Raw genomic sequence first — 54935 nt, 5'->3', positions numbered from 1 at the left:
CCCGCCAGGCAGTCCCAGGCGTTCATGTGCGGCTCGTAATAGCCGACCAGCCGCCCCGCCGCGACATAGGCCAGCATCAGCGCACCCGAGCCGTTGCGGATGAACATGCCGCCCTCATGCAGGAGGGCGTTGAGGAAGCCGGTGATGGTCTCCGGCGCCACGCGGTGATTGGCGCCCACCCCGAGCACGCCGTCGACCAGGCTTCTTTGGTCCGAAAGCCGCAGGCTGGTGCCGTTGAGCGTCGCCCCCTGGCCGAGGGCCGCCGCATAGAGTTCGTCGCGCACCGGCGCATAGATCACCCCGACGACCGTGTCGGTGCCGTGCGTGACCGCCACCGAGACGCACCAGGACGGCAGGCCGAACACGAAGGGGCTGGTGCCGTCGACCGGATCCATCACCCAGCAATAACCGGAGCTGCCTTCGCTGAGGCCATATTCTTCGCCGAGCAGGCTGTCGTCCGGAAAAACGGCGCGGATGCGCTCGCGCAGCAGCCGCTCGCTGGCCTTGTCGGCGGCCGAGACCACGTCCTGCGCATTGGCCTTGGTTTCGACGGCGAGCGTATCGCGGTCGTTGAAGAAGGACAGGGCCAGGAGGCCGGCCTCCCGGGAGATGTCCCGGGCAAGATCGAGGCGGGCGGCGATGTCGGCGACGGCAGGCGATGTCATGGGCAATTCCTGAAGGACCTGAAACATATGAAGGCTAAGGCCAGCCGTCATTGCGAGCGTCGCGAAGCAGTCCGGAGGACGAGCCCGTGGCTGGCTGGATTGCTTCGCGACGCTCGCAATGACAGGCTTCCACGGACCATCCTCATTCCGGCACCAAAGCGAGGCCGCGGTCATGCAGGTCGACGCCGATGGCTGTCCCCGGCGCGAGCATGCGGTCGGTGCCGGAATCGATGAGGAAAATCGGGCCGGCCTTGGTCTCGATTTCGTATTCGACATGGTCGCCGAGATAGGCCGCGTGCAGCACCCGGCCCGACAGCATGGCCCCGGCGGCCTCGCGCAGGGTCATGGCATTGGGACGGATGGCGAGCTTGGCGGGGCCGACGGCCAGCCCCCGCGCGGCCAGCGCATGCCCGCCCTCGCCGACCCGGATCTCGGCCCGGCCATCGGCCACGCGCGTCACCTCGCAAGGCACCACATTGGCTTCGCCGATGAAATCGGCGATGAAGGCGGAGGCCGGCGCCTCATAGAGCTCGCGCGGCGTACCGGACTGGGCTATCCGGCCCTGATGCATGACGATGACCGTGTCCGAGACGGCCAGCGCCTCTTCCTGGTCATGGGTGACGTAGACGGCGGTAAAGCCCAGCCGCTGCTGGAGCTCGCGGATCTCGGTGCGCACCCGCCGGCGCAGCCGGGCATCGAGATTGGAGAGCGGTTCGTCGAGCAGCAGCACCTGCGGCTCGACCACGAGGGCGCGCGCCACGGCGACGCGCTGCTGCTGGCCACCCGACAATTCGCTCGGCAGGCGCTCGCCATAGCCGGCCAGCCCCACCAAGGCCAGGCCGTCGGCCGCCTTCTCGCGCGCTTCGGCCTTGCGCAGGCCGGATGATATCAGGCCGTACGCGACATTATCGGCCACGCTCATATGCGGAAACAGGGCATAGGACTGAAAAACCATCGAGACGTCGCGCTCATTGGCCGGCAGGGCGGTGACGTCCTTGCCGCCGATGCTGATGCGGCCGGCACTGGGATGTTCGAGCCCGGCGATCATGCGCAAGGTCGTCGTCTTGCCGCAGCCCGAAGGGCCGAGCAGGGTCACGAGCGTGCCTGGTTCGATCGTGAGCGACAGATCGGCAATGGCCGTCACCGCTCCGAAGTTCTTGCGCACATTCTGAAAGGTGACCGAGCCAGGCCTGATATCGATACTCATGCCGCCTTCTCCTGAGGTCTGGGGGTGGATCTGGCCGGCACACCGGCGACGCGGTCCTCGCGGCGCAGCCGGCGCTCGCCGACCAGGGCCTGGAAGCCGCCGATCACGGCGATCATCACCACGATCAGCACGCTGGAATAGGCGATGGCGACACCGTAACTGCCGTTCTCGACCAGGCCGACGATATAGGCGGTCGCCATGTTGTACTGGGCGCTCACCAGGAAGATCACGGCGCTGATCGAGGTGATCGAGCGCACGAAGCTGTAGACCAGGGCGGCGACAATCGCCGGGCGGAGCAGCGGCAGGATCACGCGCCGCGCCGTGGTGAAGGAGTTCGCGCCCAGCGTCAGCGAAGCCTCGTCGAGGCTTCGGTCGATCTGGCTCATCGCCGCCACGCCGCCCCGCACGCCCACCGGCATGTTGCGGAAGACGAAGCAGATGATCAGGATCAGCGCCGTGCCCGTCATCTCCACCGGCGGCAGGTTGAAGGCGAAGACATAGGAAACGCCGATGATGGTTCCGGGAATGGCGAAGCTCATCATCAGGGCGAATTCGAAGACAGAGCGCCCGGCGAAATTCTGCCGCACGATCAGATAGGCGGTGAGGAGACCGACCACCGCCGTCAGCGGAGCCGAGATCAGGGCGATCTCCATCGTCGTCCAGAACGAGCCCCAGGCGACGCCGCTCCACAGTATCGAGCCCTGGCTGAAGGTCACCGCAAAGGCGCGGCTGTAATGCTCGAGCGTGAGGCTATGGTCGAGCCCCCAGGTCTTCACGAAACCGCCGAACAGGATCATGGCATAGACCACCAGCGTGAAGGCCGACCACACGGAGACCACGCCGATGGAAAGTGCCGCGACCCCACGGCTGAGCCCGGCATGCTGGCCCGAATCGCCCTTGCCGGTGACGGTGGTGAAATTCCTGCCGCCGAGCCAGAGCCGCTGGGCGACGAAGGCGGTGAGGGTGAAGGAGAGCAGGATCAGGGCGAGCACGGCTGCCCGCGCCGGATCGGTCTGGGCACCCACCACGGCGAAGAAGATCTCGGTGGAGAGCACGCCGTGGCTGCCGCCCAGCACCATGGGGTTGCCGAAATCGGCCAGGCTCTCGATGAAGCCGACCAGGAAGGCATTGGCGAGGCCCGGCCGCATCAGCGGCAGCGACACCGTGACGAAGGTGCGCCAGCGGTCGGCCCTGAGGGTCTGGGCCGCCTCCTCCATGGCCGGGCTGACGCCCTGCACCACGCCGATCAGCACCAGGAAGGCGATCGGGGTGAAGGAGAGCACCTGCGCGATCCAGATGCCGGTGAGGCCGTAGAGCCAGCGGCCGGGCGGAATGTCGAAGAGGTAGGCAAGCCCCTGGGTGACCACGCCCGAACGCCCGAACAGCAGGATCAGGGCGAGGCCGACCACGAAGGGCGGCGTGATGATCGGCAGGATGGTGAGCAGCCGCAGCGCCCGCTTGAAGGGAAAGCGGGTCCGTGTCGCCACCAAAGCGAAGGCGAGGCCCAGCAGCGTCGAACCCGCGCCGGTGGCGATGGCCAGCATCAGGGTGGACCAGGCGACGCCGCAGCGCCCGCCGCCGGTGAGGCAGCGCAGGGTCCAGATCGACGGGTCGGTCAGGGTGTTGAGGAAGCCCGCGGCATCGAAGCTGCCATCGACGCCCTGGAAGGCGCCGACCAGCACGGTGCCCACCGGATAGAACACGAAGGTGGCGACCAGGGCGATCAGGATGGTGATCGCCGACACCACGAAGGCATCCCCCCTGAGAACGCCGCGCTCGGCGAGGCCGAAACTGAACAGCAGCAGGAAGGCCGTCAGCAGCGTGGCCGCACCGGCGCCGAAAGCTTCCTGCCCCGTTCCGAGCACCCCGAACCAGGCCTCGAGCACCGGCCAGCGCCAGCCCGAATAGGCGATGGCGAAGCCCTGGAACACCATGATGGTCGCGCCGGCGAGACCCGAGGCGACGAGCAGCCGGGCTCGCAGCGTCGGCTGAGCCGTGAATCGGGCCAGCGCGGCTGGCACCAGCGCCAGCAAAGGCAGAGCCAGCCACCAGCGCCCGTGCAAGGCGAGCTGAACCAGTCCCGGCCCGGCCTTCGCGCCGGCCGGATAGTCCGTCAGCCATCCGGTCGAGAAGAATCCAGCCTCGAGTCTGTACCAGGGCAAGATCGCCAGGCCGAGAACGGCCAGGGCGAGCACCCAGTCGAGGCGGCGGTTGCGCCTGTTCATGGCGGGCCTTTCGGAAAGGAGGTGGTTTGGGATAGCGCAGGCATCCAGCCCATCAGCGTTGACCTGGCCCGGCGAAACGTCGGAAGCATGGAGTGTCGATCTTCAGATCGACTTCTTCCTTCCGCATTTCCAAGAATGTCGATCTGGAGATCGACACTCCAATCCCATGCCAACCCCGCAATGACGGTGCGATAGGCGAGACGCCCGCGATTGCGAAGAACGGATCAGTTCAGTTTGCGTTGGCGCCGATCTCGCGGTCCCAGCGCTCCAGCAGCGCCTTGCGGGTCGCGGGTTCGCCGAATTTCTTGAAATCGTAGTCGATCAGCTTGATGTCCTCGAAGCGAGGAGCCTGGGGCGGCAACTCGGCGTTCTTGTTGGAGGGGATCTGGAAGGATTTGGCATCCTTCATCAGCGACTGGATCTCCGGCTTGAGGGCCCAATCGTAGAATTTCTTGGCGTTGTCGAGGTTGCGCGCGCCCTTGACGATGCTCATCGAGCCGATCTCGTAGCCGGTGCCCTCGCAGGGCGCCACCGCTTTGACCGGGAAGCCTTCGGCCGTCATCGTCACCGCATCATGCATGAAGACGATGCCGACGGTGGTCTCCCCGCGCGCCGCCGCCTTCACCGGGGCCGAGCCCGACTTGGTGTATTGCGAGACATTGGCATTGAGCTTGGCCAGGTACTCGAAGGCCTTGTCCTCGCCCATGATCTGCACCAGCGAGGCCAGCGCCGTATAGGCCGTGCCCGAGGAATTGGGGTTGGCCATCTGGATCTCGCCCTTGAAGGACGGATCGGCCAGATCGGCCCAGCAGCCCGGCGCCTTCAGCTTCTTCTGGGCGAGGAGGTCGGCATTGTAGCCCCAGCCGAGCGCCCCGGCATAGACACCAACGGTGCGGTAGCCCGACTGCTCGGCCTGGCGCTTGGCCCAATCCTGGAGCTGATCGAGCAGTGGGGACTTATATTCGAGGGTGAGCCCTTCCTGGGCAGCCTGCAGATGCGGGTCGCCGGTGCCGGCCCACCAGATGTCGGTCTTGGGATTGGCGGCCTCGGCCCGGATCTTGGCATAGGTCTCGCCCGAGGACAGGCGGACCATGTTGACGCCGATACCGCTATCCTTTTCGAACCGGTTCTTCAGCAACTCACAGACGGCGACATCCGCGGCACAGATCAGGTTGAGGGAGCCCTCCGCCTGGGCGGCGGCCGGGAGCATGGCGGCGATGACCGCGGCGGCAGCGAGTATCTTCTTCATGAATTTCCTCCAGGCGGCGCGCTGTTCTGCTTGTATTGCACGCGCGTGCAAAAGCTGCACGAGTATGATCCTACTGTCAATCCTGTTCTTTGCACCGAAATTTACGGCGCAATCCGTCCAAATTGCGCAAAATCAACCATGGCCCTTGCGCATGACTGCAAGGGCGTGCAACCTCCGGTCAATGTTCGACCGGCTCCTATCATGAAACCAGCCCGCTCCTTCGTCAGCGCCGAGGAAGTCGCCAGACTGGCCGGCGTTTCCCGTTCCGCCGTGTCCCGCGCCTTCACGCCGGGGGCCAGCGTTTCCGAAGAGACGCGCAAACGCGTGATGGAGGCGGCCCAGAATCTGGGCTACCACGTCAACCATCTCGCCCGCGGCCTGATGCGCCAGCAAAGCGGCATCGTCTGCCTGATCGTCTCCGACGTCGACACGCCTTTCCAGTCACGCCTGGCCCGGAACCTGATCGGCCGGCTGCAGCAGGCGGGCAAGGTCGCCATGGTGATCAATTCCTCCGGCTCGCCCGAAGCCGTGGCCGGCGCGGTGCGCCAGACCCTCAACTACCGGGCCGATGCCACGGTGGTGCTCTCGGGCACGCCAGACCGGGCCATCGCCCGCACCTGCCTCGACCATGGCCAGGAGCTGATCCTGATCAATCGCGACCAGGATTTCGACGAGGCCCACACCATCACGGTCGCCAACCGGGACGCCGCCCGGCAGGCCGTGCTGGCCTTCGAGCGCGCCGGGTGCCGGCGGCTCGCCTGCGTCACCTCGCAGGCCGGCACGCCCAGCCTCGCCGAACGCGAGCAGGCCTTTCTCCAAGCAGCCCGCCAGGCCGGCTTCGAGCCGATCCATTGGCGCCAGGGCCGCACCACCTACGAAACGGGCGCCGAAGCGGCGCGCGCCTTGTTCACCCGGCAGGTCACGCCCGACGCCGCCTTCTGCATCAACGACCTGATGGCCTGCGGCTTCGTCGACGCCGCCCGCAAGGAGTTCGGCCTGCGCGTGCCGGAAGATCTGTGCGTCATCGGCTTCGACGATATCGAGCAGGCCGGCTGGCGGGCCTATGACCTCACCACCTTCGCCCAGCCCATCGACCGTATCGCCGACAAGGTCGCCGAACTGGTGCGCGACGGCAGCGCCGGCGGCCGCTCCGGCGATCGGATCGGCACGCGGACCTGCCTCGACGCGCCGCTGATCTGGCGCGGCACCGTGCGGGCGCCCGACCTGTCGCAACAGGACGGTTGACGTATATGGCCTCTCCTCCCGTGTTCAGAACGCCAGGGGATTGTCGGTCAGGGCCGCGCGATCGGGAGCGTCCAGGCGCGGCTCGTCGCAGAAGGCCGCGAACAGGTCCTCGATAGCCCGCCGGTCGAGATCACGGCCGATCACCACGATACGGGTGCGCCGGTCGGGGCCCGGCCAGGCATCGAGGCGTTCCGGCGGTGCGAACCAATGCTGGACCCCATGCAGGACCACCGGACGCCCGGGCTCGTCGGCGAGCCTCACAAGTGCCTTGAAGCGCAGCAGGCCTTCGCCGAAACGCTCGCGCAACTCGTCGATAAAGGTGACGAAGCGCCCGGGCGTCAGGACCTTGTCCGTTTCCAGCGTGAAGGAAGCGATCGCGGCGTCATGGGCTGAAAAGAAGGGCCGCGCCCCGACGGCAGCCCCCGCGCTCGGAAAGTCAGGCTCCTCGAGCAATGCTGCAGCGCCGGCATCCGGCATGGGGCCGATGGCAGCGCGCGGATTGAGGGCCCGCAGCCTTGCCATGAAGGCCGCGCTGTCGCCGGCGAGATCGGTCTTGCTGACCAGGATGCGGTCCGCCACCGCAAGCTGGGCGATGGCCTCGGCATGCTGGTCGAGCAGCGCCTCGCCTCGCAGGGCATCGGCGACTGCGATGACCCCGGCGAGAACATAGCCCGCACCCGCCAGTTGCGGCGCCATCAGGGTCTGCAGCACGGGCGTGGGATAGGCGAGCCCCGTGGTCTCGATCACCACGCGGGCAAAGGGTGGCAGGTCGCCCGATGCCCGGCGCGCCGCGAGATCGGCCAGCGTATCCAAGAGATCGCCGCGCAGGCTGCAGCACAGGCAGCCTGAGGACAGCAGGACCACGCCGTCACCCGATTTTTCGACCAGCAGATGGTCGAGCCCGGCCTCGCCATATTCGTTGATCACCACGGCCGTGTCGGCCAAGGCGGGATCCTTCAGGAGGCGATTGAGCAGCGTCGTCTTGCCGGCTCCGAGAAAGCCCGTGAGCACGAAAGCGGGAATGCGGGACGAGATCATGCCGATACGGCCTTTCTGCGACTTTCCATCAGCACCGACGCCACCACGGCGATGAGCACCAGCGTGCCGCCGCTGACCTGCCGGGGCGTCAGATGCTCGTCGAGCACCTGTGTCGCCAGCAGGATCGAAGCGACGGGCTCGGCGCAGAACACCAAACCCAGCGCTGCCGGGGGCGTCAGCCGGGCTGCAGTCAAATGGCACACAAAGGCCAGGACGAACAGGCCGATATGCAGGCCGACCGGCACCGCCGCTGCGAGCAGCACGGCCGGCGAGGCGAGCCTGCCGGTGGCGAGGCAGGCCGCGAGCGCGACTGGAATCAGGATCAGCTGCGTCCAGAACCCGGCGATCGCGGGATGGACGCCGCGGGTTGCCCGCGCAGCGCAGAAGAACTGAAGCGCGGCGGCGGACGCCGCCATCAGAGCCAATGCCAGGCCCCGCCAATCCAGCGCGCCGAAATCGGCGCCCAGCGCGATGACGAGACCGACGAAAGCGAGCGCAAAGATGGCGAGCCGCGCCGGTGTCAGCCTTTCACCATCCACCAGCGGACTGGCCACCAAAATCAGCAGCGGGTAGATATAATAGAGGATGGTGGCGATCCCCACCGGGATGAAGGCAACCGAGGAAATGTAGCACAGGCCGACGAAGCTGGTGGCGATGCCCAGGCCTAACACCGGCAGGCGCCAGGGCCGGGCGACGGCCAGCGTGCCGCCTTGGGCAAGGCCCAGGCCGCCGAGCAGCGCCACGAGCAGAAAGGCCCGGTAGAACACCACTGTCGGCCCGCTCGCGCCGGCCTCGGCGGCAAGCTTGGCATAGGGCACGTTGGCGCCATAGCAGAGCGCCGCGAGGAGCCCGAGGCTCAGGCCGGTCAGGATGGCATTGTTCGACATTGCGGGCGGTCCGGCGGGGCTCCCGCCAATGCGAGGCCGGGTCAACCTCTAGAGCAAAGCGCGTTCAAGTGTGAACGCTTATTTGCTCTACCGCCCAATCGCAAAACGCCATGAGGCGGACCTGCCCGAAATCAAGGGCGGGATCGATCCAATGGAGTGTCGATCTCCAGATCGACATCTTTTCGGCCAACGTAGCGTCTCCAAGAGGGTCGATCCGGAGACCGACCCTCCAACGCGGCGCCCGCCTTCGTAACGTTGGAGCTTGGGTGCCTCGGCCCTATCCCTCGTGGTGCACCTTGCGCTTGGGCGGCTTGGCAGGAGTTTTGGCAGGCGTCTTCGCCTTGCTGTCGGCGGTCTTCTTCAGGTTCTTGCGCCCTTTGTTGAGCTTGGGGTCGGTGAGTTGATCGGGCACCGCCAGGGGCTTGCCCGGATCGGCATAGCCGGTGGCCGTCACGCCCTTCTTGGCGGCGAGCTTGCTCGCCGGCCCCTTCGCCGGCTTGGGCGGCAGATCGGCGAGAATCGGCGTGTTGGGCAGGCTATAGATCGGGCGCCGCGGCCCGAGATAGGGGCCGACCGCAATGGGCGGCGCCGTCACCCAGCTTGCCAGCAGCGGGCTGGGCTCCGGGGCGGGCGCGGCCGGGCTGCCGGGGAGCACCTCGGCGGTGTCGGCACTTTCCGCCGCACCCGAACCTCCCTTCTTGCGCGAACAGGCGATGTCGCGAATATCGGTCGGGCCGGGATAGGCCGAGGCCGGAAGCTGGGTGGCGAGCGGCGCCTTGCTGAAGAAGCCGCCACCGCTATTGGTGTAGTTGGCCTCGAACAGCGCAACGGCCTGGTTGGTACGGTCCTTCGGCGTCGGCGCGCCCATGATCACCGTGATCAGCTTGCGGCCGTTGCGGGTGGCCGTCGCCACCACGTTGAAGCCGGCCGCGCAGATGAAGCCCGTCTTCATGCCGTCGGCGCCGGGGTAGCGATAGACCAGGGCATTGTGGGTGCGCATGATCCGGCTGCCCGACTGGATGGTCTGGATCTGGAACAGCGAGGCATATTGCGGGAATTGCGTGATGATGGCGTCGGCCATCACCGCCATGTCGCGCGCCGAGGTGATCTGGCGCGGATCAGGCAGCCCGTTGGGATTGACCCACTGGCTCTGGGCCATGCCCAACGCCCGCGAATTGGCGTTCATCTCGGCGGCGAAGGCATCCACCGAACCCGATACCCCCTCGGCCAGGGCCACGGCGATATCATTGGCCGAATGCACCACCAGCATTTTGAGGGCGTCGTCGATGGTGACCATCGTGCCGACAGGATAGCCCATCTTGGAGGGCGCCTGCCTGGCGGCGAGCGGTGAAATCACGATCGGCGTGCCCAGATCGACGCGTCCCGCCTGGATGGCCTTGAACACGGTATAGGCCGTCATCAGCTTGGTGAGAGAGGCCGGATACCAGGGCCGGGTCGCATCCTGCTGCTGCAGCACCCTGCCGCTGGCCGCATCGACGACGATGGTGGGATTGCTGGCGCGCGCAACGCCGGCGGCGGATCCAAAGGCCAAGCCCGCCACGAGCGTGGCGGTGATTGCCCGATTCGAAATACCCATCCGTTCCTCTTTCGGCTTCAGCGGCGGCACACATTCACCGGAAGGGGGGCATTTTAATGACCACCTGGTGACTTGACACGCATGCATTGGCAGAACGGCCAGTATCGCGGCAAAGCCTTAACGGATCAATGCGGACGGAAAAGGAAGAGCGGATCGGAGATTCGCGCTCCCGGGAATGGCAGGCGTCCTGGATATCAGGCGTCCTGGCGCCTCAACACGGCCTGCAGCACGTCCTTCACCTCGATCGCGCCGACGAAACGGTTCTGCTCATCGAACAGCGCGACCGGCGCGGTATCGGCCTTGTGCATGGCCAGCATCACCGTCTTGAGGGACGTGCCGGGGCTGGCCCAATAGCAGGAGCGCTCATCCTCCTGCACCGGCTTTTCGCATTCGGAACAATGCACCCATGCGCCGCGGATGCTGTCGCGCTCGGCCGCCTGCACCTGACCGTCGGCACCGACCTTGAAACGGGTGGTCTTGCGGCCATCGAGCCAGATCCAGCCGTCGCCTTCCCTTTCGAGATCGCGGGCATCGCGCATCACATGCCAGGCGGTGAGCACGCTGAGCGGGTTCACATTGGCGATGAATTCCTGCACGTAATCGTTGGCCGGGCGCAGCACGATATCCTCCGGCCGGCCCGACTGCACGATGCGGCCGCTCTCCAGAATGGTGATGGTGTTGCCGATCTTGAGAGCTTCCTCGAGATCGTGGCTGACGAAGATGATGGTCTTCTTCAGTTCCTTCTGCAGCTGCAGCAACTCGTCCTGCAGCTTGGTGCGGATCAGGGGGTCGAGCGCCGAGAAGGGCTCGTCCATCAAGAGGATCGGCGCCTCGGTGGCGAAGGCGCGGGCGAGGCCCACGCGCTGCTGCATGCCGCCCGACAGCTCATGGGCGAATTTCTTCTCCCATTGCTTGAGGTGGACCAGCTCCAATTGCTTGTCGACCTTGGCCTTGCGCTCGGCTTCGGGCACGCCGGCCAGTTCCAGGCCGAAGCCGACGTTCTCGGCCACGGTGCGCCAGGGCAGCAGGCCGAACTGCTGGAACACCATGGCGACGGAGTGCTGGCGGACATGGCGCAGGGTCTGCTCGTTGCAGCTGACCACATCGACCATCTTGTCGCCGGCCTTCACCAGGACCTGGCCGCGCGTGACCTTGTTGAGGCCGTTGACGGCGCGCATCAGGGTCGATTTACCGGAGCCGGACAAGCCCATCAGCACGCTGATCTCGCCTTCCTGCACGGTGAGGTTGCCATTGGCGCAGCCCAGCACCGAGCCGGTCTTCTCCAGGATCTCGGCCCGGGTCGAACCGGCGTCGAGCAGCTTGATGGCCTCGGCCTGGCGGGAGCCGAAGATGATGTCGACATTCTTGAAATCGACGGCGATGCTCATCAGTGTGCTCCCTTCGTACGGCACAGACGATCGAGCACGATCGCCAGGATCACGATGCAGGCGCCCGCTTCGAAGCCGCGCGGAATGTTGAACTGGCCCATGGCGCGCACCACGTCGACGCCGAGGCCCTCGGCGCCGACCATGCCGGCGATCACCACCATCGACAGGCTGAGCATGATGCATTGGGTGACGCCGGCCATGATGGTGGGCATGGCGTGCGGCAATTCCACCTTCCACAGGAGCTGGCTCTTGGTGGAGCCGAAGGATTCACCCGCTTCCTTGAGCGCCGTCGGGGTGGAGTTGATGCCGAGATAGGTGAGGCGCACGGGTGCCGGCAGGGCGAAGATCAGGGTCGCGATCAGGCCGGGCGCCGCGCCGAGACGGAACAGGGCCACCATGGGGATGAGGTAGACCAGGGTGGGCAGGGTCTGCATCATGTCGAGGATGGGATGGAGCACGGCATAGAGCTTGGGCCGGTGCGCCGCCATCACGCCGAGCGGAATGCCGATCGCCATGGCCACGGCCGCCGACCAGAACACCAGAGAGACGGTCTTCATGGTGTTGGACCAATAGCCCTGGTTCCAGATGAACAGGCAGCCGAGGAAGATGAAGAGGCACAGGCCCCAGGAGCGGTGCCGCCACCAGCCGAAGGCGACGACGAGAACGATGATGACGATGGGCGGGGGATAGGTCAGCAGCCAGGACGTGCCGCCGACCGTCTTTTCGATTCCGATGCGAAGCGGATCGAACAGCCACGTCGTGCAGTATTTCTGCAGGAACTCGATGACGAGCTGCATGACCTTGCCGAATGGCAGCTTCGTATCCGTCACCCAATCGAACATTACTTCCCCCGCGCTATGCCGCAGGCGATCCGGCCCGCCACGGCCGGGGCCGCGACGGATCGGTGCCGCCCGCAAGCGTCATCATTGCCGACCCCCGGTTAATTGTAATTTTCGAGCACCGATCTTGCGCCGGCCTGATGGTGCGATTTGGCGAAACCGCACTCCAATGCCGGCAGGCCATGCCTGCCGGCCTTCACGTCGCGTTTTAAGGAGCGGCCGATCTCAGAGGCCGAGGCTCTTCTTCACGGCATCGAGGCCAGGCTGGCCATCGAAGGTGGTGACGCCGGCAAGCCAGGCATCGAGCACGGCCGGATTGGCCTTGAGATATTTTTCGGCTGCCGCCGGGCCTTCCATCCCGTCACCGGTGATCATCTGCATGACCTGGTTCTCGAGATCGACATTGAATTTCAGGTTCGCGATGAACTTGCCCGCATTGGGACATTCCTCGCTCCAGCCCGCACGCTCGTTGGTGTAGACCTTGGCGGCACCGAAATTCGGGCCGAAGGTGTCGTCACCGCCCGTCAGGTACTGGAGCTTGAAGTTGACGTTCATCGGATGGGGCGCCCAGCCCAGGAAGACGATGTCCTCGCCGCGAGCGATGGCGCCCTGCACCTGAGCAAGCATGCCCTGCTCGGAGGATTCGACGAGCTGGAAGTCCTTCAGGCCATTCTTGTTGCCGTCGATCAGGCTCTGCACCAGGCGGTTGCCGTCATTGCCGGGCTCGATGCCATAGATCTTGCCCTGGAGCGAATCCTTGAACTTGGCGATGTCACCGAAATCCTTCAGGCCCTTGTCATAGGTCGCCTGCGGCACGGCCAGCGTGTATTTTGCCCCTTCGGGCAGATTGGCGGCGACTTCGACCACCGATTTGTCGGCGATATAGGCCTTGCGGTCGTTCTCCATGCTCGGCTGCCAATTGCCGAGGAACACGTCGATGTCCTTGCTCTTCATCGAAGCGTAGGTGACGGGCACGGTGAGCACGGTGGTCTTGGGCGTGTAGCCGAGGCCTTCCAGAATGCGGGATGCGATCGCCGTCGTCGCGGTGATGTCGGTCCAGCCCACATCGGAGAACTTGACCGTCTTGCAGGCTTCCGCATCGCCTGCCAATGCGGCGCCCGTGCCGAGGCCGATGGCCAGGACGGCGCCTGCAATCATTCTACCAATACCCGTCATTTCATTTCTCCCGGAAAACACCGAAGGCCGAATCTGGGGCAGCCCAGTTCGTCTTGTCTTTGTTAACCCCTCTCGGCCCCAGATGGGACCGAACTCTTGCCACGGAGCCCTTTCCCCTATGGCAATTCAGCACGAAAGACAGTGCTTGTCCCGTGAATTTACGGCGCTGGATGACGCCGACGGCACAAAGCGGCCCAGTCGCGCCCAGATCGGCTTGCACCGTTCTCAAGGCGTTGTCGCATGGGCACTCTATTGATTGAACATATAATCAATTAAACCCGGATCCAGCCGAGGCTGGATGCGTGCAGGCGACGCTCTATGTCACACCAGCGTCAATTTTCCGATCTGCAACGCGATGCAATATTCAAGTGATTTATCTTTTTTCCTGCGCAAGACTGAGCAAATCACCTAAGGCTTTTCCAGAGGATCCCAGCATGCTCAAGGCCAAGGCGGCCGTCATCACCGGTTCGGCGCCGGGGGGCGACTTCAGCATCGTTCGCGCCCCGGCACGCGCAGACGCCCATCCGTCGACAGATGGCGGTCGGATCGCCGCATGAGCACCGCGCCCAAACCCGTCAGTTTGGCGCTTCAGGGCGGCGGCGCTCATGGCGCCTTCACCTGGGGCGTGCTCGACGCGCTGCTGGAGGACGGCCGCCTCGACGTCAAGGCGATCACCGGCACCAGCGCCGGCGCCATGAATGCCGTGGTCTTCGCCGAGGGTTATCTCGAGGGCGGCGCACCTGGCGCCCGCCGGCAGCTCGAGACCTTCTGGCGCGAGATCAGCCGCAAGGGCCGGCTGTCGCCGCTGCGCCGCCCGCTTCTGGAGCGCTTCATGGCCGGCTGGTCGCTGGGAGACTCGCCCGGCATGGCCCTGTTCGAGAACTGGAGCCGGCTGTTCAGCCCCTATGACACCAATCCGCTCAATCTCAATCCGCTGCGCGATTTCATCGCCGAGCTGATCTGTTTCGACAAGCTCAGGGCGAGCGAGGCGATCAGGCTGTTCGTCTCCGCCACCAATGTGCGCAGCGGCCATATCCGCATCTTCGAGAATGCCGAACTGAACGCTGATGTGGTGATGGCTTCGGCCTGCCTGCCCCAGATCTTCCAGGCCGTCGAGATCGGGGGGCAGGCCTATTGGGACGGCGGCTATCTCGGCAACCCGGCCTTGTTCCCGCTGCTCGACGACCGCACGCCCGACGACACCATTCTGGTGCAGATCAACCCGGTGCTGGTGCGGGAGGTGCCGCAGACGGCCGGCGGCATCGCCAACCGCCTCAACGAGATCACCTTCAACGCCTCCCTCCTCGGCGAATTGCGGGCTCTCGCCATGATGCAGCGCCGCGCCCGGGGCGCCGACCGTTTCGGCGACATCCGCCTGCATCGCATCGCGCTGGGCCAGAAGGAAGGGCTGGACGCCACCTCCAAGCTCAACACCGAATGGGAGTTCCTCACCTTCCTGCGCGACCAGGGCCGCAGGGCGGCGAAGATCTTCCTCGCCCGGCACTTCGACGCGATCGGCACGACGGCCACGCTCGACATCGAAGCCATGCTGCGGTGAGAGGACACGTCCAGGGAGCGTCGCAATGCCGGGCCAGCCCTTGATTTCGGGACGGAGTCCGGCACAATGCCGTCCGTTCGCGGCCTTCATGCCGCGATCGAGGAGGCCACGCCCTCCCCCCATGATGGGTTTGATGTCCGGGACGGCCCGGCCCTTTTGAGAGGAGGGCCTGATGGCCTGGATCTATCTTGTTATCGCCGGCATCTTCGAAGTGGTGTGGGCCTTCTACATGAAGCAGTCGGAAGGCTTTTCGAAGTTGGTGCCGACCGTGATCACCTTCGTCACCATGGCCATCAGCTTCGGCCTGCTCTCGATCTCGATGCGCAGCCTGCCGCTCGGCACCGCCTATACGATCTGGACCGGGATCGGCGCTGTCGGAGCCTTCATCGTCGGTGTGCTGGTGCTCGGCGAACAGGCCAACGCCATGCGCATCGTCGCCGCCGCCCTGATCATTTCCGGGCTGGCCATGATGAAGCTGTCGACACCGGCCTGACGTCTTCCCGGAGCGCGGACTTCCCGGCGACATGCGAGCATGTCGCGATGCCCCGCGCTCCGTTTCCCTCAGATCAACACCTGCGTGCCGATCTCCACCACCCGGTTGGAGGGGATGGAGAAATAGTCGCTGGCGTCGTCGGCATTGCGCGCGAGGATCATGTAGAGCCGGCGCTGCCAGCGCCACATGGTCGGCTGCGCCCCGCCACGCAGGTGGCGTCGCGACAGGAAGAAAGAGGTGTCCATGATGTCGAAGGACCAGCCGGCCCGGCGGCTGAGCGCCAGCGCCTTGGGCACGTTCGGGCTTTCCATATAGCCGAACTGCACCCGCATCTTGGTGAAGGAGGCAGAGACCTCTTCGAGCGTGATGCGCCCGCCTCCCGCAACCACCGGCTCCTCCACGGTCTGGATGGTGAGGATCGCCACCTTCTCATGCAGGGCCTTGTAGTGCTTGAGGCTGTGCAGCAGCGCGGTGGGGGTGTAGTCGGGATCGCTGGTGAGGAAGATCGCCGTGCCCGGCACGCGGGCGACCGAGCCCTTTTCCAGGCTCTTGACGATGGTCATCAGCGGCACCTCGGTGCGCCGCGTCTTCTCCAGCACCAGCCGCGTGCCGCGCCGCCAGGTGATCATCAGGATCATCAGGGCCGCCGCAATCATCAGCGGTACCCAGCCTCCATCATGCACCTTGAGCAGGTTGGCCGAGAGAAAGACGAGATCGATCAGCAAGAACGGCACAATGACGAGCCCCGCTGCCAAAGCCGACCAGCGCCAGACCTTCCAGATCACCAGGAAGGCCATCATCGCCGTCACCACCATGGTGGTGGTCACGGCGATGCCATAGGCCGAAGCCAGGCGCGAGGAGCTCTCGAAGGCCAGCACCAGGATGAGCACGCCGACCAGCAGAATGCCGTTGACCTGGGCGATATAGATCTGCCCTGACTGGTGCTCGGACGTATGGGCCACCTTCATGCGCGGCAGGAGGCCGAGCTGGATGGCCTGGCGCGTCAAGGAATAGGCGCCGGTGATCACCGCCTGGCTGGCGATGATGGTGGCGATCGTCGCCAAGACCACCATCGGCACCAGAAAGAGCGGGTTCTGCGGCACCAGCATGTAGAAGGGGTTGTCGAGGATCTCGGGCGCAGGATTGTTCAGCACCAGCGCGCCCTGGCCGAGATAGTTCAGCGCCAGCGAAGGCAGCACCAGCGTCATCCAGGCCATCTGGATCGGCTTGCGGCCGAAATGGCCGAGATCGGCATAGAGCGCCTCCGCCCCGGTGACCGCCAGGAAAACAGCGCCAAGCGCCACGAAGCCGATATGGCCATGGCTGAGCATGAACTCGACCGCGTGCCAGGGATTGAAGGCCGCGAGAACGACGGGTGCATCCTTGATGTGCCACAGGCCCGACAGGCCCATCACCACGAACCACAGTGCCATCACCGGCCCGAAGAAGGCGCCGACCCGGGCCGTGCCGTGGCTCTGGACGGCGAAGAGCGCCACGATGATCGCCACGGTAATCGGCACGACGAACGGATCGAAGGCCGGCGTCACCAGTTTCATGCCCTCCACCGCCGAAAGCACCGACACGGCGGGCGTGAGGATGGCGTCGCCATAGAACATGGCCGCCCCGATGGTGCCGAGCACCAGGAGGGTCGTGCCGGAACGCCCGAGGGCACGCTGGGCCAGGGCCATCAAAGTCAGGGTGCCGCCTTCGCCCTTGTTGTCGGCCCGGAGCAGCAGCAGCACATATTTCAGCGTCACGATGACGATGAGCGCCCACAGGATCAGCGAGATCACGCCGAGCACCGCTTCCTGGCTCATCAGCCTGCCGCCCTCGGTCGCCGCATGCAGCGCCTCGCGGAAGGCATAGAGCGGGCTGGTTCCGATATCGCCGTAGACGACGCCGATGGAGCCGAGCGTCAGCGCCCAGAAGCCCCCGCCATGGCCGCTGATTTCCTCGCCGGTGTCGGCGCTATGCGTAAGCCCCATACGGGCCTCCGTTGGATGATGTAGGAGTCGGGCAAGGCGAAGATGAAAAGCGCGGCTGCGGTCGCCAGGCAAGCCCGTCCTCTGTTTGTGCAGCGCAGCAAGCCCGCTCTCTTACACCTTTCCGATTTCACGGCAAAGGGGGGCGGGATCTGGGACGGTGGATCGCAAGTCCAGACAACATGCGCCGCCGGCGAAGCGGGCCTGGACGCGAGGCCGGCGCGCGGATCTTCAGCGCCTGATCGAAAAGTCGGCAAAACTCGACTTTTGTCATTCCCGGGCTTCCTCCCGGCAATCCAGGGCTGCGATGTCGACGAGCAGCGCAATCTCAATGCCCGGAGCCAGCCCGGGCATGACAAAACTCAGCTTTCTCGGCTCTGTTTATGACTATTGAGGACGGCTCTTCAGATCAGCACCCTCTCCTGAAGACGGGCTGTTCCCAACATGCCGATCTGGCGATCGGCACACCAGGTTGCGCATCCTCCATCAGATCAGGACCTGCGTGCCGATCTCCACCACCCGGTTGGAGGGAATGGAGAAATAGTCGCTGGCATCGTCGGCATTGCGGGCGAGGATCATATAGAGCCGGCGCTGCCAGCGCCACATGGTCGGCTGCGCCCCGCCGCGCAGGTGCCGGCGCGACAGGAAGAAGGAGGTCGACATGATGTCGAAGGACCAGCCGGCCTTGCGGCACAGCGCCAAGGCCTTGGGCACGTTCGGGCTCTCCATATAGCCGAACTGCACCTTCATCTTGGTGAAGGAGGCGGAGATCTCCTCGATCGAGACCCGGCCGCCGCCCGGCACGATCGGATCGTCCGTGGTTTCGATGGTGAGGATCGCCACCTTCTCATGCAGCGCCTTATAGTGCTTGAGGCTGTGCAGCATGGCGGTGGGGGCGTAGTCGGGATCGCTGGTCAGGAAGATCGCCGTGCCCGGCACGCGGGCGACCGAGCCTTTTTCCAGGCTCTTGACGATGGTCATCAGCGGCACTTCGGTGCGCCGGGACTTCTCCAGCACCAGCCGGGTGCCGCGCCGCCAGGTGACCATCAGCGTGATCAGGCCAAGGGCGATCAGGATCGGCAGCCAGGCGCCATCGAACAGCTTGAGCAGGTTGGCGCCGAGGAAGATCGAATCGATGATGAGGAAGGGCACGATGATCGCCGCCGCGGCCCAGGGCTTCCACAGCCAGACCCGCCAGATCACCACGAAGGCAAGGATGGCATCCACCACCATCGTGGTGGTCACGGCGATGCCATAGGCCGAGGCCAGGCGCGAGGAACTCTCAAACACCAGCACCAACAGCACCACGCCGGCGAGCAGCATACCATTGACCTGGGCGATGAAGATCTGGCCGGACTGGTGCTCCGAGGTGTGGGAAATGCGCATGCGCGGCACCAGGCCGAGCTGAACGGCCTGGCGCGTCAGCGAGAAGGTGCCGGTAATCACCGCCTGACTGGCGATGATGGTGGCGCTGGTAGCCATGATCACCATCGGCACCAGGAACAGCGGCGAGGCCGGCACCAGGCGGTAGAACGGATTCTCCAGGGCACTGAAATCGTTGAGCACCAGGGCGCCCTGGCCGAGATAGTTGAGAGTCAGGGCCGGCAGCACCAGGCCGAGCCAGGCGGTCTGGATCGGCTTGCGGCCGAAGTGGCCGAGATCGGCATAGAGCGCTTCGCCGCCGGTGACGGCCAGGAACACAGCACCCAGCGTGACAAAGCCGATATGGCCATGGGTGAGCAGGAATTCGGCGGCATACCAGGGATTAATCGCGGCGATGATGCCGGGATGCTGCAGGAAATTGACGAAGCCGATCACGCCGACGAGCGTGAACCAGATCGCCATGATGGGGCCGAAAAAGGCACCGACCCGCGCGGTGCCATGACTCTGCACCAGAAAGAGCGCGATGATGATCACCAGCGTCAGCGGCACGACGAAGACGTCGAAGCCGGGCGCCACCAGCTTGAGGCCTTCCACGGCCGACAGCACGGAGACAGCCGGGGTGATCATGGCGTCGCCGTAGAACATCGAGGCACCGACGATGCCGAGCAGCACGATGGGTGCCCCGGTGCGCCCCAGCGCCCGCTGGGCCAGCGCCATCAGGGTCAGGGTGCCGCCCTCCCCCTTGTTGTCGGCCCGGAGCAGCAGCAGCACATATTTGAGCGTGACGATGATGATCAGGGCCCACAAAATCAGGGAGATCACACCGAGCACGGCGGTGGGAGTAACGTTCTTGCCGCCTTCGGTGGCGGCATGGGCGGCCTCGCGGAAGGCATAGAGCGGGCTGGTGCCGATATCGCCATAGACGACGCCGATGGAGCCGAGCGTCAACGCCGCGAACCCGCCGCTATGCTTGTGTTCCGTGGTGTCTTCGCCATTCTCGACGGCGTTCGCGAGCCCCATGCGGGCAACTCCGTTCTGACCTGTTGGGATTGTTTCGATGGGTCGATCGCAAGCAGCGATCTTCGCTCTCCAAAATGCGGCTCGAGGCGCCGCCGGTCGCATCGGTGACCGAACGGCAAGTGACGGCACGCCGGTCGAACCCAGGGTTTCCTGCCCTCGGGGTGGGGCCTCTTACACTCTTCTGCCGGATGGGCATAGAGGCCAGCACCCTTTTTGACCAACAACTCCCCAGCCAATCGGCCCCCCGAAACATGCATAGCCCACATTCAAGACGTGTGCATCATCGCAAAGGCGACACACCCTGTGACGGTTTCGGACAAGCCGACTCGATTGCAATCGGCTATCTATCTTTCACGCGACGCTGCGTCGTATTCGGAACAATTTCTCTCTTAATTTTTCCGTAATCGCCGCATTCCACGCATCTACTGCTAAGAAAGTTATTTTCATTTCCGTGAAAATATGTCTCAACTGAGCAGAACAACCGCCCCAGAGGGAACCACATGGCCCAAGATCCGAAAAAGCCACTGAGCGACATCGAAATCGCGCGTCAAGCCAAGATGCAGCGCATCGACGCGATTGCCGAAAAAGCCGGCATTCCCGACGAGGCCTTCGAGCCCTATGGCAAACATATCGCCAAGATCGATCTCGACAAGATTCCCGGCCTGCAGGATCGCCCCGACGGCAAGCTGATCCTGGTCACCGCCATCAACCCGACCCCGGCCGGCGAAGGCAAGACCACCACCACCGTTGGTCTCGGCGACGGCCTCGCCGCCATCGGCAAGAAAACGATGATCTGCCTGCGCGAGCCCTCGCTTGGCCCCTGCTTCGGCGTCAAGGGCGGCGCGGCCGGCGGCGGTTATGCCCAGATCGTGCCGATGGAGCAGATCAACCTGCATTTCACCGGCGACTTCCATGCCATCACCTCGGCACATAATCTGTTGTCGGCGATGATCGACAACCACATCTACTGGGGCAATGCGCTCGGCATCGACACCCGCCGGGTCACCTGGCGCCGCGTGCTCGACATGAACGACCGCTCGCTGCGCGCCATCAACTCTTCGCTCGGCGGCGTCTCCAACGGATTCCCGCGTGAAGACGGCTTCGACATTACCGTCGCCTCCGAAGTCATGGCCGTGTTCTGCCTTGCCAAGGACCTCGCCGACCTCGAGGAACGGCTTGGCAAGATGATCATCGGCTACACCCGTGACAAGAAGGCGATTACCGCCGCGGACATCAAGGCCTCCAGCGCCATGACGGTGCTGCTCAAGGATGCCCTGAAGCCCAATCTGGTGCAGACGCTGGAAGGCAACCCCGCCTTCGTGCATGGCGGCCCCTTCGCCAACATCGCCCATGGCTGCAACTCGGTCGCCGCCACCAAGGCCGGCCTGAAGCTCGCCGATTATGTGGTGACGGAAGCCGGCTTCGGCGCTGATCTCGGCGCCGAGAAGTTCTTCGACATCAAGTGCCGCAAGGCCGGCCTCACCCCGGCCGCCGTGGTGATCGTCGCCACGGTGCGCGCCCTCAAGATGCATGGCGGCGTGCCGAAGGATCAACTCGGCAAGGAGAACCTCGAAGCCCTGCGCAAGGGCCTGGCCAATCTCGGCCGCCATGTCGAGAACGTGCGCAAGTTCGGCGTCTCGGCCATCGTCGGCATCAACCATTTCATTGCCGACACGCCGGCCGAGCACGAACTCATCGCCCAGGTCTGCAAGGAGCAGTTCGGCGTCGACGCGGTGGTGTGCAGCCATTGGGCCGAGGGTTCGAAGGGCACCGAGGAACTTGCCCGCCGCGTGGTCGCGCTGGCCGAGGCCCCGCATCCGCTCGACGGCCGCGGCTTCCGCACCCTCTACCCGGACGAGATGCCGCTCTGGGACAAGATGAAGCTGATCGCCAAGGAGATCTATCGCGCCGCCGATATCATCGCCGACCAGAAGGTCCGCGACCAGTTCAGGGACATCGAGGCCGCCGGTTTCGGTCATCTGCCGATCTGCGTGGCCAAGACCCAGTACTCCTTCTCGACCGATCCGAACCATCGCGGCGCGCCGGTCGACCATGTCGTGCCGATTCGCGAAGTGCGGCTGTCGGCCGGCGCCGGCTTCCTGGTGGTGGTCTGCGGCGAGATCATGACCATGCCGGGCCTGCCCCGCGTGCCCTCGGCGGAATTCATCCGCCTCGATCCCAAGGGCCAGATCGAAGGCCTGTTCTGAGCCATCGCCTGCCCTGCCGGTCGCCTGGCGCGACCGGCAGGGCAATGAAGATGAAGGCGCCGGACGCCGCGGGGCCTTCCCGTGTCGCCGCCCTGTCAGCCATGCAAAAACCCCACGGTTCAGTGAACCGTGGGGTTTTGTTTTTGGCCCTGGCAGGCGCCAGGACCTATCCATACGCTCAAGCTTCCGACTGTGCCCGGATCGTCGGGCACAGCGTGGTTCCCACCTCAGTACTCACGATAATCGCGATAATACCGGCGGGGACGTTCGCGATAGCGCCAGCCGCCATCACCGCGCCACCCACGCCGATAACCGCGATCGGGCACGCATCCATAGGGTGAGCGGTGCATTCCATAGGGGCACAAACGGCGAATCTGCTGGATGAGCCCGTTGTCGGCCTGTGATTGCGCCGATGGTGCCATCGGCATTGCCGAGGCAATCTGCGGTGCAACCATCATGCTTCCGGCGGCCAGGCCAGCTGCAACAAACAGCTTCAGGGATAGTTTCATAGCTCCCTCCCTCGTTTTCAATACTCGATGTCTAGCAGTATGATCTGAATGCAAGGTGAACAGGTCGGGTCAAGCAATCAACTTAACGTAACGTTACCTAGCCTCCAAATCTCATTAAGCCGCCAAGAGATGGCTGGACTGAAGACCGGCCTACCCCGGGACAGCTTAGAGCCGGCCCTTCCTGAAGCCAAGCTCATACACCTGCCACACGAGCACGGCCAGCATGGCGAGGGTGACGATCCAGCGCCCATAGACCGGCAATATCTGGTCGCTGAGGATCGGAGAGAAGATCTGGAAATAGATGGCGGCGGGCAGGATGAGCGCCAGCTGCGCCGGCCGGCCCAGATCGTTGTAGCGCTTGGCGCCCACGAAATAGATGCAGACCGAGACCAGCACCATCACCAGATAGATGACGTCGATCGCAAACAGAGACAGATAATAGGGCGCCGTCATCAGCCGGGTATGTTCCCGGGCGACTTCATCGACCAGCGCCTCGGCCGCCGCGGGATTGCGTGGCAGGACGTGATTGAGCCCGAAGACCACCGCCACCAGTACCCCAAGGATCAAGGCCAGCACCGCCATGGCGCGCCACCAGGTCTGCCTGTCGATGCTGCCCTTGTCGTCACGAAACAGGAAACGGGCGCTGTGAGCGCCCAGTATACCAGCCATATCTCCTCCGAGGCCTGCCATCCCGCCGGCTTCTAGAGCAAAGCGCGTTTAGACGGCAACGCTGCTTTGCGCTGCCTCTTTGGTTCGACGCGTCTTTGCGATTCCTGGCGATGCCGCCAACGCAAAACGCTCCTGCCCGTGCGACGCGGCAGGATCAAGGCGCTTTCTATTCGACCACACCGACGAAAGGCAGCTGGCGATAGGAATGGGCGACGTCCATGCCGTAGCCGACCACGAACACGTCGGGGCATTCGAAGCCGATGAAATCGGCCTTGATGTTGACGGCGCTCTTGCCCGGCTTGTCGAGCAGCACGCAGCTCAGCACCTGCTTGGCGCCGCGCGCCGCAAGCAAATCCTTGGCGAAGGCCAAGGTGCGCCCGGATTCCAGAATATCGTCGACCAGCAGGATGTTGCGCCCGCGCACGTCGCTCTCGACATCGTGCAGGATGTTCACCGTGCCGGACGAGACGGTCGACTCGCGATAGCTCGACAGATGCACGAACTCCACTTCGGGTGCCATGCCCGCCTGATGCATGGCGCGCAGGAGGTCGGCCGCGAACACGAAGGAACCTTTCAGCACCGCGACCACGAGCAGATTCTCGAGATTGCGGGCCTTGATCTCCTGCACCAGCGACGCATTGCGCTTGGCGATCGTCTCGGCGTCGAACAGGACTTTGATATTACGCGACGTGGCCATCGAACTCCTCATTTCTGCCGGCACCATAGCCGCAGGAGGGCATCGGCGACAATGGCGTTGGAGTCCCGCCCGCCGGCCGCCCACAGGCGCCGGATCGCAACCCGGGCAGCTCCTGCTCCACGGCTACGGGAAGAAGGATCTTCCGAAGGTTAAATTCGTTGTGATTTCGTTAACGTTAATACCTCGTTAACGCCCTCCCGGCACAGTGCAGCCGAGGCGGTTGGGCCGTGGTCGGGACCGCTTCTTGGGGAGATTCTGTTTTGGTTCGGTTCGAGAATGTGGGATTGCGCTACGGGATGGGGCCGGAAGTGCTGCGCGACGTCAGTTTCGACCTGCCCGCCAATTCCTTTCAGTTCCTCACCGGTCCTTCCGGCGCGGGCAAGACCACGCTGCTGCGCCTGCTCTTCCTCACGCTCAAGCCGACCCGTGGCCTCATCCACACCTTCGACCAGGAAGTGTCGACCCTTTCCAAGCACGCCCTTGCCGAGACACGGCGGCGCATCGGCATCGTCTTTCAGGATTTCCGCCTGCTCGATCACCTCACCACCTATGAGAACATCGCCCTGCCCCTGCGCGTGCAGGGCCAGGACGAGGCACGCTACCGGGCCGAAGTGGTCGAATTGCTGCACTGGGTCGGGCTCGGCGAGCGCATGCATGTGCTGCCGCCCGTGCTGTCCGGCGGCGAGAAGCAGCGTGCCGCCATCGCGCGGGCCTTGATCGTGCGCCCCGAATTGCTGCTGGCGGACGAGCCGACGGGCAATGTCGATCCTGCTCTCGCCCGCCGCCTGCTGCGCCTGTTCATCGAGCTCAACCGCTCCGGCACCTCGGTGGTGATCGCCACCCATGACGAAAGCCTGATGGAGCTCTTCCCCGCCCGCCGCCTGCGCCTCGAGGATGGCCACGTCACGGTCCAGGAGCCCGCGTCATGGTCGTGAACGACAGAGCGCAGCCGGCCGGCCGGCGCGCCGAGACGCTGATCCGCCCCGCCGCCCCGATCGTGCCGTCGGGCTCGATCGCCGGGCGCTCGCTGATGGCGGTGGTGGCGATCATGACCTTCCTCGTCGCCCTCACGGCCGGCGGCGTATTGCTGATCGCGGGCGCCGCCGCCGACTGGGGCTCGCAGATCGCCCGCGAGGTCACCATCCAGGTGCGCCCGGTCGAGGGACGCGACATCGAGGCCGAGATCGGCAAGGCCGTCGTCGCCGCCCGCGCCGCCGACGGCATCAGCGACGTGCAGGTCTATTCGCGCGAGGAAACCGAGCGCATGCTGGTGCCCTGGCTCGGCGAGGGCCTCGACATGGGCGACCTGCCGATCCCGCGCCTCATCGTGGTGAAGATCACGCCCGGCAGCCTGCCGGACTTCGCCACGCTGAAGAAGACGCTGGCCGAGACGGTGGCCGGCGCCAGCCTCGACGATCACCGCTTCTGGATCGCACGCCTGGCGGCGATGGCACGGGCGATGGTACTGGCGGGCCTGGCCATCCTCGTATTGATGGTCGTCGCAACGGCGCTGTCGGTGGTGTTCGCCACCCGCGGCGCCATGGCCGGCAACAAGGACGTGGTCGAGGTGCTGCATTTCGTCGGCGCCCATGACAGCTTCATCGCCAACGAATTCCAGCGCCATTTCCTCTGGCTCGGCCTCAAGGGCGGGCTCATCGGGGGCGGCGCGGCGGCGCTGACCTTCCTCTTCGCCCATATGCTCGCCTCCCGTTTCACCGCCACCGCGGCGGGAGACCAGATGGAAGCCCTGTTCGGCTCCTTCAACATGGACTGGCGCGGCTATGCCGCCATCGCCGCGGCAGTCGTGCTCATTGCCATCATCACCGGCGTCACATCGCGCATGACGGTTCACCGCGTGCTGCGGGGACACATATAGGGGTCATCCATGAGCGTCTGGCAGGGCTCCGCGCCCATTCCGCTTCACACCCGACCCGCCGACCCCATTTTCGCCCAAACCATCCGCAAGAATTTCTGGCACGATAGATTGGCCAGATTTGACAGGCTGGTACGGGCACGTCCGATGCGGCAGGCCTCGGCGATCGATGGCATGGCTTCCCCCGCCCAGGCGGAGCACCCGCCCAGGCGGCCGCGCCGCTGGCTGCGCTGGATCATGGAAATCACCGGCGCCTGCCTCCTGTTCTTCACCGCGGCCGTGGTGACGGATTTCGCCTATTTCGTCGCCAGCCTGCAGAACCAGGCGCCCAGCCCCGCCGTGAGGGCCGACGGCATCATCGCCCTCACCGGCGGTGCGGACCGCATCAGCGAAGCGTTCGACCTGCTCAACCAGGGCCGCGCCAGGCGCCTTCTCATCACCGGCGTCAACAAGGCGACCAGCCAGCAGGCGCTGGCCGGACACACCGCCGGCGGCGTCGAGGTGCTCGATTGCTGCGTGGACATCGACCGCAACGCCCTCAATACCCTCGGCAACGCCCTGGAAACGGCGCGCTGGGTGCGGGACAAGCAGTTCAAGTCGATCATCGTGGTGACCTCGAACTACCACATGCCGCGCTCGCTGCTGGAACTGCGGCGGGTGCTGCCGGATACCACGCTGATCGCCTATCCCGTGATCTCGCAGAATCTCAAGCTCGATTCCTGGTGGACGGACCCGGCCAGTATCCGCCTCCTGCTCTCGGAATATGTGAAATATGCGGGCGCCACCTTCCAGCTCCGGATGGAACGGGCCACGGCGGAAAGGGTGCAGGCACGGGCCGAGTGAGGCAGGTGCGGCGCCGGGGACCGAATGCGACACCCCGGTCGTTGCACTGGCACCCAATTCAGGGAGCTTCTGTCGCCCGACGAAAAGCGCGTCAGAAAAGCGAAAAGGCGGCTTCACCGATCAGGAAGATTGCGATCAGCCAAAGCAATCCCAGGACGATGCGGCGATAGGCAGCCTCGCCGACATGCGCAAAGCGGGAGGCACCGCACCAGAGGCCCATGGCGTAAATTGGCATCAAGGTCAGGGAAAGTTCGAGGTACGAAGAGGTGTAGAGCCCATAGGCCAGATAGGTGCCGCCTAGAATGAGGCTCTGACCGGTCAGATAGACGATAATGTCGGCCCTCGATTGTCGCACATCACCGTCTCGGCCGAGCAGATAGATCATCGCGGGTGGGCCGAAAATACCGCAGAGGCCCCCGGCGAGGCCGGAGATGCCACCCGCGGTGAGGCTTCCGAGCGAAGTAGGTACAAGCCGAAAATCACGGTTGAGCAGCAGATAGGAAGCTGTCGCCAGCAGGACAAGGCCCATTATAAGCTGTGCCTGCATGGGACTGGCAAATAGCAGGCCGAGGACACCGATCGGGCTCGCGGCAACAGCGCCGAGGGCCATCCAGCCGATCGTGCGCCGGTCGCAGCACGATGCGGCTTTCCAAACAAGGGGCAGCGACGGTAGGAGGTCGACCAGGAACATCGTCACCACGGCCGTACGGGCGTCATAGGCGAGCGTGACCAACGGAATGTAGATCATCGCCGCTCCGACCGCCGCGAAGCCCCTCGAGAAGCCGGCTAGAGCAGCCGCCGCCATAGCGTAGCATAGGGCCGGCATGACACTCGCCTCCACGAACCGCGCGATGCAGGATGCAGAAGGCCGGCGGCGGAAGGGAGGGAAGAAATAGTGGTATCACTGGCACTGACAGGCAGGAGCGCGCATGGCTGACGATGAGGCCCGAACCGAGCTGACGGCGTTTCTGAAATCGCGCCGCAAAAGACTGTCTCCGGCCGATTTCGGCCTGCCCCGCAATGATGGCCGCCGGGCACCAGGTCTGCGTCGCGAGGAGGTGGCGGCGCTCTCGGGCATCGGACTCACCTGGTACACCCGGCTGGAGCAGGGTAAGGAGATCCAGGTATCCACCGCTTTCCTTGACAATCTGGCACGGGGGCTGCGCTTCAGCTCAGCGGAGCGAGCGCATCTGTTCGCCCTGGCCCAACATCGCCTGCCGCCGTCCCTCCCACCAACCCTCAGCCGGACGCAGCCAGACGAAGGTCTGCAGGCCATTCTCGACAGCATCGGCAGCCCTGCCTATGCCCGCACCGGCCGCTTCGATGTAGTGGCTTGGAATGCAGCGAACACAGCGATGTTCGGTAATTTCGCCATCATCCCGGCGGCAGACCGCAATGTCATTCGCCTGACGTTTTTGCGCGGGTATCATCGGCGTTCCATGCCTGACTGGGAAGCGGATGCGCGCGCCTTGCTGGCAAAGTTCCGCATCAATCTCGGTCTGGCGGTGGACAAGACGCCTTTTCTCTCCCTGGTGGAGGACCTGGCTGGCTCAAGCGCCGAGTTCCGGCGCCTATGGGCAGAGCACGAAGTCAGCGATCCCGGCGAGGGCGTCACATATTTTCATTCACCGCGACAGGGCGATCGGCATTTCCGTCACCACCTGCTGATGCCGGAAGCCTGGCCCGATCTGCGCATTGTCCTTTTCATTCCGAATTAGGCGCTACCAACTCTCAACACCCTCGGCAACCCTCTGGAAAAGGCGCGTTGCGTGCGGCGCCGCCGATGGTTGCAAAACCCAGCTGCAGAAATGCATCTATAATCGGAAGTTTCACGGCACCACGGTCGTCATAGGTCTGGCCAGGCCGAGCATTGCTATCGGCACCGTGGCCTCGAGACGGTCTTTCGCCACGCCATCGCGGGCCTGCACCGAAAGACCGTGCAGAACAGTCGCGTAGTAATCTCCAAGGGCCTGTGTATCCGTATCCGCCGGCAATTCCCCCTCCGTCACGGCGCGTTCCAGACGTTTGACGAGGGAAGCGGTGCGGCGCCGGCGATAGTCGGCCAAGAACTCCCGTATCCCCTCGTTCTCAGCCGCGCAGTTGGTCGCGGCCGACACGACCATGCAGCCATGCGGCCGTCCCTTGCGCGTGTAGATCTCGACCGCTTCGCGCAGGCTCCGTTCAATCGCGCCGGCAGCTGTTGGCTCCTCCGCGAGCGCCCGCGTGGCGAAGCCACCGTCGCCTTGGTCATAGAGCCCGACCGCTTCGCGGAACAGCATCTCCTTCGATCCGAACGCCGCATAGATGCGGGCCGAAGCGATTCCCAGCGTTTCCACCAGATCGGCCATCGACACCCCTTCATAGCCGCGCGACCAGAACGCGTCGCGCGCTTTGGCCAATGCCGCATCTCGATCGAATTCGCGCGGACGCCCCGCCATCGCAATCTCCATTCTTGAGTGATCGATAAATAATTCGCTTGACCGCGCCATGCAAGGTTCTATTCTTTGTTGATCGACAAACAATAGAACGACGGAGTTTGACATGACCGCGTCGGATCATGCCGGCACAGCCACGGCATCAGGCATTGGCGCGCGAAGGGGCCTGGCGCTCGCGCTGCTCGCCTTCGCCCAGCTCATCTATTCGCTGGACATCAATATCGTCTTCGTGGCCTTGCCGGAAATCGGCGCGGGCCTGGGCTTTTCTGGCCAAACCCTGCAATGGGTGGTCAGCGCCTACATGGTGTTCTGCGGCGGCTTCCTGCTGTTCGGCGGAAGGGCGGCGGACCTGATCGGCCAACGGCGCATGTTTGTCTTGGCGCTCTGGCTTTATGCACTGTCCTCGCTTGCGGGCGGTCTGGCCACGTCCCCCATCGTCATCGTCGCGGCCCGCGCCGTGCAGGGCATCGGGGCAGCCCTTTTGTTTCCAGCCACGCTCTCGCTCATCAACCGCCTGTTCGCGGAAGGACCCGAGCGCAATCGCGCGCTGGCCGTATGGGGCGGCGCCGGCGCCAGCGGATTGAGCATCGGTGCGCTGGCGGGCGGCTTCCTGACCGCCGCCTGGGGCTGGCCTGCCGTCTTCTACGTCAATGTCGTGCTGGCCGGCATCGCTGTCATCGCAGCCTTCTTCGTGATCCCGCCCGACCCGAAGCGGCATGACAAACGCAGCTTCGATCTGCCGGGCGCATTGACCGTCACCCTTGGCACGACGGCACTCGTGTTCGGGCTGGTGGAGGGGCCAGAAATCGGCTGGAGCGCGGCAAGCGTGGTCTGCGCGCTGGCGCTTTCGGCAACCTTCCTCATTGCCTTCGCGGTGGTCGAGGCCCGCAGCCGCGATCCGCTCATGCCGCTGCGATTGTTCACCAACCGCAGCCTCGTGGCCGGCATGACGATCACCTTCCTCTACATGGGAACGTTCGGCGTCCTGCCTTACTTCCTGACCATTCTGTTCCAGAACGTGCAGGGGCTGACGGCACTTCAGACCGGCTGGGCGTTCCTGGTGCCCTCCATCGCCATTGCCGTCGGCACGCAGGTCGGCGAGCGGCTGGCGACGCAGCTCTCGACCCGCACGACGCTGATCGTCGGCATGGTGGTCGGCATGATCGGTACTGCGCTGCTGGTCCCCGGCTCGAATGCGGACAGTCGCTATATCGCCATCGTGACAGGCCTGATCGTATCGGGCATCGGCCAAGGCATCGTCTGGACCGGCATGTGGATCGCTGCCGCATCCGGCGTACACCACGACGAACAGGGCGTCGCCTCGGGGATGGCCTCGACGACGCTCAGCGTCGGCAACGCCATCGGCCTCGCCGTCCTGACAGCCGTCTCCAACCGGCATACGGGCGGGCAGGAAGGCGAGGCGCTCCGCAGCGCCGTGGCCGAAGGCACGCAGTTCGCCTTCTGGCTGGCGGCCGCCGGCATCCTCGTCAGTCTGGTCGTGACACTGGCCCTGCCCATCAAAAAGCGGCAGCCCTAATCGCCCATCTTGTTCAATTTGAAGGATCTCGCCGGCGACATGTATAGCCGAGGTCTTTTCGCTTCCCCTGGAGGAGGATGAAAACCTGCACCTTTCCATCCGACGCAAGCGCGATCGGGGCCCATCATGCAGTGCGACGCCACCGCTCATCCGACCCGCAATGAAGAGGGAGGCAGGCGCCGCTTATTCTGCTATAGCCGCTCAAGCCTCCTCGAATGATCCGGTCCATGCTCGTCCTGCGCTCGCTCCTGTTCAACCTGGCCTTCTATGTCAATATCGTCCTGTGGATGATCCTGGCGCTGCCGACATTGCTGATGCCGCGCCCTGCTCTGCTCTGGATCGTGAAGAACTGGGCGCGGGTGAACATTGTCCTCATGCGCCATATCGCCGGCATCACCTGCGAGATTCGCGGGCGGGAAAACCTGCCGCCCGGGCCGGTTCTGGTCGCCGCCAAGCACCAGTCCACCTGGGACATCTTCGCCATGTTCCTCGTCTGCGAGGACCCCTGCTATGTGCTCAAGCGCGAATTGATGTGGCTGCCCGTCTTCGGCTGGCTCGCCGCCAAGGCGCAGATGATCGCCGTGAACCGCGGCGCACGCTCCAGAGCGATGAAGCAGATGAAGGCCGATGGCGAGCGCGAACTCGCCCGGGGCCGGCAAATCGTGATCTTCCCCGAGGGAACCCGCCGGGCGCCCGGCGCCGAGCCGGCCTACAAATATGGCGTGGTCTATCTCTATAGCGAGTTCGACGTCCCCTGCGTCCCAGTTGCGCTCAATTCCGGCCATTTCTGGCCACGGCGCCGGTTCATCCGCCAGCCCGGCAGGCTGGTGATGGAAATTCTGCCGGCCATTCCGGCCGGCCAGGACAAGACGGCCTTCTTCGAGCGCCTGGTGAGCGATATCGAATCGGCCTCGGACCGGCTGCTCGCCGAGGCTCGCGGCCCCCTGGGAGCGGAACAAACCCGAATCGCTTGACGTGGCGGCGCAGCGCGTTCTAGATTTGTTCTATGACACAGATCGCGATTCGTTCTCGTTCGTCGTCCCCCGATCACCGCGTGTGTACGACGCTGGCCGCCCTCGGTCGCGATGCGCCCGCAGCGGCGTCGCGCTTCCGTCGCTGGGTCGGCATTTCAGGCCGTTCCTATCTGGTTTCGGTCTATCCGATCGGCCAATGCCCCGATTATGTCGACGCCGTCCTGATCGCGGTCGATGCAAGCGGCACCTGCGTGTGGATCGGCGAAGCCGGCCAAGGCGGCGATGATCTTGCTGCCACGCTCGCGGCAGCGGCGAGAGCCGGCGCCTGCGAGGTGCACGTGCATCTCCTGGCGGGGGATCCGGCGGCACGGGCCGCAGCCATTCGCGATCTCGACGGCCGGCATTGAGCACGCTTCTGCTCGTATACCGGTCGCGAAAACCGTGTCCCCTGCCTGTGCCTGAAAGCGCGGACATCCGCCCTCCCAGGGATTCTCGTCCATAAGCCAGCCTCTTCGCGGCCTCCTATTTGAGCTCCCCTGCGCGATTCCGGCTGCTTCCGTCAAATCGCAAAACTTCTTTGCCGTCCGCCGACGGATTTTCCTGGCTCTGCCGTTCAAATGGCGTTCTTCGCGCATATTGCCCGCGCGATCTGTCCCAGGAGATGCCCATGATCGGTCGTTCGATCCTTGCCTTGATGCTGGCCCTGCCGGCCGCAGCCGCGATGGCGCAGACGGCGCAAACCGCACCGGCACAGCCATCCCAGACATCCGAACCCCAGACCACCGCTCCCCAAACTCCCGCCCCAGCCGCGGCCCCCGCCAAGGCCGGGCTCAGCCTCGCCGAGTTCCAGGCCCGCCGCGAGAAGGCCCTGATGAAAGCGGACACCGATGGCGACGGCAAGATCAGCCTTGCGGAGTGGAGTGCCTTTCAGGCGAAGCGGAACGCCAAGACGGATTCGGCCAAGACGGATTCGGTCAAAGCTGATCCGGCCAAGACCTTCGCCCGCCTCGACGCCAACAAGGACGGCTTCCTCGACAAGGGTGAACTCGATGCCTTCTTCGCCAAGCGTTTCGCCCGGCTCGATGCCAACAAGGACGGCGCGCTCGCCCGCGACGAACGGCCGGGCCACAAATCGGCTGCCAAACCGGCGCAATGATGCAGGACCATGGCCCTCGATGAGTCCCGGGAGTGCGCCAGGCCATGGTGTCCGATCCAGACGAGGAATTGGTGCGCCGGATCGGTTCGGGCGACGACGCAGCCATGCAGGCCCTGGTCTCGCGCAAACTGCCCCGCCTGCTCGCCCTGGCGCGCCGCATGCTGGGCGATGCCGCGGAAGCCGAGGACGTCGCGCAGGAGACCTTCCTGCGGATCTGGCGCAATGCCGGGCGCTGGCGGCCCGGGACGGCCCGGTTCGACACCTGGATCCATCGCGTCGCGCTCAATCTCTGCTATGACCGCCTGCGCCGCCGCAGGGAATGGACGGGCCTCGATCTGCCCGAGCTGGCCGCTCCCCCGGACCATCCGGCCGCAAGCCGGGCCGAGGAGACGAGCGATCATGTCGAGCGAGCCTTGCAGGCCATCGCACCGCGGCAGCGGGAAGCCATCGTCCTGACCTACTATCAGGCGATGTCCAATATCGAGGCCGCCGCGGCCATGGAAGTCAGCGTCGAGGCGCTGGAGAGCCTGCTCGCACGCGGACGACGTTCTCTGCAGTCTCTCCTGATCAGGAAGGCCGATGATGACTGAAGCTCCCTTCGCGATGAGTGCAGAGCGTTTTGCCGCCCTCGCCGCCGCCTATGGCGCGGGAATGGAGGCCTGGCCCGCGCCCGAGCGCAGCGCCGGCCGCGCCTTCGCGCTGACACCCCAGGGCCGGCTCATTCTTGCGCGGGCCGGCCGCCTCGACCTGGCGCTGCGCAGCATAGAGGGACATGGCTGCATCCGCCTCCAGCCGGCAGGACGCGGCGATGCGGCCGCGTCCGTTCTCCAGGGCCGGGCAGCCGCCGGCCTCCCGCAGCGCCTGGCGGCGCCTGTCCGCCGATCCCGTTCGGACAAGCTCGAAGCCCTGCTGTCGGGGAGTGGCTCCCATGCCTGACAGGCCCGCACCGATGGATGCCGAGCGTTTTGCCGCTCTTGCCGACCGCCATGGCAGCCGCCTGCAGCATTGGCCGGAGGCCGAGCGGGCGGCGGCCCTGGCTTTTGCGTCCACCTCCGAGGGTGAAGCCATCCTGGCGGCGGCCGCCCGGCTCGACACCATGCTGGATCGCTATACGGTGCCGCCTCCGACTGCCGATCTTCATGCCCGGGTCGTGGCGGCCGGAACCGCCAGCCTCGCTCCCCGCCGGCGGGTGCGCCGCTGGTGGCTTGGGCTCGGTCTGGCGGGGGCCGGCTTTGCCGGGGTGCTGGCTGGAACCCTCGCAATCACCCTGCTCGACACGCCGGGGAGGACGGAGCATCTCGGCCTGGGCGCGACGGTCACGGCTTTCGGAGATGCCGGCCCCGATACGGAGATCAGCGAGGAAGGATCGTGATCATGGTCGGCTCGCGCCTCCCCCTCATCATTTCGATCGCCCTCAACATCTTCCTGGCCGGGGCGATCGCCGGCGGCGTCGTCTGGTTCGAAGCGCGCAGATCCGCGCCGAGGGCCTCGCTGCAGGCCCTCGGCAACCAGCTTCCGGCCCCGGAACGCGATGCCTTCTACAAGACCCTGCGCGAGGCGCGCCATCAAGCCCGCCAGACCATCCTCGACGGACAGCAGGCCCGGCGCGACGCCGCCGCTCTGCTGCGGCAGCCGGCACTGGACGCCCCGGCCCTGCTCGCGGCCCTGGAACGCGCCCGCGTCGCCGATTCCGCCATGCGGGCAGCGCTCGAACAGCGCATCGTCGAATTCGCGGCGACCAGTTCGCCGGCCGATCGAGCCATCCTGGCCGAGGGACTGAGCCGCTATATCCACGCACCGCCCCCGCCGAAGAAATCAGCTCAATAGCGACGGATTTTCCTGCGGCCCGCGTTCAAGCTTGCAGGAGGCCACGCCGGCCTTCCACAAGCAGTATCCGGTGGAGTTCCATCATGAAGCGTATCATTCAAATCGCCGCCATCGCCTCGCTCGGCCTGCCCGGCCTCGCCGCCACGACGACAGGTGCCTCGGCCATGCCGCTGGCCTCTCCCGCCCCGACTTCCGCGCCGTTGGTTCAGCAGGTGGCCTGGGGCTGCGGCCCTGGCTGGCGCCCCAACATCTGGGGGCGCTGCGTGCCCGAATATCCGGTCTACAGCTATGGCTGGAGCCGCCCCGTCTACTATTACGGCTGGGGTGGAGGATGGCATCGCCCCTATTACTACAGGCACCCCTGGCATCGCTGGTAAGTCAGTAGCGACAAGTTGATCGCCCAAAGCACCGGATCCGGCATCGGATCCGGTGCGGCAGGCCCGCTCGTCGCGTCCCTTTGGTCGGAAACCGCGCCCGCTGTGACTACGGCCCCTCCGCCGCTCAGTCGTGGCCGTGGTGGCCATCCTTGCCCTGGTGCCCGTGCTCATGGTCGTGCCCGCAGCCGCACGCCGCGCCAGGGCCATGATCGTGGTGATGATGGGCGTGGTCATGGCCATGATCGTGCTCGTGATCATGGCTATGGCCGTGCTTATGGCCATGCCCGTGATGATGGCCATGATCATGCCCATGCGCATCGTGGCTGTGGTCGCCCCCCTCCGGCTGGAACGGGCCCTCGATCGCCACGACCCTAGCGCCGAGCTCCTTCAGGACCTCGGCGATCGCGGCATCCCGGCGGATGCGCAGCCATTTGGGGCCGATCTCGGTTTCGCGATGGCGGTCGCCGAGATGCCAGGCCAGGCGCATCAGGTGCAGGGGGTCGCGGCCCTTGATCTCCAGCAGCGGCTCGGCCTCGGCCACGATCTCGATCAGCCGGCCGTCCTCCAGCCGATAGGCATCGCCATGGGCGAGCGCCGGTGCCTCGGCGAGTTCGACCACGATGTCGAGGCCGCCCACCGTATGCACCACGCCCTGTCGCTGACAGCGATCCTCGAAGGTCAGCACGACGCTGTCGGCAATGGACTTGGGTTCGACCTCGCGGGCCGGCACGAAGGAATGGGCGTGAAGCATGGATGTTTCCTGCAGGAATGTTCGCTGCCTCATATAGACTGCTTCGCGCCGATATGCAGGCGCGAAATCGCCGCCCCGCCGGCGAAGGACGACAGCCTCGGCGCTAGGCCGCGGCGCGCTTCGCCAGACACTCGCCGTCGCGCAGCACACGCTCGGTCGAGGCAGGATATTTGACCAGCAGGGCAGCGGGGCGGATCGGCCGGCGGACGAGGTCGCCGCCGCAATTGGGGCAGGTGCCGGCAAAGACATCAGCCGCGCAACCGGCGCAGAAAGTGCACTCGAAGGTGCAGATCATCGCCTCGCGCGCATCGGGGGGCAGGTCCCTGTCGCAGCATTCGCAATTGGGGCGCAGTTTCAGCATGGTTCACCTCGGAGAACGGCACGGAGACACGTCATCTTGCGCGATCGGGCGATCGAGACAAGCCCGATCAAAAATCGGCCAAGTCCCCCTTGAAACCGTCGGAACCCTTACCAAATCATGATTTGTGCAGGCCCGGATGGGATGCACATGTCAGCTCCGGCCAGATGGCGGAGCGTCTTAACGGCTTGTCGCTTCAAAGGAGGATAGCCATGCGTCAGTTTGATTTTTCGCCCCTTTACCGTTCCACCGTTGGTTTCGATCGCCTGTTCTCGGCGCTCGATCAGGTTGCCGGCATCGATGCTTCGGCCACCACCTACCCGCCCTACAATATCGAGCGCACCTCGGATAACGCCTATCGCATCTCGGTCGCCGTCGCCGGCTTCGCCGAGAGCGACATTGCCATCGAAGTGAAGGAAAACTCCCTCACGATTCGCGGCGAGAAGTCCGAGAGCAAGGAAGGCAATAAGGGTGAGATCCTGCATCAGGGTATCGCCGCCCGCGCTTTCGAGCGCCGCTTCCAGCTCGCCGATTATGTCCAGGTTACGGGCGCCAGCCTCGAGAACGGCCTGCTCCATGTCGACCTTGTCAGAGAGATCCCGGAGGCCAAGAAACCCCGGCTGATCCCGATCAATGGCTCGGCCCCCCGGCAGGTCGAAGCCAAGGCCGCCTAACCCAACAGGACAGGACGGAAAGTCAGGGCGCTCCGGGAAACCGGGGCGCCTTTTGCGTTGGAGGGCTTCTGCCAACGGCATTGATGTTCGACCGATCGAGCACCGTTATTGCGAGCGTAGCGAAGCAATCCAGTGCTGGAAAACGTGGTGGCCATGGCTCTTGGATTGCTTCGCTACGCTCGCAATAACGACGCACGGGTCAAACATAGCCGCGGTTTTTATTCCTCAGCACCCCGGCGCGATCTGGCGGTAGCGGCACCAGCCCGGCGTCAGTTGCCCCCTCGAATTGAGCGGGTAGGCATAGCGTCCGGGCGTCCGCAGCGCCGGTGGCGGCCGGTAGAGCGGGACGATGCGGGGCACCGGCTTGATCTCGACCTCCTGCAGGCGGCCCATGGGCCGCGGCGAGGTCGGCGCGGGCAAGGCCGCGCCGCTGCCGCGGAGCGGCACCACGGCGACGATCTTGCCGCTCTGGTCGTCGACGGTCACGCGCACGCGCCGGCGCTTGGCGTCGACGGCGGCTGCATAGTAGAAATTGAGGTCATGGGTCACGCCGCCGATGCCGGAATAGCCTGCCTGCGTCATCACCCGGATTGCGGCCTTCGGCGTCAGCGTATCGGCAAGAGCGGGCATGGCCATGAGCATCAGGGCTGCGCCGGCCAGCAGATGCGGCAATGCCGAACTCGTCTTGTGCAAGGCCATTCCATCACTCCTGGAGCAAAACGCCCCCGCCATCTCAACCCCGATCGGGGCCGCCGAGTTCACAGCGAACTGCTTCAGGGTTGCCAGGTATTGTTCTTTTCCAAAACCGGCTTTTCGATGATGGCATCGGTCGCCTTGGCTGCGCCGATCACCTCGAACAGCTGGCGCAGCGCCTCCTGCACGCCCGAACCGGAGATGGACGACAGGACGATCGGCGTCTTCTTCGCCGCCCGCTTCAGCCGTGCCACCTGTTCCTTCAGCAATTCGGGCGAAAGCGAATCCGTTTTCGAGAGCGCCACGATCTCCGGCTTGGCGGCGAGGTCCTCGCTATAGGCAGCCAGTTCGTTGCGGATGACCTTGTAGGCCTTGCCGGCATGCTCGCAGGTGCCGTCGACGAGATGCAGCAGCACGCGGCAGCGCTCGACATGGCCGAGGAAGCGGTCGCCGAGGCCGTGCCCCTCATGCGCGCCCTCGATCAGGCCGGGAATGTCGGCGAGCACGAATTCGCGCCCATCCACCCTGACGACCCCGAGGCCCGGATAGAGCGTGGTGAAGGGATAGTCGGCGATCTTGGGCTTGGCGGCCGTCACCGTGGCCAGGAAGGTCGACTTGCCGGCATTGGGCAGGCCGACCAGGCCGGCATCGGCGATCAGCTTGAGGCGCAGCCAGATCGTCTTCTCCTCGCCCGGCAGGCCGGGATTGGCGCGGCGCGGTGCCTGGTTGGTCGAGGTCTTGAAATAGGCATTGCCGAAGCCGCCATTGCCGCCCTTGCAGATCAGAGCGCGCTGGCCGACCTCGGTGAAGTCGGCGATCATGGTCTCGCCGTCCTCTTCATAGATCTGGGTGCCGACCGGCACCTTCAGCACCACATCGGGCGAATTGGCGCCGGTGCGGTTGCGGCCCATGCCGTGCATGCCCACGCGCGCCTTGAAATGCTGCTGATAGCGGTAGTCGATCAGCGTGTTGAGATGGTCGACGCATTCGGCCACGACCGAACCGCCCTTGCCGCCGTCGCCGCCGTCGGGCCCGCCGAACTCGATGAACTTTTCGCGCCGGAAGGACACCGCCCCCGCGCCGCCATCGCCGGCTTTGACATAGATCTTGGCTTGATCGAGAAACTTCATGGCTCGGTTCTATTCCCAATGGAAGATGGTCAAGCCAGATCCGAAACGAGGTCTCCCGGCCAATTCTCCCGTCGCGCAAGCCGAACGGCCCACGCCCACACTGTCGATGCTGTCACGCTGATGGCGCTGACATAGTGCCTTTGCGGAAAAAAAGCGAGGGATTTCATATTGGCCGCCTCCCCGCCCTGCCGCGGGTAATCGGCCCGCTGCCGATCGTCCCGGCAGCCCCCGGCTTTCATGCCTCGCCGGGGCACCGGCGGCAATGATTACAGGAAATACACTTGCAACCCCGTGGCCATGTCCCCACATTCCACCTGCGGGCCGGGCCCCTCTGACGTCGCGCTTGTTGCGCACGTGATGTCGGACCGCTGAAAAAGGGCCCGCTGCATGACATCGAAGCGGGCAACAGAAGGTAGGTTGCCGATCATGCGCTTCAGCAAGACTCGTCTCTTTTCCCTAGTCACCGCCCTGTCCCTGGCCTTTACGCTGGCGGCGGTGGATCTGTCCGAAGCCCGCCGCGGCGGCAGCATCGGCAGCCGTGGCGCGCGCACCTATGATTCCGTGCCGGGCACCCGCACCGCACCGGACCAGGCCGCTCCGGTTCAGCGTTCGATGACACCCAATCCGGGGCCGAGCGCGACCCAGCCCGCTTCGCCGCTGGCGCAAGGCGCCGCGCAGCAGCGACCCGGCCTGTTCGGCGGCGCCGGCGGCCTGATGCGCGGCCTCTTGGTCGGCGGCCTGATCGGCGCGCTGCTGGGTTATGGCTTCGGCGGCCTCGCCGGCATGCTCGGCTTCCTGCTGCAGGCGGCCCTGATTGCGGTGATCGCCTTCTTCGCGATCTCCTGGTGGCGTTCGCGCCGCACGCCCGCGACGGCGACGGCAGGCGGGCCGCAAATGTCGCGCGGCTTCGACTTTGGCAATCAGGGCTTTGGCGACCAGGGCCTGAACCGGGACGCGCAGCCGACCTCGAACGGCCGCACCGGTTTCTTCGGCATGTCGTCCCAGACCGCGGCCAGCCCTGCGCGCGGTGAGGCCCTGGAGACCACCCAGGCCGACCTCGATACCTTCGAGCGCCGGCTGACCGAGGTTCAGGATGCCTTCGCCAAGGAAGATCATGCCGCTCTGCGCCGTCTGACGACGCCCGAAATCGTGTCCTACTTCTCCGAGGAGCTCGCCGACAACGCCAAGCGCGGCGTTCGCAACGATGTGCGCGACACGCGCCTGCTCCAGGCCGACATTGCCGAAGCCTGGCGGGAGGGCGATGAGGACTATGCCAGCGCCGCCTTCCGCTACCAGTCGGTCGACGTCCTCAGGGATCGCACCACGGGCGCGATCGTCGAAGGCAAGGACGAGCCGAGCGAAACGACGGAGATCTGGACCTTCGTTCGCCGCCGCGGCGAAGACTGGAAGCTCTCGGCGATCCAGGAAGCCTGACCGTTTAAGAAAGCGTCGGGCTGGCCTTCAGGCCGGCCCGAACGGTAATGTCCCTAACGAGGTTGGCGGATCCAAAGACCCGCCTCCTTTTGCGACGTCGCGCCTCATGGCTGCATCGTCTATGCGATGCGCGCTGTCATCCCCGGCGGGGCCAAAGGCCTCGGGGAAGGGGATGAGGGTTACGGATTTCGTGGCTTGGTATTGCATGCGCCGCAGCACGTACCTTCTATCGCTGCTTCGTCTGCCAATCCTTTGCCTGATAGACGGGCGCGTTGGACGGCGGCAGCAGCGGTTTGCCGAGGATGTGGTCGGATGCCTTCTCGCCGATCATGATCGAGGGCGCGTTGAGGTTGCCGTTGGTGATCAGAGGGATGATCGAGGAATCGGCGATGCGCAGATTCTCCAGGCCCACCACCCGGGTCTCGAAATCCACCACCGTCATCGGATCGGCAGGATCACCCATCTTGCAGGTGCCGGACGGATGGAAGGCGCTCTCGACATGCTGGGCGATGAAGGCGTCGATCGCCTCGTCCGAGGTGACGTCGGCACCTGGCGAGATCTCGCGGCCGCGATAGGGCTCGAAGGCCTTCTGCTGGAAGATCTCGCGGGTCAGCCTCACGCAGGCCCGCATCTCCGTCCAGTCGTCGGGATGGCTCATATAGTTGAAGCGGATCAGCGGCGCTTCGCGCACGTCGCGCGATTTCAGACGGATATGGCCGCGGCTCTTGGAGCGCATCGGGCCGACATGGGCCTGGAAACCATGCTCGGAGGCGAGCGAACTGCCGTTGTAGCTCACCGCCATCGGCAGGAAGTGATACTGGATATCCGGATAGGGGATACCGGCGCGTGAGCGGATGAAGCCGCAGCTCTCGAAATGGTTGGTGGCGCCGAGCCCGTCCTTGCGCAACAGCCATTGCACGCCGACCATGCCCTTCGCGATCGGATTGGTCACGGAATAGAGGGTAATCGGCTGCGTGCTCGCCATCTGGAAGTAGAATTCAAGATGGTCCTGCAGGTTCTCGCCGACGCCGGGCAGATCATGCACGACCTCAATGCCGAAGCTCTTGAGTTCGGCCTGGGGCCCGACCCCCGAGACCTTCAGCAGCTGGGGATCGTTGATCGGCCCGGCCGCCAGGATCACCTCGCGCCGCGCCATCACGCGCTTGAGGGTGGAGCCCTGCCAATATTCGACGCCGATCGCCTTCTTCCCCTCGAACAGGATGCGGCTCGCCAGCGCATGCGTCTCCACCGAGAGATTGGCCCGTTTCCTCGCCGGCTTGAGATAGGCATTGGCCGTGGACCAGCGCCGGCCTTTGTAGACCGTCATGTCCATCCGGCCGAAGCCTTCCTGCTGATAGCCGTTCACATCATCGGTGGCGGGATAGCCGGCTTGGACCGCAGCATCGATGAAGGCCTGGTAGAGCGGGTTGGCGAGTTTGCCATAGGAGGTCTTGAGCGGACCATCGGCGCCGCGATATTCGTCGCCGCCCTCCTCCCGCCCTTCCGCCCGGCGGAAATAGGGCAGCACGCCCGCATAGTTCCAGCCGCGCGCCCCCGCTTCCTGCCAGGCGTCGTAATCCAGCGCGTTGCCGCGGATATAGACCATGCCGTTGATCGAAGAGGAGCCGCCCAGCACCTTGCCGCGCGGCGTATGCAGGCTGCGTCCCCCCAGCGCCGGTTCCGGCTCGGCATGATAGCGCCAGTCATAGCGCGGCGAATTCATCGGAATGGAGAGGGCGCTCGGCATCTGGATGAACACCGAGCCGTCACTGCCGCCGAACTCCAGCAGCTTGACGCGATGCGTGCCGTCCTCGGTGAGACGGTTAGCCATCACGCAGCCTGCCGAGCCGGCGCCCACGATCACATAGTCGAATGTCTCGGTCATAGCTTTTCCTGGGAGTGCAGACGTCACAGCGACATGCATGTCGCGATGTCTGCTCTTCCTTTTCTCACAGGTGACGTTTCCAAGAGCGGACATCGCGACATGTCTGCATGTCGCTATGACATCCGCGCTCCCAGACTCAATACGGCGCGTCGATATCGCCGAGGGCGACATAGACGCTCTTGATCTGGGTGTAGTGCTCCACCGCCGCGCGCGAATTCTCGCGCCCGAGGCCGGAGAGCTTCACCCCGCCGAAAGGCAGCTCGATCGGCGTGACGTTGTACTGGTTGATCCAGCAGGTGCCGGCTTCCAGATTGGCGATGACGCGATGGCCGCGGGAAAGGTCGTTGGTGAACACGCCCGCCGCCAACCCATATTCGGTGTCGTTGGCTCTCGCGACCACCTCGTCCTCGTCCTCGAAGCTCAACACCGTCATCACCGGGCCGAAGATCTCCTCGCGCACGATGGCCATGTCGTCCTGGCAGCCGTCGAAGATGGTGGGAGCGACGAAGGCGCCCTTGGCGAGCGCGCCGGTGGTGACGCGCTGGCCGCCGGTGAGCAGCCTGGCCCCTTCGGCCTTGCCCTTCTCGATATAGGACATCACCTTTTCCAGGTGCTCCTGGCTGACGAGCGAGCCGACATGGGTGTTGGGATCGAGGGGATCGCCGATCACCATCTTCTCGACCCGCGCCTTGAGCTTGGCGAGAAAGGCGTCCTTCACCGATTTGTGCACGAAGACGCGCGTGCCGTTCGAGCAGACCTCACCGGCCGAATAGAAATTGCCCAGCAGCGCGCCGGAAACGGCATTGTCGAGCTTGGCGTCCTCGAACACGATCAGGGGCGACTTGCCGCCGAGTTCCAGCGTGACGTGCTTCAGCGTCTTGGCGGCGTTGGCCATGATGATGCGGCCGGTGCCGGCCTCGCCCGTCAGCGAGATCTTCTTTATGGCGGGATGGGCAACCAGCGCCTTGCCGACGCGGGCATCGCCCTGGACCACGTTGAACACGCCATCCGGCAGGCCGGCTTCCTTGAAGGCCTCGGCGAGATAGGGCGCCGTCAGGGGCGTCACCTCGGAGGGTTTGAAGATCATGGCATTGCCGCAGGCGAGCGCCGGGGCCGACTTCCAGCAGGCGATCTGGATCGGATAGTTCCAGGCCCCGATGCCGGCCACGACGCCGAGCGGCTCGCGGCGGGTGTAGCCGAAGGCCGACGGGCCGAGATCGACATGCTCGCCGGTGAGGGTAGCGGCGATGCCGGCGAAATACTCCAGGCAGTCCGCGCCCGACAGCACGTCGACGGCGACGGTTTCCTGGATCGGCTTGCCGGTATCGCGCGTCTCGATCTCGGCCAGCGCCGCGTTCTTCTCGCGCAGGATGTCGGCCGTACGCTTGAGGATGCGGCCGCGCTCGGCGCCCGTCATGCGCGACCACACCTTGAAACCGGCCTTGGCGGCCTCGATCGCCCGTTCGATATCGCCATCGCCCGCCTGCTCGACCTCGGCGATGGTCTCGCCGGTGGCCGGATCGACCGAGGCGAAGGTCTCGCCCGAGGTGGCGTCGACGAAGGCGCCGCCGATATGGTTCTTCACAACGCCGTAGCGCATTTCTCTGCCTCCTCGGGCTAAGCCGCCGTCCGCTCCCCGGGGAGATCGGCAGCGCGCTCCTATTGTGTTCAGACACGATCTTCCCGCGAGGCGGCAACCGCCCCGCTTGATACAATTCAGCGGCCGAGGCCGAGCAGCATGAACTGGCTGTCGACAAAGCCGGTCGCGACGGCACGCGGCATGCGCCCGTCAGGATCGTTGGCCAGCGTTGCCCGCAGCCACAATCCATCGATCATCGAGGCGATGGTCTCGGCAAGGGCCCGGGCCGGTTCCGGCATCAGGATCGGCCGCAGCGCATGGGCCAGATTGCTGGCGATGCGGCGGTGATAGGCCCGCTGCACCCGGGCAAAGCGCGGCGAATGCGGCACCTGTCCCCAGAAGGCGAGCCAGACCGTTCCGATGCGCCGTTCGAACTGACTGCGCCCGAGCATGGTGTCGATCACCGCCTGCACACGGGCCCGCGGCGTGGCGGCATCGCGCATGCGAGCCGCCGCCGCGCGTGACAATTGGCGGGCGAGATGGCGCAAGGTCGCCTCCAGCAGGCCGTCCTTGTCGCCGAAATAGAAGGATACCAATCCGGTGGACACTTCCGCCCGCCGCGCGATCTCCGCGATGGTGGTGGCGTTGAAGCCCACTTCCGCAATGGCTACGATGGTCGCCTCGATCAATTGCCGACGGCGCACGTCACCGGCATCGACACGGCGCAGCCTGGTCGGGCGGTCGGGCAAAGAGAGAGGTTGGGCGGACATGGCCTCTACAATATTTTGAACGTTCAATCAGTCAAGAGCGGATCGCATGTCGAAGCAGGAATCACCGAGGCGGCGCACGCTTCCCCCTTTTCATCGTCCCACGAAGTCGGGCATGCTGACCGGCAGCCCGTAACGAGAATCAAGGAGGAATGGCCGGATGCGCGACAAGACCACCGAGGGGCAGCTCGTACCGGGACTCAATGTCATCGAGACGACGGAGACCGACAATATTCTGCGCTGGGACGGCCATATGGTCTATGTCGAGCACAAGGTCTTCCATAACGGCCAGATGGTGCATGAGCGCTACAAGCGCCGCGTCACGACCGAGGTCGCCAAGGCCTTGCTGGCTACGATCCAGCTGAACGCGTAGAGCACGCCGTGATCGGTGTGCCCGTCTTCGGACCGGCATGCAGGCAGGCCCTATACCGACAATCGCGATGTTTGGCTCAGTGCTTGGTCGGTCAAGCATCGAGACCGTTAGTGTGACCGGCAGGATGCAGCCTGAAGAGCGGCAACACCAAAGCAGGCCGCTGTTTCAACGAAAACGGCGGCAGAATCGCTTCTGCCGCCGCAAGACATGGATGTTGTTGCAAGAGCGCTGTTCGCGCCTCTCAGTGCAGGTTCTTCTGCAATTCCTTGAGCTGGCCGAGCTTGAGATCGGCGCTGGCCTTGGCGGCGTCGCCATCAGCGGCGCTGACCTCGGCCTCGGCCGCCTGGATTTCGCTCTGAAGCCTCTCGGCGGTCAGTTCCTCCACCGCCACGGCCTGCTCGGCCAGAATGGTGAGGCCCTGGGGGTTGACGTCGGCAAAACCGCCACGCACGAACAGGCGTTTGGGCGAGCCCGAGGCGGTTTCCTTGACCACGATCACGCCGGGCCGGATGGTCGACATCACCGGCGCGTGCTGGGACAGCACCTCGAAGTCACCTTCGCTGCCCGGCACGACGACGGATTCGACAGGGCCGGAGAACAGCAGCTTCTCAGGCGTGACGAGTTCGAATTGGAAGCTGGCCATCGATGCGGTCCTTGAGCTTTAAACTTTACCCTCCCCTCGATGGGGTCGACCATTCCTCATGAATGGTCTGGGGTCGAGGCGAAGCCTCGGGGTGGGGTGACCGGAGATCAAACCCTCGCAGGTCTCATGGGCCCCAAGCCGGAATGGTGTTTCCACCCCACCCCGGCCCTTCGGGCCGACCCTCCCCATCGAGGGGAGGGTAGGAAGGACTACGCAGCCTCGGCGGCGAGGCGCTTGCCCTTCTCGACAGCCTGCTCGATGGTGCCGACCATGTAGAAGGCGGCTTCCGGCAGATAGTCGTACTGGCCTTCCACGATGCCCTTGAAGCCCTTGACGGTGTCTTCGATCGGAACCTGCACGCCGTCCGAACCGGTGAACACCTTGGCGACGTCGAAGGGCTGCGACAGGAAACGCTCGATCTTGCGGGCGCGGGCCACGGTCAGCTTGTCCTCTTCGGACAGTTCGTCCATGCCGAGAATGGCGATGATGTCCTGGAGAGCCTTGTAGCGCTGCAGGATCTGCTGCACGGAACGGGCCACCGCGTAATGCTCTTCGCCGACCACGGCCGGGGTGAGCATGCGCGAGGTCGAGTCGAGCGGGTCCACCGCCGGATAGATGCCCTTTTCGGCGATCGAACGCGACAACACGGTCGTGGCGTCCAAATGGGCGAAGGAAGTGGCGGGCGCCGGGTCGGTCAAGTCGTCGGCCGGCACGTAGATGGCCTGCACCGAGGTGATCGAGCCCTTGGTCGTGGTGGTGATGCGTTCCTGCAGCGCGCCCATGTCGGTGGCGAGCGTCGGCTGATAGCCCACGGCCGAAGGAATACGGCCGAGGAGCGCCGACACTTCCGAACCAGCCTGGGTGAAGCGGAAGATGTTGTCGACGAAGAACAGCACGTCCTGGCCCTGGTCGCGGAAGTTCTCGGCGACGGTGAGGCCGGTCAGAGCGACGCGGGCGCGGGCGCCCGGCGGCTCGTTCATCTGGCCGAACACCAGGGCGCACTTGGACTGGATGCCCTTGGGGTTGTGCGGATCGTCGTTCACGCCGGCTTCGATGAACTCGTGATAGAGGTCGTTGCCTTCGCGGGTACGCTCGCCGACGCCGGCGAACACCGAGAAGCCGCCATGGGTCTTGGCGATGTTGTTGATCAGTTCCTGAATGAGCACGGTCTTGCCGACGCCGGCGCCGCCGAACAGGCCGATCTTGCCGCCCTTGGCATAGGGCGCGAGGAGGTCGACGACCTTGATGCCGGTGACCAGGATCTGGGCTTCGGTCGACTGCTCGGCGAAGGTGGGCGCTGCGGCGTGGATCGGACGCAGGCCGTCGCCATTGACCGGGCCGGCTTCGTCGATCGGCTCGCCGATCACGTTCATGATGCGGCCGAGCGTGGCATTGCCGACCGGCACGGCGATCGGGGTGCCGGTGTCGGTGACTTCCTGGCCGCGGACCAGACCCTCGGACACGTCCATGGCGATGCAGCGCACGGTGGATTCGCCCAGATGCTGGGCGACTTCCAGCACGAGGCGCTGGCCGTTATTGGTGGTCTCAAGCGCGTTCAGAATCTCGGGCAGATGGTCGTCGAACTGGACGTCGACGACGGCGCCGATGACCTGCACAACGCGTCCGGTCTTGTTGGCCATGGGGTTCTCCAAAAGTCTCTTCTATACTTGAAACGGATCAGACGACGGTCAACGTGACAGGTACGTTGTTGCGGGTCGCCCGGGAATAGGGGCAGATCTGGTGGGCATCTTCGACCAGCGCCTTCACGGCGGCGGGATCGGCGCCGGGAACATGCACCTTCAGTTCCACTGCGAGGGCGAAGCTGACATCGTCCTTGCTGAGGGTGACCTGGCAGGTGATCTTGGCGGTGTTGCCGTCGATGCCATGCTTGCGGCCGAGCGCCACGATCGCCTGGCCGTAGCAGGCCGAATAGCCCAGTGCGAAAAGCTGCTCGGGATTGTGGCCTTCGCCGTTGCCGCCCAGCTCCTTGGGGAACGCCATGGCGAGCGCCAGCCCGCCATTGTCGAGAATCGCGCGGCCTTCACGGCCACCCTTGGTCGACGCAGAAGTCGTATAAGACATCACGAATCTCCTTGTTCCCGTTTACCGATCGCTGCCGCCTCAGAGCGCTTCCGCACCCGAGATGATTTCGATCAGTTCCTTGGTGATCATCGCCTGGCGCGTGCGGTTGTAGGTGATCGTCTGTTTCTTGATCATCTCGCCGGCATTGCGGGTGGCGTTGTCCATGGCGCTCATCTGCGCTCCGTAGAAGGAGGCGTTGTTCTCGAGCAGCGCACGCAGCACCTGCACCGAGATGTTGCGCGGCAGGAGGTCGGCGAGGATGGCGCCTTCGTCCGGCTCGTAGTCATAGGCGATCTTCTGCGTGCCTTCCTGCACGGCCGGCACTTCGGCCGGGATCAGGCGCTTGGCGGTCGGGATCTGCGAGATCACCGACTTGAAGGTCGAATAGTACAGCGTGCAGACGTCGAAGGCGCCTTCGGCATAGAGCTTGCGGATCTTGGCACCGACCTGGTCGGCATGCTCGAAGCCGAGCTGACGGACCGAGCGGAAGTCGACCAGCTCGATGATATGCTTCTCGAACTGACGCTTGAGCACGTCATAGCCCTTGCGGCCGACGCAGAGGATCTTCACCGTCTTGCCCTGGCCGAGCAGGGCCGTCGCCTGCTCGCGGGCGAGACGGGCGATCGCGGTGTTGAAGGCACCGCACAGGCCACGTTCGCCCGTGCAGACCACCAGAAGATGGGTCTGGTCCTTGCCGTTCCCCGCCAGCAGCGGCGGAGCCTGGCGCGGATCGGCGATCGAGCCGGCGAGGTTGGCCAGCACGGCGTCGATGCGCTCGGCATAGGGACGCGCAGCCTCGGCCGCCGACTGGGCGCGGCGCAACTTGGCGGCCGCGACCATCTGCATGGCCTTGGTAATCTTCTGCGTCGCCTTCACCGAGGCAATACGGTTTCTGAGGTCCTTAAGCGATGCCATCGCTTCGCCTTCCTATCGAGAGCCGAAGCCTTTTCCGAGACTCGAAAAAGGCGTCTATCCCCTAAAAATTCTGAGTATCATTCGATCCGAAGTGATCGAACGATACTCCTGCGGATCAGGCGAAGGTCTTGGCGAACGCCTCGACCTGGTCCTTGAGCTTGGCGGCAACGTCGTCGCTGAGATCGCCGGAGGAACGGATCGCCTCGAGGATCGAGCCCTCGGCGCGCAGCTTGGCGAGCAGACCCGTTTCGAAGGGCTTCACCTTGCTGACATCGATCTTGTCGAGATAGCCGTTCACGCCGGCATAGATCACCACGACCTGCTCTTCCATCTTCAGCGGCGAGAACTGGCCCTGCTTCAGGAGCTCGGTCAGGCGGGCGCCGCGGGCGAGCAGGCGCTGGGTGGTGGCGTCGAGGTCGGAGCCGAACTGGGCGAAGGCAGCCATTTCGCGATACTGGGCGAGCTCGCCCTTGATCTTGCCGGCAACCTTCTTCATCGCCTTGGTCTGCGCCGAGGAGCCGACGCGCGACACCGACAGACCCACGTTCACGGCAGGGCGGATGCCCTGGTAGAACAGGTCGGTCTCCAGGAAGATCTGGCCGTCGGTGATCGAGATCACATTGGTCGGAATGTAGGCCGACACGTCGTTGGCCTGGGTTTCGATGACCGGCAGTGCGGTCAGGGAGCCGAGGCCGGCGTCCTTGCCCATCTTGGCGGCGCGCTCGAGCAGGCGGGAGTGCAGGTAGAACACGTCGCCCGGATAGGCTTCGCGGCCCGGCGGACGGCGCAGCAGCAGCGACATCTGGCGATAGGCGACGGCCTGCTTGGAAAGGTCGTCATAGATGATCACGGCATGCATGCCGTTGTCGCGGAAATATTCGCCCATGGCGCAGCCGGCGAACGGAGCCAGGAACTGCATCGGGGCCGGGTCGGAGGCGGTCGCGGCGACGACGATCGAGTAGTCGAGCGCACCGTTCTCTTCCAGCACCTTGACGAACTGGGCGACGGTGGAGCGCTTCTGCCCGACGGCGACGTAGACGCAGTAGAGCTTCTTGGTCTCGTCGTCGCCCTGGTTGAGCGGCTTCTGGTTGAGGATGGTGTCGAGCGCCACGGCGGTCTTGCCGGTCTGGCGGTCGCCGATGATCAGCTCGCGCTGGCCGCGGCCGATCGGGATCAGGGCGTCGATGGCCTTCAGGCCGGTCGCCATCGGCTCGTTCACCGACTTGCGCGGGATGATGCCCGGCGCCTTGACGTCGACGCGGGCGCGGGTGTCGGACTGGATCGGACCCTTGCCGTCGATCGGATTGCCGAGGGCGTCGACGACGCGGCCGAGCAGGCCCTTGCCGACGGGCACGTCCACGATGGCGCGGGTGCGCTTGACGGTGTCGCCTTCCTTGATGTCGCGGTCGGAACCGAACAACACGATACCGACATTGTCGGTTTCCAGGTTCAGCGCCATGCCGCGCACGCCGCCGGGGAACTCGACCATCTCACCGGCCTGGACGTTGTCGAGGCCATAGACGCGGGCAATGCCGTCACCGACGGAGAGAACCTGACCGACTTCGGAAACTTCGGCTTCCTGGCCGAAATTCTTGATCTGGTCCTTCAGAATGGCGGAAATTTCTGCGGCGCGGATGTCCATCAGCCGACCTCTTTCATGGCGATCTTGATCGATTGGAGTTTGGTCTTGAGCGAGGCGTCGATCATACGGCTGCCGATCTTGACGATCAGACCGCCGATCAGGCTCGGGTCGACCTTGACGTTGAGGGAGACGTCCTTGCCGGTCGCGCTCTTGAGCGAGTCCTTGAGGACATTGAGATTGTCGTCGGAAAGCGGCTGGGCCGCCGTGACTTCGGCGCTCGCCTGCCCGCGCGCCTTCGCGACCAGCGCGGTGAAGGCTGCGATCATGTCGCCAACCGCGAACAGGCGGCGGTTATGGGCGGCAAGCTTGATGAAATTGGCGGCAATACCACCGATGCCGGCGCGCTCGAGCACGGCCGTTACGGCTTTGGTCTGCTCTTCGGAGGAAAACACCGGGCTGCGGACGAGGCGCTTGAGATCGGCGCTTTCCTCGACGAGGCCATTGAAACGGCCGAGATCGGCAGCAACGGAATCGATGGCGTTCTGCTCACTGGCGAGCTCGAACAAGGCATTGGCATAGCGGCTTGCCATGCCGGATACGATCGGTTCTTCCCCTGCCACCACGTGTCTCTCTGCTGAAACCACTTCGGGAGAACAGCAGTCCAGCCGGGATTCCCCGCACCCGACCGCCCAACCCCTTGGCGGATATGTTGAATTTCCTCACGGTCGCAGGAAGGACAAGGTCCCGCCCCCGCAACACGAGCGCTCACCTAACACACAGGCTTGGCCGACGCAACATGAGGGAAACACCGAAAACGCGGCGAAAAAACCTCGATCCACCGGCAGAACCCGCCCCGTTTGTCACCGTTCTCGAATGAGAGCAGCAAGGGCGCCCTGCACCATGCCGGATGAAAGGTAGGATTCGGCCGCACGCTCGCGCGTTGCGTCCCGTGTTTCAGTGCACGAAAAGTTCCGGACCCCGCCCCGGCATTCGTACTCAAGACAAACAAAAGGGCCGGCAATCAGCCGGCCCGGACGAGATGCCGCGCGGAGACCGCGCCGGCTCTCAGGCGTCGGACTTCTGGGTCAGGATCTGGCGGCCGCGATACATGCCGGTCTTCAGATCGACATGGTGCGGACGGCGCAGTTCGCCCGAATCCTTGTCCTCGACATAGGTCGGGGCCTTGAGGGCATCAGCGGAACGGCGGAAGCCGCGCTTCATGCGGGAGGTTTTTCGCTTCGGAACAGCCATTGGGGTATCTTCTTCGTGGCGTGCGGATGCCGTGACAGTCACGACAGGCCGATGACAAAATCGATTGAAGGCGCAGCCTATACAGGAAGAGAACTCAGGAAGAAAGGGGCTGGAGCGAGATTCTTTCGCGCGGGAAACGCCACGCCTGGGACCGCGCACGTCTCGTCCGCCTCTTGGAAGCATAGGGCATGCCGGAAGGAAGAGCGGACGAGACGTGCGCGGTCAGGCATTCCGCCTCCCCGAATCTCGATACCTTATCTCACGCAGTCGAAATAGCCGCTCGAGTTGCGGGCGCGGTTGACGATCAGACCGGCCAGGTTGCGCAGGCGCCGGGTCGGCGAGCCGGCGCTGCGGCGGATCGGATTGGGCAGCACCACGGCGAGCTGGGCCGCCTCGCGGGCATTCAGCCTGGAGGCCGGCTTCTTGAAATAATGCTGGGACGCGGCTTCGATGCCGTAGATGCCGTCGCCCCATTCGGCCACGTTGAGATAGACCTCCAGCACGCGCTTCTTCGACCAGACCAGGTCCGTCCACACCGCGAGCGGCACCTCGAGCGGCTTGCGGGCGAATGTCGGCAGCGGCCACAGATAGAGGTTCTTCACGGTCTGCATGGCGATGGTGGAGGCGCCGCGCGACGGCCCCTTCTCGCCGCCTCGCTCCAGGACATCGGCGATCGCACCGAAATCGACGCCCCAATGGCGGCAGAACTGGCCATCCTCGGAGGCCATCACCGAGAAGCGGGCCACCGGCGCGATGTTCTCGATCGGCGTCCAGCGCCGGTCCACGGACTGCCCCGTGAGATAGCGCCCCAGCATGGGCAGCGATATCGGCGGCACCACCGTATAGACGAGGGTGAGCACCACGGGCAGGGCGGCGAGGCCGATCGCGACCATGACGAGGCGCCGCCATAGCGTGCGCGAGCTTCTCCTGGCGGGCATTGCAACCCCAAGTTCCGGCCTGTCTTCGGGCGCTGCCGCGTCAGCCATCACCCCTGCTCGATCTCCTAAAACAAGGCGCGCTCTTGGCGGAAACCCGCCTTGCCTAAGCATTCTGCTCCGACGCGTCCTTGCGATTCCTGCCGCATCCGCAAAATCGCAAAATGCTCTGATCTCGCTCTTTCTTAACCTAAAGAGTCTGCCGGCGCATCCGGCTCGTAGGAAAGAGTTAATATCTGCGTCTGGAAAGAGCGATCCGAGGCTGCGTGCTGGGAAAGCGAAGCGTTCACCTTCATATTAGGGTCACTGCTTCGCCAGGCTCCACCGATCATGCATCCGAATATCACCTTCACGCAGTTGCGCTGTTTCGTCGCCGCGGCCGAGACCGGCGGCTTCACCGCTGCCGCTCAGCACATCCATCTTACCCAATCGGCCGTGAGCCAAGCGATCGCCGGGCTGGAGGACGCCCTCGGCGCCAAGCTGCTGATCCGCACACGCGTGGGCGTGAAGCTCACCGATCTCGGCGAAGCCGCCCTGGTGGAGGCTCAGGCCCTGCTGGCGGGAGCCCAGCGTCTGGCCGCCGTCACCAGGGCGAGCGACAAGCTGGCGGGGACGACATTGCGCATCGGCTCGGTGCAAAGCGCGGCAGCCAAGCTGCTGCCGGGCTGGCTCAAGCCGTTCCGGGCACTCTATCCCCAGGCCGGCATCACCCTGCATCTGGGCACCGACGAGGAGGTCAACGACTGGGTGCTCGCCGATGCCGTCGATATCGGCATCAGCGGCGAGCCGCATCCCGAACTCGACAACAGCATCGTCGCCAATGACGATTTCGTGCTGATCCTGCCGGCGGGCCACCCCCTCGCCAAGAATGCTTCGATCGGCCTGGAGGCGATCGACGGCGAGCGCGCCATCTTCCCCGGTGGAGGCGGCAACCGCCAGGTCGACGATGCGCTGGCCGCGGCCCGCAGCAAGCCGAATGTCCTGTTCCTGGTACGCGACAACGCCACCATCTTCGGTATGGTGCGCGAGGGCATCGGCCTCACCGTGATGCCCGACCTCACCTTGCCGGACGACACCAGCGGCCTGGCGGTCCGCCGGCTGACGCCGCCGCTGCGCCGCGACCTGCATGCTTCCGTCCGCAAGCAGGGGCTCAGCCCGGCCGGCAAGGCCTTTCTGGAGCTGCTGCCGATCGGGAAGTAGGCGCGCTTCAGTTCAGGGGAGCGGGCACCAGCCCGTATCGCCGCATGATCGCGCCCATCTCGGCGAGGTCGGGGGCGTCTGAAGCCAGCAATGCCGCCACTTCGCGGAAATAGTCGATGCCGAGCACGCCGGGCGTCAGCACGACGAGGCAGGTCGCCGGCGCCTGCCCATCATTGCGGAAGGCATGGACAATGCCGCGCGGGATGAAGAGGCTCTCTCCCACCCTCAGCCGGACCTCGCCATCTCCGATTCGGAAGGTCATCTCGCCCTCGAGACCGTAGGCCGCTTCGTCCCAGCTCTCATGATAATGCGCGACCGGCATGCGGGCATGCGGCTGAACGGTCATCTCGAACATATCGAGGCTGCCCTGCGTGTCAGCCTTGCTGTGCAGGAAGCGAAGTTCCAGGCCCTTGATGCTGATGATTTCCGGCATGGCGCAGTCCCCCGGCTGCCGGCTCCGAGGCAGAGCCTGACGGCGGCCATATCCAGCTTGCGCCCCAATCGCCTCCCCGGCAAGAGCGGGCGTTCCGGGCAGGCTTTCAGGTGGCCTCGGCCGCGGTCTCCAGCAGCCAGGCCAGGAAGAGTTCGGCGCCCCGTCGAATGGGCGGGCGGGCACGCACCCAGTAATTTCCGAGCAGCAGCCCGTCCTGCGGGCCGACGATAGCCAGCAGGCCGTTGCGCAGCTCGCGCTCGATCAGGCGCGGGGAGGCCAAAGTCATGCCGAGGCCCGCGCTCGCCGCTTCCCAGGCCGCATCGTCGATCTCGAAGCGGTTGGCCATGCGCACCTCGCGCCAGTCGACGCCATTGACCTCGGCCCAGCGGCGCCAGTCCCAGTCGTCCTGCGTCGCCGAGATCAGGGCTCCCGAAGCGGCCAGTTCCGTGGCGCCGGCATCGCGATAGCGGGCGGCCACATCGGGGGCGGCCACCACGACGCAGACATCGTCGAACAGCACCGCTCCTCCCTGGGCAGGATTTTCCGCCCGGGAATAGCCGATGACGAGATCGATATCGTCATGGTCGGCGATCGCCGAGACCGGTGTTTCCAGGCGGACACGGATGGAAGGGTGGGCCTGGCGAAAGCCGCCGAGGCGCGGAATCAGCCAGCGCAGGGCCAGCGATACCGAGGCGCGCACCAGGACCTCGTTGGCATCGCGCTGCAGAGCGGAGGCCGCCGCCGCGATGATGTCGAGCGCCGGCGCGGTCGCCGCCGCGAAACGCGCCCCCTCCGCCGTGAGCTCGATGGCATTGTTGGAACGGGCGAACAGGCGCACGCCCAGCCCCTCCTCCAGATGGCGCACCTGATGGCTGACGGCGCTGGCCGTCACGCCCAATTCCTCGCCCGCCGCCTTCAGGCTGCCGAGGCGAGCCGCTGCCTCGAAGACCCGCACGGCGTTGAGGGACGGAAGACGACGAGGCGTCTGCATCGATTTTCCTCATGCAGCAATCAAAGAACGCGTTTGTTTGCAGGGATGAAATCTGTGACCTCATCAAGCATGACGATTGCAGCAAAATCAACGCCGCTGGCCGGGGCACCCGGCATGAGCGCCAATGCCAGGGGCGCCCTCTGGCTCCTGGTCGGCACCGCCCTGTTCACCCTGATCTTCGCCTCGGGCCGTTTTGCCGGCCC

General features: G+C 65.0%; 56 protein-coding genes and 1 pseudogene (2 of these 57 cut by a window edge). 23 read left to right on the top strand and 34 right to left on the bottom strand.

Features of this window, described 5'->3' with window-relative positions; genetic code table 11:
* The 4 genes from J8I29_RS10725 to J8I29_RS10710 all read right to left on the bottom strand — a co-directional run.
* Nucleotides 1-665 carry the 5' portion of an inositol monophosphatase gene (locus J8I29_RS10725; RefSeq protein ID WP_209431614.1) on the bottom strand. It extends 151 nt beyond the left edge of the window, so only the first 665 of its 816 coding nucleotides appear in the window; the start codon lies at nucleotides 663-665; its stop codon lies beyond the left edge, outside the window.
* Nucleotides 666-807: 142 nt separating this feature from the next.
* The gene (locus tag J8I29_RS10720) at nucleotides 808-1872 is read right to left on the bottom strand and encodes an ABC transporter ATP-binding protein (protein WP_209431613.1); all 1065 of its coding nucleotides are present in this window, start codon (nucleotides 1870-1872) and stop codon (nucleotides 808-810) included.
* Nucleotides 1869-4097 carry an iron ABC transporter permease gene (locus J8I29_RS10715; protein WP_209431612.1) on the bottom strand — a complete coding sequence of 743 codons (2229 nt, stop codon included), beginning with the start codon at nucleotides 4095-4097 and terminating at the stop codon, nucleotides 1869-1871. Before J8I29_RS10715 ends, J8I29_RS10720 begins: the two co-directional genes overlap by 4 nt.
* 229 nt (nucleotides 4098-4326) lie before the next feature.
* Nucleotides 4327-5346 (bottom strand): ABC transporter substrate-binding protein, encoded by a 1020-nt coding sequence (locus J8I29_RS10710; protein WP_209431611.1) that lies wholly within the window; start codon nucleotides 5344-5346, stop codon nucleotides 4327-4329.
* 201 nt (nucleotides 5347-5547) lie between these two features.
* Between J8I29_RS10710 and J8I29_RS10705 the strand changes: the two genes are divergently transcribed.
* A complete protein-coding gene (locus J8I29_RS10705) occupies nucleotides 5548-6591 on the top strand; it encodes a LacI family DNA-binding transcriptional regulator (RefSeq protein WP_209431610.1) in 1044 nt (347 codons plus the stop codon).
* 24 nt (nucleotides 6592-6615) lie between these two features.
* On the opposite strand, the gene J8I29_RS10700 is transcribed toward J8I29_RS10705, so the two are convergent.
* From J8I29_RS10700 to J8I29_RS10675, 6 genes are all read right to left on the bottom strand, one after another.
* Nucleotides 6616-7629, bottom strand: coding sequence for a GTP-binding protein (locus J8I29_RS10700; RefSeq protein ID WP_245196841.1), 1014 nt, complete (start codon nucleotides 7627-7629; stop codon nucleotides 6616-6618).
* Nucleotides 7626-8516: a DMT family transporter gene (locus J8I29_RS10695; RefSeq protein ID WP_105861203.1), complete on the bottom strand. Its 891-nt coding sequence runs from the start codon at nucleotides 8514-8516 to the stop codon at nucleotides 7626-7628. The genes J8I29_RS10700 and J8I29_RS10695 overlap by 4 nt, the downstream gene beginning before the upstream one ends.
* Nucleotides 8517-8793: 277 nt before the next feature.
* Nucleotides 8794-10113 (bottom strand): D-alanyl-D-alanine carboxypeptidase family protein, encoded by a 1320-nt coding sequence (locus J8I29_RS10690; protein WP_209431609.1) that lies wholly within the window; start codon nucleotides 10111-10113, stop codon nucleotides 8794-8796.
* A gap of 194 nt (nucleotides 10114-10307) precedes the next feature.
* Nucleotides 10308-11501: a choline ABC transporter ATP-binding protein gene (choV, locus tag J8I29_RS10685; RefSeq protein ID WP_209431608.1), complete on the bottom strand. Its 1194-nt coding sequence runs from the start codon at nucleotides 11499-11501 to the stop codon at nucleotides 10308-10310.
* Nucleotides 11501-12331, bottom strand: a complete 831-nt coding sequence (gene choW, locus J8I29_RS10680) for a choline ABC transporter permease subunit (RefSeq protein ID WP_342588397.1) — start codon at nucleotides 12329-12331, stop codon at nucleotides 11501-11503. Before choW ends, choV begins: the two co-directional genes overlap by 1 nt.
* A 234-nt stretch (nucleotides 12332-12565) precedes the next feature.
* Nucleotides 12566-13516 carry a choline ABC transporter substrate-binding protein gene (locus J8I29_RS10675; RefSeq protein ID WP_105861199.1) on the bottom strand — a complete coding sequence of 317 codons (951 nt, stop codon included), beginning with the start codon at nucleotides 13514-13516 and terminating at the stop codon, nucleotides 12566-12568.
* Nucleotides 13517-13950: 434 nt separating this feature from the next.
* Between J8I29_RS10675 and J8I29_RS30275 the strand changes: the two genes are divergently transcribed.
* The 3 genes from J8I29_RS30275 (at nucleotide 13951) to sugE (ending at nucleotide 15567) form a co-directional block, all read left to right on the top strand.
* Entirely contained in the window at nucleotides 13951-14073 is a 123-nt protein-coding gene (locus J8I29_RS30275; RefSeq protein ID WP_280870185.1) for a hypothetical protein, read from the top strand.
* On the top strand, nucleotides 14070-15074 hold the full coding sequence (locus J8I29_RS10670; RefSeq protein WP_105861198.1) for a patatin-like phospholipase family protein: 1005 nt from the start codon (nucleotides 14070-14072) through the stop codon (nucleotides 15072-15074). Before J8I29_RS30275 ends, J8I29_RS10670 begins: the two co-directional genes overlap by 4 nt.
* A gap of 172 nt (nucleotides 15075-15246) precedes the next feature.
* Nucleotides 15247-15567: a quaternary ammonium compound efflux SMR transporter SugE gene (gene sugE / locus J8I29_RS10665; protein WP_105861197.1), complete on the top strand. Its 321-nt coding sequence runs from the start codon at nucleotides 15247-15249 to the stop codon at nucleotides 15565-15567.
* Between the two features lie 68 nt (nucleotides 15568-15635).
* On the opposite strand, the pseudogene J8I29_RS10660 reads toward sugE, so the two are convergent.
* A pseudogene (locus J8I29_RS10660) lies at nucleotides 15636-17495 on the bottom strand (potassium transporter Kup); the annotation flags it as partial.
* A gap of 540 nt (nucleotides 17496-18035) precedes the next feature.
* Nucleotides 18036-19952, bottom strand: coding sequence for a potassium transporter Kup (locus tag J8I29_RS10655; protein WP_245196840.1), 1917 nt, complete (start codon nucleotides 19950-19952; stop codon nucleotides 18036-18038).
* A gap of 500 nt (nucleotides 19953-20452) precedes the next feature.
* On the opposite strand from J8I29_RS10655, the gene J8I29_RS10650 reads away from it, so the two are divergent.
* A complete protein-coding gene (locus J8I29_RS10650) occupies nucleotides 20453-22159 on the top strand; it encodes a formate--tetrahydrofolate ligase (RefSeq protein ID WP_105861194.1) in 1707 nt (568 codons plus the stop codon).
* 227 nt (nucleotides 22160-22386) lie between these two features.
* On the opposite strand, the gene J8I29_RS10645 is transcribed toward J8I29_RS10650, so the two are convergent.
* The 3 genes from J8I29_RS10645 to hpt form a co-directional block, all read right to left on the bottom strand.
* Nucleotides 22387-22668, bottom strand: coding sequence for a hypothetical protein (locus tag J8I29_RS10645; RefSeq protein ID WP_209431607.1), 282 nt, complete (start codon nucleotides 22666-22668; stop codon nucleotides 22387-22389).
* Nucleotides 22669-22833: 165 nt separating this feature from the next.
* Nucleotides 22834-23337, bottom strand: coding sequence for a hypothetical protein (locus tag J8I29_RS10640; RefSeq protein ID WP_209431606.1), 504 nt, complete (start codon nucleotides 23335-23337; stop codon nucleotides 22834-22836).
* Between the two features lie 166 nt (nucleotides 23338-23503).
* A complete protein-coding gene (gene hpt, locus J8I29_RS10635) occupies nucleotides 23504-24034 on the bottom strand; it encodes a hypoxanthine phosphoribosyltransferase (RefSeq protein WP_105861192.1) in 531 nt (176 codons plus the stop codon).
* Nucleotides 24035-24294: 260 nt separating this feature from the next.
* On the opposite strand from hpt, the gene ftsE reads away from it, so the two are divergent.
* Genes ftsE through J8I29_RS10620 form a run of 3 tightly spaced genes read left to right on the top strand, consistent with a single transcriptional unit; the run spans nucleotide 24295 to nucleotide 26750 of the window.
* A complete protein-coding gene (gene ftsE, locus J8I29_RS10630; protein WP_068299045.1) occupies nucleotides 24295-24969 on the top strand; it encodes a cell division ATP-binding protein FtsE in 675 nt (224 codons plus the stop codon).
* Complete coding sequence (locus J8I29_RS10625; RefSeq protein ID WP_209431605.1) at nucleotides 24960-25910, top strand: ABC transporter permease; 951 nt, start codon at nucleotides 24960-24962, stop codon at nucleotides 25908-25910. Before ftsE ends, J8I29_RS10625 begins: the two co-directional genes overlap by 10 nt.
* Nucleotides 25911-25919: 9 nt before the next feature.
* Nucleotides 25920-26750 (top strand): YdcF family protein, encoded by an 831-nt coding sequence (locus tag J8I29_RS10620; protein ID WP_105861190.1) that lies wholly within the window; start codon nucleotides 25920-25922, stop codon nucleotides 26748-26750.
* A 91-nt stretch (nucleotides 26751-26841) separates the two neighbouring features.
* On the opposite strand, the gene J8I29_RS10615 is transcribed toward J8I29_RS10620, so the two are convergent.
* Complete coding sequence (locus J8I29_RS10615; protein ID WP_280870201.1) at nucleotides 26842-27555, bottom strand: sulfite exporter TauE/SafE family protein; 714 nt, start codon at nucleotides 27553-27555, stop codon at nucleotides 26842-26844.
* Between the two features lie 124 nt (nucleotides 27556-27679).
* Between J8I29_RS10615 and J8I29_RS10610 the strand changes: the two genes are divergently transcribed.
* Nucleotides 27680-28468 (top strand): helix-turn-helix transcriptional regulator, encoded by a 789-nt coding sequence (locus J8I29_RS10610; protein WP_209431603.1) that lies wholly within the window; start codon nucleotides 27680-27682, stop codon nucleotides 28466-28468.
* Nucleotides 28469-28579: 111 nt separating this feature from the next.
* Here the strand turns inward: J8I29_RS10610 and J8I29_RS10605 are convergent, their stop codons facing one another.
* Nucleotides 28580-29239: a TetR/AcrR family transcriptional regulator gene (locus J8I29_RS10605; RefSeq protein ID WP_245196839.1), complete on the bottom strand. Its 660-nt coding sequence runs from the start codon at nucleotides 29237-29239 to the stop codon at nucleotides 28580-28582.
* Nucleotides 29240-29291: 52 nt separating this feature from the next.
* On the opposite strand from J8I29_RS10605, the gene J8I29_RS10600 reads away from it, so the two are divergent.
* The 9 genes from J8I29_RS10600 (at nucleotide 29292) to J8I29_RS10560 (ending at nucleotide 35056) form a co-directional block, all read left to right on the top strand.
* On the top strand, nucleotides 29292-30722 hold the full coding sequence (locus J8I29_RS10600; protein WP_209431602.1) for an MFS transporter: 1431 nt from the start codon (nucleotides 29292-29294) through the stop codon (nucleotides 30720-30722).
* A gap of 227 nt (nucleotides 30723-30949) precedes the next feature.
* Nucleotides 30950-31696, top strand: a complete 747-nt coding sequence (locus J8I29_RS10595) for a lysophospholipid acyltransferase family protein (protein ID WP_105861187.1) — start codon at nucleotides 30950-30952, stop codon at nucleotides 31694-31696.
* Nucleotides 31697-31776: 80 nt separating this feature from the next.
* Nucleotides 31777-32103, top strand: a complete 327-nt coding sequence (locus J8I29_RS10590) for a hypothetical protein (RefSeq protein ID WP_105861186.1) — start codon at nucleotides 31777-31779, stop codon at nucleotides 32101-32103.
* 260 nt (nucleotides 32104-32363) lie between these two features.
* Complete coding sequence (locus J8I29_RS10585) at nucleotides 32364-32852, top strand: acid-shock protein (protein ID WP_209431601.1); 489 nt, start codon at nucleotides 32364-32366, stop codon at nucleotides 32850-32852.
* Nucleotides 32853-32896: 44 nt separating this feature from the next.
* Nucleotides 32897-33442: an RNA polymerase sigma factor gene (locus tag J8I29_RS10580; RefSeq protein WP_105861350.1), complete on the top strand. Its 546-nt coding sequence runs from the start codon at nucleotides 32897-32899 to the stop codon at nucleotides 33440-33442.
* Nucleotides 33435-33788 (top strand): hypothetical protein, encoded by a 354-nt coding sequence (locus J8I29_RS10575; RefSeq protein ID WP_209431600.1) that lies wholly within the window; start codon nucleotides 33435-33437, stop codon nucleotides 33786-33788. Before J8I29_RS10580 ends, J8I29_RS10575 begins: the two co-directional genes overlap by 8 nt.
* Complete coding sequence (locus tag J8I29_RS10570) at nucleotides 33781-34224, top strand: hypothetical protein (RefSeq protein ID WP_209431599.1); 444 nt, start codon at nucleotides 33781-33783, stop codon at nucleotides 34222-34224. Before J8I29_RS10575 ends, J8I29_RS10570 begins: the two co-directional genes overlap by 8 nt.
* 2 nt (nucleotides 34225-34226) lie before the next feature.
* Nucleotides 34227-34679, top strand: a complete 453-nt coding sequence (locus tag J8I29_RS10565) for a periplasmic heavy metal sensor (RefSeq protein ID WP_209431598.1) — start codon at nucleotides 34227-34229, stop codon at nucleotides 34677-34679.
* An 83-nt stretch (nucleotides 34680-34762) separates the two neighbouring features.
* Nucleotides 34763-35056, top strand: coding sequence for a hypothetical protein (locus J8I29_RS10560; RefSeq protein ID WP_209431597.1), 294 nt, complete (start codon nucleotides 34763-34765; stop codon nucleotides 35054-35056).
* Between the two features lie 124 nt (nucleotides 35057-35180).
* Here J8I29_RS10560 and J8I29_RS10555 read toward each other — a convergent pair whose 3' ends face one another.
* The gene (locus J8I29_RS10555; protein ID WP_209431596.1) at nucleotides 35181-35807 is read right to left on the bottom strand and encodes an urease accessory protein UreE; all 627 of its coding nucleotides are present in this window, start codon (nucleotides 35805-35807) and stop codon (nucleotides 35181-35183) included.
* A 103-nt stretch (nucleotides 35808-35910) separates the two neighbouring features.
* On the bottom strand, nucleotides 35911-36168 hold the full coding sequence (locus J8I29_RS10550) for a DUF1272 domain-containing protein (protein ID WP_105861179.1): 258 nt from the start codon (nucleotides 36166-36168) through the stop codon (nucleotides 35911-35913).
* Between the two features lie 209 nt (nucleotides 36169-36377).
* On the opposite strand from J8I29_RS10550, the gene J8I29_RS10545 reads away from it, so the two are divergent.
* A complete protein-coding gene (locus J8I29_RS10545) occupies nucleotides 36378-36839 on the top strand; it encodes an Hsp20 family protein (RefSeq protein WP_105861178.1) in 462 nt (153 codons plus the stop codon).
* A gap of 225 nt (nucleotides 36840-37064) precedes the next feature.
* Here J8I29_RS10545 and J8I29_RS10540 read toward each other — a convergent pair whose 3' ends face one another.
* Together J8I29_RS10540 and obgE are read right to left on the bottom strand one after the other, a co-directional pair.
* Nucleotides 37065-37538 carry a hypothetical protein gene (locus tag J8I29_RS10540; RefSeq protein WP_105861177.1) on the bottom strand — a complete coding sequence of 158 codons (474 nt, stop codon included), beginning with the start codon at nucleotides 37536-37538 and terminating at the stop codon, nucleotides 37065-37067.
* A 74-nt stretch (nucleotides 37539-37612) separates the two neighbouring features.
* Nucleotides 37613-38662: a GTPase ObgE gene (gene obgE, locus J8I29_RS10535; protein ID WP_209431595.1), complete on the bottom strand. Its 1050-nt coding sequence runs from the start codon at nucleotides 38660-38662 to the stop codon at nucleotides 37613-37615.
* A 426-nt stretch (nucleotides 38663-39088) separates the two neighbouring features.
* Here obgE and J8I29_RS10530 point away from each other — a divergent pair, with 426 nt between their 5' ends.
* Entirely contained in the window at nucleotides 39089-40096 is a 1008-nt protein-coding gene (locus J8I29_RS10530) for a Tim44 domain-containing protein (protein WP_209431594.1), read from the top strand.
* Between the two features lie 226 nt (nucleotides 40097-40322).
* Here J8I29_RS10530 and betA read toward each other — a convergent pair whose 3' ends face one another.
* The 3 genes from betA to betI all read right to left on the bottom strand — a co-directional run bounded on the left by betA (nucleotide 40323) and on the right by betI (nucleotide 44330).
* Nucleotides 40323-41981, bottom strand: a complete 1659-nt coding sequence (gene betA / locus J8I29_RS10525; RefSeq protein WP_209431593.1) for a choline dehydrogenase — start codon at nucleotides 41979-41981, stop codon at nucleotides 40323-40325.
* 136 nt (nucleotides 41982-42117) lie between these two features.
* A complete protein-coding gene (gene betB / locus J8I29_RS10520; protein ID WP_209431592.1) occupies nucleotides 42118-43581 on the bottom strand; it encodes a betaine-aldehyde dehydrogenase in 1464 nt (487 codons plus the stop codon).
* Nucleotides 43582-43697: 116 nt separating this feature from the next.
* Entirely contained in the window at nucleotides 43698-44330 is a 633-nt protein-coding gene (betI, locus tag J8I29_RS10515; protein WP_105861171.1) for a transcriptional regulator BetI, read from the bottom strand.
* A gap of 157 nt (nucleotides 44331-44487) precedes the next feature.
* On the opposite strand from betI, the gene J8I29_RS10510 reads away from it, so the two are divergent.
* Nucleotides 44488-44700 carry a hypothetical protein gene (locus J8I29_RS10510; RefSeq protein WP_105861170.1) on the top strand — a complete coding sequence of 71 codons (213 nt, stop codon included), beginning with the start codon at nucleotides 44488-44490 and terminating at the stop codon, nucleotides 44698-44700.
* 241 nt (nucleotides 44701-44941) lie between these two features.
* Here J8I29_RS10510 and J8I29_RS10505 read toward each other — a convergent pair whose 3' ends face one another.
* The 8 genes from J8I29_RS10505 to J8I29_RS10470 all read right to left on the bottom strand — a co-directional run bounded on the left by J8I29_RS10505 (nucleotide 44942) and on the right by J8I29_RS10470 (nucleotide 52159).
* Entirely contained in the window at nucleotides 44942-45343 is a 402-nt protein-coding gene (locus J8I29_RS10505) for a F0F1 ATP synthase subunit epsilon (RefSeq protein WP_105861169.1), read from the bottom strand.
* A 209-nt stretch (nucleotides 45344-45552) separates the two neighbouring features.
* The gene (gene atpD / locus J8I29_RS10500) at nucleotides 45553-46983 is read right to left on the bottom strand and encodes a F0F1 ATP synthase subunit beta (protein WP_105861168.1); all 1431 of its coding nucleotides are present in this window, start codon (nucleotides 46981-46983) and stop codon (nucleotides 45553-45555) included.
* Between the two features lie 37 nt (nucleotides 46984-47020).
* On the bottom strand, nucleotides 47021-47425 hold the full coding sequence (locus J8I29_RS10495) for an organic hydroperoxide resistance protein (protein ID WP_068294760.1): 405 nt from the start codon (nucleotides 47423-47425) through the stop codon (nucleotides 47021-47023).
* Between the two features lie 39 nt (nucleotides 47426-47464).
* Nucleotides 47465-48340, bottom strand: coding sequence for a F0F1 ATP synthase subunit gamma (locus J8I29_RS10490; protein WP_209431591.1), 876 nt, complete (start codon nucleotides 48338-48340; stop codon nucleotides 47465-47467).
* A 115-nt stretch (nucleotides 48341-48455) separates the two neighbouring features.
* Nucleotides 48456-49982: a F0F1 ATP synthase subunit alpha gene (gene atpA / locus J8I29_RS10485; RefSeq protein WP_105861166.1), complete on the bottom strand. Its 1527-nt coding sequence runs from the start codon at nucleotides 49980-49982 to the stop codon at nucleotides 48456-48458.
* Nucleotides 49982-50542 (bottom strand): F0F1 ATP synthase subunit delta, encoded by a 561-nt coding sequence (locus J8I29_RS10480; RefSeq protein WP_105861349.1) that lies wholly within the window; start codon nucleotides 50540-50542, stop codon nucleotides 49982-49984. Before J8I29_RS10480 ends, atpA begins: the two co-directional genes overlap by 1 nt.
* Nucleotides 50543-50987: 445 nt before the next feature.
* The gene (gene rpmF, locus J8I29_RS10475) at nucleotides 50988-51173 is read right to left on the bottom strand and encodes a 50S ribosomal protein L32 (protein ID WP_068294749.1); all 186 of its coding nucleotides are present in this window, start codon (nucleotides 51171-51173) and stop codon (nucleotides 50988-50990) included.
* Between the two features lie 254 nt (nucleotides 51174-51427).
* Complete coding sequence (locus tag J8I29_RS10470) at nucleotides 51428-52159, bottom strand: transglycosylase domain-containing protein (protein WP_245196838.1); 732 nt, start codon at nucleotides 52157-52159, stop codon at nucleotides 51428-51430.
* 279 nt (nucleotides 52160-52438) lie between these two features.
* Here J8I29_RS10470 and J8I29_RS10465 point away from each other — a divergent pair, with 279 nt between their 5' ends.
* Nucleotides 52439-53308, top strand: coding sequence for a LysR family transcriptional regulator (locus J8I29_RS10465; protein WP_105861164.1), 870 nt, complete (start codon nucleotides 52439-52441; stop codon nucleotides 53306-53308).
* Nucleotides 53309-53315: 7 nt separating this feature from the next.
* Here J8I29_RS10465 and J8I29_RS10460 read toward each other — a convergent pair whose 3' ends face one another.
* Nucleotides 53316-53741 (bottom strand): cupin domain-containing protein, encoded by a 426-nt coding sequence (locus J8I29_RS10460; RefSeq protein ID WP_209431590.1) that lies wholly within the window; start codon nucleotides 53739-53741, stop codon nucleotides 53316-53318.
* A gap of 106 nt (nucleotides 53742-53847) precedes the next feature.
* Nucleotides 53848-54732 carry a LysR family transcriptional regulator gene (locus J8I29_RS10455; RefSeq protein ID WP_209431589.1) on the bottom strand — a complete coding sequence of 295 codons (885 nt, stop codon included), beginning with the start codon at nucleotides 54730-54732 and terminating at the stop codon, nucleotides 53848-53850.
* A gap of 54 nt (nucleotides 54733-54786) precedes the next feature.
* On the opposite strand from J8I29_RS10455, the gene J8I29_RS10450 reads away from it, so the two are divergent.
* A protein-coding gene (locus J8I29_RS10450) for a DMT family transporter (protein ID WP_209431588.1) crosses the window boundary here: on the top strand, nucleotides 54787-54935 show its 5' end (the start). It continues 790 nt past the right edge of the window; the window shows 149 of its 939 coding nt (coding positions 1-149); its start codon is at nucleotides 54787-54789; its stop codon lies off the right edge, out of view.

The organism is Labrys sp. LIt4 (genome assembly GCF_017813775.1).
Classification (GTDB): domain Bacteria; phylum Pseudomonadota; class Alphaproteobacteria; order Rhizobiales; family Labraceae; genus Labrys; species Labrys okinawensis_A.
This window is presented reverse-complemented; position numbering and strand designations above follow the sequence as displayed.

Coding starts and splice junctions, on each gene's coding strand:
- J8I29_RS10625 (WP_209431605.1), top strand. CDS start 24,960: ATGGTCGTGAACGACAGAGCGCAGCCGGCCGGCCGGCGCGCCGAGACG.
- atpD (WP_105861168.1), bottom strand. CDS start 46,983: ATGGCCAACAAGACCGGACGCGTTGTGCAGGTCATCGGCGCCGTCGTC.
- J8I29_RS10495 (WP_068294760.1), bottom strand. CDS start 47,425: ATGTCTTATACGACTTCTGCGTCGACCAAGGGTGGCCGTGAAGGCCGC.
- J8I29_RS10670 (WP_105861198.1), top strand. CDS start 14,070: ATGAGCACCGCGCCCAAACCCGTCAGTTTGGCGCTTCAGGGCGGCGGC.
- J8I29_RS10455 (WP_209431589.1), bottom strand. CDS start 54,732: ATGCAGACGCCTCGTCGTCTTCCGTCCCTCAACGCCGTGCGGGTCTTC.
- choV (WP_209431608.1), bottom strand. CDS start 11,501: ATGAGCATCGCCGTCGATTTCAAGAATGTCGACATCATCTTCGGCTCC.
- J8I29_RS10510 (WP_105861170.1), top strand. CDS start 44,488: ATGCGCGACAAGACCACCGAGGGGCAGCTCGTACCGGGACTCAATGTC.
- J8I29_RS10655 (WP_245196840.1), bottom strand. CDS start 19,952: ATGGGGCTCGCGAACGCCGTCGAGAATGGCGAAGACACCACGGAACAC.
- J8I29_RS10570 (WP_209431599.1), top strand. CDS start 33,781: ATGCCTGACAGGCCCGCACCGATGGATGCCGAGCGTTTTGCCGCTCTT.
- atpA (WP_105861166.1), bottom strand. CDS start 49,982: ATGGACATCCGCGCCGCAGAAATTTCCGCCATTCTGAAGGACCAGATC.
- J8I29_RS10490 (WP_209431591.1), bottom strand. CDS start 48,340: ATGGCATCGCTTAAGGACCTCAGAAACCGTATTGCCTCGGTGAAGGCG.
- J8I29_RS10675 (WP_105861199.1), bottom strand. CDS start 13,516: ATGACGGGTATTGGTAGAATGATTGCAGGCGCCGTCCTGGCCATCGGC.
- J8I29_RS10700 (WP_245196841.1), bottom strand. CDS start 7,629: ATGATCTCGTCCCGCATTCCCGCTTTCGTGCTCACGGGCTTTCTCGGA.
- J8I29_RS10605 (WP_245196839.1), bottom strand. CDS start 29,239: ATGGCGCGGTCAAGCGAATTATTTATCGATCACTCAAGAATGGAGATT.
- J8I29_RS10640 (WP_209431606.1), bottom strand. CDS start 23,337: ATGGCTGGTATACTGGGCGCTCACAGCGCCCGTTTCCTGTTTCGTGAC.
- J8I29_RS10645 (WP_209431607.1), bottom strand. CDS start 22,668: ATGAAACTATCCCTGAAGCTGTTTGTTGCAGCTGGCCTGGCCGCCGGA.
- sugE (WP_105861197.1), top strand. CDS start 15,247: ATGGCCTGGATCTATCTTGTTATCGCCGGCATCTTCGAAGTGGTGTGG.
- J8I29_RS10555 (WP_209431596.1), bottom strand. CDS start 35,807: ATGCTTCACGCCCATTCCTTCGTGCCGGCCCGCGAGGTCGAACCCAAG.
- J8I29_RS10595 (WP_105861187.1), top strand. CDS start 30,950: ATGCTCGTCCTGCGCTCGCTCCTGTTCAACCTGGCCTTCTATGTCAAT.
- J8I29_RS30275 (WP_280870185.1), top strand. CDS start 13,951: ATGCTCAAGGCCAAGGCGGCCGTCATCACCGGTTCGGCGCCGGGGGGC.
- J8I29_RS10650 (WP_105861194.1), top strand. CDS start 20,453: ATGGCCCAAGATCCGAAAAAGCCACTGAGCGACATCGAAATCGCGCGT.
- J8I29_RS10540 (WP_105861177.1), bottom strand. CDS start 37,538: ATGGCCTTGCACAAGACGAGTTCGGCATTGCCGCATCTGCTGGCCGGC.
- J8I29_RS10620 (WP_105861190.1), top strand. CDS start 25,920: ATGAGCGTCTGGCAGGGCTCCGCGCCCATTCCGCTTCACACCCGACCC.
- J8I29_RS10600 (WP_209431602.1), top strand. CDS start 29,292: ATGACCGCGTCGGATCATGCCGGCACAGCCACGGCATCAGGCATTGGC.
- J8I29_RS10550 (WP_105861179.1), bottom strand. CDS start 36,168: ATGCTGAAACTGCGCCCCAATTGCGAATGCTGCGACAGGGACCTGCCC.
- hpt (WP_105861192.1), bottom strand. CDS start 24,034: ATGGCCACGTCGCGTAATATCAAAGTCCTGTTCGACGCCGAGACGATC.
- J8I29_RS10705 (WP_209431610.1), top strand. CDS start 5,548: ATGAAACCAGCCCGCTCCTTCGTCAGCGCCGAGGAAGTCGCCAGACTG.
- J8I29_RS10715 (WP_209431612.1), bottom strand. CDS start 4,097: ATGAACAGGCGCAACCGCCGCCTCGACTGGGTGCTCGCCCTGGCCGTT.
- J8I29_RS10580 (WP_105861350.1), top strand. CDS start 32,897: ATGGTGTCCGATCCAGACGAGGAATTGGTGCGCCGGATCGGTTCGGGC.
- obgE (WP_209431595.1), bottom strand. CDS start 38,662: ATGAAGTTTCTCGATCAAGCCAAGATCTATGTCAAAGCCGGCGATGGC.
- J8I29_RS10530 (WP_209431594.1), top strand. CDS start 39,089: ATGCGCTTCAGCAAGACTCGTCTCTTTTCCCTAGTCACCGCCCTGTCC.
- J8I29_RS10610 (WP_209431603.1), top strand. CDS start 27,680: ATGGCTGACGATGAGGCCCGAACCGAGCTGACGGCGTTTCTGAAATCG.
- J8I29_RS10545 (WP_105861178.1), top strand. CDS start 36,378: ATGCGTCAGTTTGATTTTTCGCCCCTTTACCGTTCCACCGTTGGTTTC.
- J8I29_RS10505 (WP_105861169.1), bottom strand. CDS start 45,343: ATGGCCAGCTTCCAATTCGAACTCGTCACGCCTGAGAAGCTGCTGTTC.
- J8I29_RS10465 (WP_105861164.1), top strand. CDS start 52,439: ATGCATCCGAATATCACCTTCACGCAGTTGCGCTGTTTCGTCGCCGCG.
- J8I29_RS10585 (WP_209431601.1), top strand. CDS start 32,364: ATGATCGGTCGTTCGATCCTTGCCTTGATGCTGGCCCTGCCGGCCGCA.
- betA (WP_209431593.1), bottom strand. CDS start 41,981: ATGACCGAGACATTCGACTATGTGATCGTGGGCGCCGGCTCGGCAGGC.
- J8I29_RS10615 (WP_280870201.1), bottom strand. CDS start 27,555: ATGGCGGCGGCTGCTCTAGCCGGCTTCTCGAGGGGCTTCGCGGCGGTC.
- J8I29_RS10575 (WP_209431600.1), top strand. CDS start 33,435: ATGACTGAAGCTCCCTTCGCGATGAGTGCAGAGCGTTTTGCCGCCCTC.
- betI (WP_105861171.1), bottom strand. CDS start 44,330: ATGTCCGCCCAACCTCTCTCTTTGCCCGACCGCCCGACCAGGCTGCGC.
- J8I29_RS10565 (WP_209431598.1), top strand. CDS start 34,227: ATGGTCGGCTCGCGCCTCCCCCTCATCATTTCGATCGCCCTCAACATC.
- J8I29_RS10470 (WP_245196838.1), bottom strand. CDS start 52,159: ATGGCTGACGCGGCAGCGCCCGAAGACAGGCCGGAACTTGGGGTTGCA.
- J8I29_RS10560 (WP_209431597.1), top strand. CDS start 34,763: ATGAAGCGTATCATTCAAATCGCCGCCATCGCCTCGCTCGGCCTGCCC.
- J8I29_RS10720 (WP_209431613.1), bottom strand. CDS start 1,872: ATGAGTATCGATATCAGGCCTGGCTCGGTCACCTTTCAGAATGTGCGC.
- J8I29_RS10695 (WP_105861203.1), bottom strand. CDS start 8,516: ATGTCGAACAATGCCATCCTGACCGGCCTGAGCCTCGGGCTCCTCGCG.
- betB (WP_209431592.1), bottom strand. CDS start 43,581: ATGCGCTACGGCGTTGTGAAGAACCATATCGGCGGCGCCTTCGTCGAC.
- J8I29_RS10710 (WP_209431611.1), bottom strand. CDS start 5,346: ATGAAGAAGATACTCGCTGCCGCCGCGGTCATCGCCGCCATGCTCCCG.
- J8I29_RS10690 (WP_209431609.1), bottom strand. CDS start 10,113: ATGGGTATTTCGAATCGGGCAATCACCGCCACGCTCGTGGCGGGCTTG.
- rpmF (WP_068294749.1), bottom strand. CDS start 51,173: ATGGCTGTTCCGAAGCGAAAAACCTCCCGCATGAAGCGCGGCTTCCGC.
- J8I29_RS10460 (WP_209431590.1), bottom strand. CDS start 53,741: ATGCCGGAAATCATCAGCATCAAGGGCCTGGAACTTCGCTTCCTGCAC.